Genomic DNA, 57,671 nt, shown 5'->3' on the forward strand with positions numbered 1-57,671 from the left:
GCCGGCTCCTTTATTCTGGAAGATTACGAACATGCCCGCGCGCGGGGCGCCCGCATGTATGCCGAACTCGAAGGGTGGGGATTTACGTGTGATGCCCATTCGATGGTAAAGGCGGCCGCCACGGGGCAGGAGCAGCAACGAGCGGCCAGGCTGGCGCTCTCGACCGCCCACTGGTTCCCCGAGGAAGTCGACTATGTCAATGCGTGCGGTCTCGGCACCATGGAATTGGACGCGCTGGAAACCCACACTGTGAAGCAGGTCTTGGGAACCCACGCGTATCGCGTTCCCGTCAGCTCATTCAAAGCGGCATTGGGGCATGCCTTCGCCGCCAGCGGCGCCTTCCAACTCATCGGGACGGCAAAAGCAATGGAACATCAATTCATTCCGCCGACACTGAACCTGACGACTCCGGATCCCACCTGCGATCTGGACTATGTCTCCGGTGAAGGACGGGTCGCGCATATCGATCGCGCGCTGATCAATAGTTTTGGATTCGGCGGCAAGAACATTGTGCTGGCTCTGTCTCGTATAGACGCCAGGGTCGCAATGACCAACCCGATGGCGGCGACGCCGGGATATGGCCTGCACCATTTGGCAGGAGTATCATGAGCTCGTGCGTCATAGGGTCCTGCTATGAGGGATCACAGACTCATGGCGGCACGCATCGGAAGGGCGACGGTCCATGCGGCCCGATCCGTTCCACTCCGGGCCGCACCGTGTCGCATCCGCCGCTGTCCTCTGATACGATCAACAGGATGGACACCGACCGTCTGCGTCTCTTCCCGGTCGTCTCGGGCAATCGCATTCACGGGCGCAGGCATAGACAGGAATTACCCGGCATCCATCCACATTTAGGTGAGAGTCGACTATGAACGAACCATCGTATACCCCAACGCGTATCTTCATCATCAATCCGCAGGAATTGGTCCGCGTCGGCATGCGGACCCTGCTGAATTCCGTCCCGGATTTTCTCGTGGTCGGAGAGGCCTCAACCCGCAGCGACGCGCTTCCCCTCGTGCTGCACCACCGACCCGACATCGTTATCGTGCATCTGCAAGTGCAGGAGGGCGCCGGGATTGAGACGGCCCGGGAAATCCTGGCACACCTTCCGGAAACCCGGCTCCTGTTTCTGGCCGACACGCTCAATGACACGATCCTTCTGTCGGCCGTCTCCACCGGCGCCCATGGATATGTGCTGCAAGACGCCGGTTCCGAGACGCTGATGCATGCGCTGCGCAGCATCACTAACGGACAGGCGTACCTGGACCCGGGTGTGACCCGCCATACCTTCGCCTATCTCCGCAAAGTCGCCGATCGAGAACCCGAGCGGGGCCGGCACCTGCTGTCGCCGCAGGAACGGCGGCTCCTTCCGCTCATCGCACAGGGGAAAACCAATAAGGAGATTGCCGCCGAACTGGGACTCAGCGACAAAACCGTCAAAAACTATTTGGCCAATGTGTATTCCAAACTTCACCTCACCAGGAGATCCCAAGCCGCCGCCTTTTACCTGAAAACGATTCCCTGACCGGAACTTCGCCTGACAGGACGTGGTGCGAGGCTCAAGTTCCTCCGCGCGAGCGCCGAGAGAGTACCGACGGACTCTCTCGCCTCCACGGGATTTCCTGTAGCATGCACCATTTGCGATCCTTCCAGCTCCGTGACATGACCGCCTGCGGAGCCGCGCTTCGCCGGTTGGGCGCCGGCGCGAAGACCTTCGATGAAGTTGCCGACCGCCTTGTTCGCCACCTCTACACGTCCCTGACCCTGCCCCAGACCGGAGAGCCGGCCTGCGTCCTGGTCCGACTGTTTAAGACCACCCCTTACGGCCTGCTCGCGCCGGATCTCAAGGCTCTGGCCGATCAGAAGCTGAGCGGGGCGCCGGGCGCCCCGTCCATGACCTGCCTGACCTTATTGGCCAGCGCGGGCATGTTCCCGGGCTGGAATGACCCCGCCCTGTCCAGCCGCTTCCGCGTCATCCCCCTCGCCACACCTGATGACCTGAATCGGCTCCCCATGTTCAGTCAGTTGTTCCACCAGTTGGGCATCGAGTTGCCTCATCTCGTAAGCCCGGAGCACAGCCTACTCATTGACCCGCGGGAGCGCGCCTTCAACGTCTTTCACGTCCCTGAAGCAGCGGGAAGCCCCTCTGTGCCGGCGCAAGAGGGGTTCGTCCTCAAATATGGCGTCCGTTCGGTACTGGGATTTGGCGCGCCGCTGCCCGATGGACAGCTCTTCTCCATCATTCTGTTCAGCCAGGATGTCATTCCCGAGAGCACCGCGCAGTTATTCAAACCTCTGGCGCTCTGCGCACGGACGGCCCTTACCCCTTATGCGGTGAGGACCTCCCCTCATTCCCACGAACCCGTCGTGCCCAGGACAGACGGCAATCCACACGAATCGCCGCCCATCGGCCATTTGGAATCACGCATCGCTGAACTCGAACGCCTTCTCGCCGTTCAGGAACAGACAGTAGCCTCCCAGGCAGAACGGATGGACCTTGTCATCCAGGGCGCGGAAGCGGGCACCTGGGACTGGCTCATCGGCACCGGGCAGGTCACCTTTAACGAACGCTGGGCGACCATGCTCGGCTACCATCTGGACGAGATCGAACCTCACATTCGAACGTGGGAACGACTCGTCCATCCGGACGACCTGGGCATTGTGAGGCAGAGGGTGTCTGCCCATCTTCGAGGGGAAACGCCCCACTATTCCAGTGAACATCGCCTGCGGACGAAGTCCGGAACCTGGTGTTGGGTCTTCGACAGTGGACGTGTGGTCGAGCGCGATGCCAACGGCGCCCCGGTGCGAGCCGCCGGAATCCATCTCGACATTTCCACACGGAAGGAACTGGAAGCCGCCCAGGCTTGCGCCCAGCGGGATCTGCAGGTGAAACAACAGGCGCTGGATGAGGCTCAGTCGCTTGCCCACCTCGGCTTCTGGGAATGGAACATTGCCACCGGCGAAGAACAATGGTCCGATGAGCAACACCGGATCTTCGGACTGGATCCAGGTCGAACCACCCCGACCCATGACACATTCCTTTCAGCCCTGCACCCGGATGACAAAGCCCGCGTCCAACAGGCGGTTGACGCGACGCTCAACTACGACTTCCCCTATAACGTCGATTGCCGGATTCTCCGGCCGACCGGCGAAGCGCGCCACATCAACTGCCGTGGAATCGTCCGTCGCCATGCCGATGGCTCACCCCTGTCCATGACCGGAACGGTGCAGGACATCACCGCGCACAAACAGGCCGAGTCCAGGTGGCGGGAGAGCGAGACGCGCATGCGCTCAATCTTCGAAAGCGCCATCGAGGGCATTGTCGTCATCGATGAACGGGGACGAATCGAGAGCGCGAATGCGGCCGTCCTGCACCTGCTGGGGTATGAAGCCCACGAATTTATCGGTCAGAATATTACCCTGATCATGCCCTCGCCGTACCGCGAGTGCCACGATCACTATCTTGCCCGTTACCTGGCCACCGGGAAACGGGCCATCATCGGAATCGGCCGCGATGTTCCGGCTGTGCGCAAAGACGGGACTCAGCTCGACGTGCATCTGGCGGTCAGTGAGATGCACATCGGCGCCTCGAAGAAGTATACCGGCATGATTCGTGATGTCTCCGAGCGGAAACGCATGGAGGAAGCCGTCCGGGAGAGTGAAGAGCGGTTTCGCCAATTGGCCGAATCGATCGATGCGGTCTTTTGGCTCACCACTCCGGACAAGAGTCAGGTGCTCTACGTCAGTCGGGCGTTCGAGACCATCTGGGAATGTCCCAGGGAAATGCTCTATTCGAATCCTCTCTACTGGCTCGATCACATCCATCCGGAAGACCAGAAACGGGTCTCCGTCGCAGCCGCCTGCCAAGCGTACCTGCCCTATGACGAGGAATATCGGATCATCACGACGACAGGGAAGACGCGCTGGATCAGAGATCGCAGCTTTACCATCAAGGATGCCGATGGGAAGACCTATCGCATAGCGGGAATCGCTCAGGACATCACCGAAGCCAAACGTTTGGAGGCGCAACTGCGCGCCAGTGAACTACGGCACCGTTCGTTGGTGGAACTGTCCCCCCATGCCATCTTCGTCAACTGCGACGAGAAGATTGCGTTTGCCAACCAGGCCTGCATGAAACTGTTCGGCGCCATCGCCCCCTCGCAGCTCCTCGGAAAACCGGTGATGGATTTCATCCATCCGGACTCACAGGCGGCTGCGCAAGAACGAATCTCCCGCATACGATCGTTGAACTGCGCGATGCCCTCGACCGAGGAACGCTTCGTGGGGCTCGACGGTTCCCCCATTGAGGTAGAGATGGCCGCCTCTGCGATCCGGTTCGAAGACAAGCCGGCGATCCAGGTCATCCTCACTGACGTCCGCGCCCGCAAGGAGCTCGAACGGGCTTTGCTCGCGATCAATCTGCAACTGGAGGCGATTCTCTCCAGCGCGACCAAAGTGTCGATCATTGCGACGAATATCAACGGGACAATTACCACGTTCAACTCCGGCGCGGAAGAAATGCTGGGGTACACCGCCGAGGAGATGATCGGGCAACAGCTCCTCACCGTGCTGCACGTGCCGGAAGCAATCGACAGCAATGCCAGGGACCTACGCGATGGCGATGCCGCGCTCCTCCGTGGATTGGAGGTGTTGACCCGGCAGGCTCGGCTGGGCGGATTTGACGAGCGTGAATGGATCTATACGCGAAAAGATGCCCGCCGCCTGACCATTCTGGTGACCATTACGGCCCTCAAAAACAACGAGGGCGTCCTGACCGGATTCCTGGCCATCGGAAAAGACATCACCGAACGAAAAGAGGCGGAGGCGGCGCTCACCCAGGCCGCCCAGGAATTGGAGCGAAAAAACGCCGAGCTCGCCCAGGCGAGAGATGCCGCGCTGGAAGCCGTCAAGATCAAAGCCGATTTTCTCGCGACCATGAGCCATGAAATCAGGACACCGATGAATGCGATCATCGGCATGTCCGGGCTCTTGCTGGATACCGCGCTCACGGAGGAACAGCATGACCTTGCCGATACCGTCCGCCGCTCCAGCGACGCGCTGTTGACGATCGTCAACGATATTCTCGACTTCTCCAAGATCGAGGCCGGCAAACTCCACTTTGAAGAGGTGGCCTTTGATCTTCGAATGGCCGTCGAAGATGCGATCGAGCTCATGGCTGAACAAACGCAGAGCAAAGGCCTCGAATTAATTGCCCTGGTCGATGCCGCCGTTCCCGCCGGCGTGCTGGGCGATCCGGGCCGACTGCGCCAAATTCTGGTCAACCTCGTCGGCAATGCCGTCAAATTCACGTCGACGGGCGAGATCGTTATCCACGTCAGTCGTGAGCCGGGGGAAGGCCCCGACCACCTGCGATTTGCCGTGACCGATACAGGCATCGGCATCTCGGATGAGGCGCAGAAAAAATTGTTCCAGGCGTTCGTCCAAGCCGACAGTTCAACCACCCGCCGCTTCGGAGGAACCGGTCTCGGCCTCGCCATCTGCCAGCGTCTCGTCCAGCAAATGCAGGGTCGGATCGGCATCAAGAGCCGGCCCGGGGAAGGGAGCACCTTCTGGTTTACCGCCAAACTTCCGGAAGCGGCGCTCAGTCCTTCGCCTTCCGTCCTCTCATGGAATCGCATCAGTGGACGGCGCATTCTGCTCGTGAATCCGAACACCCGGATCCGGCAAATCCTGCAGCAAGACCTGGCAGCCAAAGGCCTGCCGTGCAGTAGCGCCGGGACCGCCGGGGAAGCGGTGAATCTGGCGGAGGCGGCCGCAGCCATGCAGAAGCCCTTCGACCTCGCCTTGATCGAGTGGCACCTGCCTGACAAGGACGGGTTCGAAACGGCCGCGTTGCTGAAACAAAACCCCCTCACCAGCGCCATGCGTGTCGTGATTCTGACCACCATGGGCCGGCGAGGAGACGGAAGCGCTGCGCGCACACTCGGTATCGACGCCTATCTCACAAAACCGCTCCGGCACACACAGTTGCTCGAATGTCTCTGCCAATTGTTGGAGACGATTCAGACAGACGCCGATTCCGGCGCAGCCTCCGCCGGTGCACCGCCGTTGATGGCCCGCCATCCCCTCAACCAAGCCCCGGTGGCTGCCACGACCCACCTGCTCCTGGCGGAGGACAATCCGGTGAACCAGAAAGTAGCCTGCAAGATGCTGGAGAAGCTCGGCTATCGCGTCGATGTCGCCAGTAACGGCCAGGAGGCCGTGGCTGCCCACGAACGCATGCGCTACCCGCTGATTTTTATGGATTGCCAAATGCCCGAAGTCGATGGATTCGAAGCGACCGCGCTGATCCGCAAAATGGATGGCCCATCCGCTCATACACCCATCGTGGCCATGACTGCCAATGCCATGCAGGGAGACCGCGAACGCTGTCTTGAAGCGGGAATGGACGACTATGTCTCCAAACCGGTCCGGCCGAAAGACCTCCAGACCGTGCTGGATACGTGGCTCGGGAATCAGGCAAAGAAGACCGGCACCACCGGGTAAAAGGACGTGCATCATGTCCGTCCATCCTCTTCGTCTCAAACATCGGCAAGAACCGGCGCTGGACCCCCGCATCCTGCACGTCCTGCCGGCTAATATCGCCGTGTTGGGGGCCGACGGGACAATTCTCGCCGTGAATGAAGCCTGGGAGCGGTTCGGGGCCGCCAACGGGCTCGCCGCAGACGCATGCGGGGTCGGTTTAAATTACCTTCATGTGTGCGACAGCGCCGGAACCCATCCCGATGCGATGCACGTCGCGGAAGGGATCCGGCATATTCTGGACGGCACCATTCGCGCATTCTCCTATGAATACGAAAGCTCCAGCCCCTTCCTCCGGCGCTGGTTCCGCGTCATCGTCACCCCCATGCAAGGGCACGGGCGTTACGGCGCGGTCGTCATGCATATCAATGTGTCCGACCTCAAGCAGGCGGAGGCCGCCATGCATCGCAGCGAAGTCCGGCTGCGGGCGATCGTGGACACGGCGGTGGACGGAATCGTCGTCATCAATGAGCGGGGGATCATCGAGTCCGTCAATCCCGCCGTCACCAAAATATTCGGCTACGCCCCGGAGCAGTTGATCGGCCACAATGTCAACCTGCTCATGCCCGACCCCTACCATTCGGAGCATGACCAATACCTGCGCAACTATCTGGCGTCCGGCCTGAAGAAAGTCATCGGCATCGGACGGGAGGTGCTGGGACGACGAAGCGATGGCACCTCGTTCCCGCTCGAACTGGCCGTCAGTGAAATGCTGGTCGATGGGTCGAAAAAATTCACCGGCATCGTCCGCGACATCTCCTCCCGCGTGCAGGCCGAAATGCAGTTCCGGCAGGTGGTCGAATCCGCGCCGAACGGCATGCTGATGATTGATCCGCAGGGCACCATCACGATGGTCAATAAGCAGGTCGAAGCCATGTTCGGGTACAGCCGGGAGGAATTGCTCGGCCAACCGGTCGAACTCTTGATACCGCAACGGTTTCGCCTCAACCACCCCCGGCATCGCACGGGCTATTTTTCGGCCCCCGCGTCACGTGCCATGGGGGTGGGACGGGAGCTCTTCGGGTTACATAAAGACGGGACCGAGTTCCCGGTCGAACTCGGCCTCAATCCGATCGACACGCCCAAGGGGCAACTCGCCCTTGCCTCCATCGTCGACATTTCGCCTCGAAAAAAGACGGAACGTGACTTGGCCAAGGCGGCGCAGGATCTCGAATGGAAAAACTGGGAGTTATCCGAGGCGCGCGACCAGGCGGTCCGGGCAGGCCAGGCCAAGACGGATTTCCTGGCGACCATGAGTCATGAAATCCGGACTCCGATGAACGGGGTCCTGGGCATGACGACCCTGTTGCTCGACACGAGCCTGACGCCGGAGCAGCGGGATTATTTGCAGATGCTCAGGGATTCCGGCGAATCCCTGCTGCGCATCATCAATGACATTCTGGACTTTTCGAAAATCGAGGCCGGAAAATTCACCATCGAGCACATTCCGTTCGACCTCCGGCTGACGATCGAGGATACACTGGACATCCTGGCTCCGACCGCCCAAGGACGGCAGCTCGAACTGGTCGGGTTGATTGACGCGCAAACCCCCCGCACGCTCATCGGCGATCCCGGACGCATCCGTCAAATTCTTACCAACCTGGTCGGCAATGCGATCAAATTTACCGAACACGGGGAAGTCCTGATTCAGGTCTCGCAGACAGACGAGGATCCGGGATCCGTCGCCCTTCGCTTCGAGGTGATCGATACCGGAATCGGCCTCAGCCCCGAGGCGCAAGCCAAAATGTTCCAATCGTTCACGCAAGCCGACAGCTCAACGGCCAGAAAGTACGGGGGAACTGGTCTGGGCCTCACGATTTGCAAGCGATTGGTGGAGTTGATGGGAGGGCAGATCGGACTGCAGTCGATCGCCGGACAGGGCACCTGCATCTGGTTTACCATCCGGTTCGGCACACACACGGACGCCGCCCCGGCGCTTCCGCCGTCCCCGTCGGTCAAGAGTCTCGCCGGCCTGCGGGTCTGTCTGGTCGATGATAACGCGACCAACCGGAGCCTGCTCCAATACCATGTGTCGGCCTGGAAGATGCGTCATGAAAGCGCGGTTGACGGCCCGTCGGCGCTGGCCCTCCTCAGGAGAGCGGCGGCGGAGGGAACGCCGTTCGACCTCGCCATTATCGATATGTATCTGCCGGACATGACCGGCCTCGAACTCTGCCGCTTGATCAAAGAAGATCCCGCGATTCGTAACACGCACCTGATCATGCTCACCGCGTCTGGGCAACGGGGCGATAGCCTGGCCGCCAAAGAGGCCGGGGCCGCGGCCTACCTGACGAAACCGATTCGCGAACGCCACCTGGCTGATTGTATTCGCCTGATCTTCGGACGGGATGATGCCGACCAGAAACCCGCCCCGTTGATTACGCGCCATACCATCGAGGAAACCGTCGCCCGTTCGGCGCCACAGGTACTGGTGGTGGACGATAACCCGGTCAACCAGAAAGTCGCCGCCAAGATGCTGGAAAAGTTAGGCTGCCGCGTGGATATCGCCGGAAACGGCATGGAAGCGCTCGCCGCCGTCTGCCGGCATCAGTACCCCCTGGTGTTCATGGACTGTCAGATGCCGGAACTCGACGGATTCGAGACCACCCGGTTGATTCGATCCCAGGAAAAGCCGGGCGAACATCTCCCCGTCATTGCCATGACGGCGAACGCGATGGAAGGTGATCGCGAATCCTGTCTCACGGCCGGGATGGACGACTTTATCAGTAAACCGATTATCACTTCGGAGCTGAAGAAGATCCTCGCACGATGGGTCCCGCGGGTGGAGTCGGAGGATGACCAGGCGCCAGCGCCTGAATCGCCGGCAGCCTGATCCGCCTTTTTGCTCTGGACATTGCGCTCCGGCCGCTCACCCGCCGTCACACACCCATCGCCTCACCTCTCCCTCTCCCGCGATTGACAGAAGCCGGCGCGCCCACTAGGATACGCCCTCGAACAGGAGGGTACGTACACGCGTGAGTCATCCGTCTCCATCCCATACTTCGCCCCCGCCGCCTACTTCGGTCCATCGCGTCGAGCAGCTTTTCGAAAGCCTGATCTTCGGCAGCCGCTGGATTCAGGCGCCGCTCTATGGCGGGCTTATCGTCGCCGAACTACTCTATGCCGCCAAGTTTCTGCTTGAACTCTGGCATATGGTCGTCCATTTCCGTGAGGAGACCGAAACGCTGTTCATGCTGGGTGTCTTGTCTTTGATCGACGTCACCATGGTCGCCAACCTCTTGACCATGGTCATCATCGGCGGCTACGCCACCTTCGTCAGTAAACTGGATCTCGACACGCATCCGGACCGCCCGGAATGGCTTACCCATGTGGACCCCGGCACCATCAAGATCAAACTCGCCGCCTCACTGGTCGGGATCTCCAGCATTCACCTCCTGAAGGCCTTTGTGGACGTCACCAACGAGAATCCTGAACACATCAAGTGGAAAATTTTCATTCACCTCACGTTCCTGGGCTCAGCCATCTTTCTCGCCTATACGGACAAGCTGATGCAGCGGGACCGGAAACACTGACGGCGCCCCGGAAAAAAGACACGGGTCGATCCCGCGCCGGCGTATCGATTGAGATACGAGTTGTATCTATTCCGATAATCGCTCACCCGTTCCGCCAGAGGCCGTCGTTCACCTCCCTCTCCCCGGCCCGACCATTAACGGCGCTACATCGTCGCCCTCTCATGATCGCCGCACCTTCTCCACCGGGGCATGTGCCTTGCCTTTTCTTCGCCTGAGAGCGCCGGACCCGCCATAGGGCGGCCGATAATCTCTCACTGCCATGATCCTCCACAGGGAGTCCTGATGACCAATCCCGCTCCTCAGAAAGATACCTGCCTGACACTCGCCAGAATTCTGGGAGAGGAAACAGAACTGCTACACGGCCCCTTTGCTGACGATCATCCCCTGAAGGTGCTCGAACGGGCAGCTCCGTCAGAAGCATCGGACAAGCAGTATCTCGACGCACTCACCCGCCATATTCACGCCTGCCATCCAAAACGCGCAGGCCTCTGTCTGTCCGGGGGAGGCATACGAAGCGCGACCTTCGGACTGGGAGTTCTGCAATCCCTGGCGCGCCTGCAGCTGTTGGACAAGTTCGACTACCTGTCCACGGTCTCCGGCGGCGGGTATATCGGCAGCTGGCTCACAGCCTGGGTTCATCGCCACCCTCGCGGCCTGGCAGGCGTCATCGAGGATCTGAACAGGACGCCGAAAGCCGGCGCGGATGAGGCTTCGCTGCCGGTCCGCTGGCTCCGGAACTACAGCAACTACCTCAGTCCGCACTTGGGATTCTTCTCCGCCGACTCCTGGACGTTACTCGGCATCTATTTGCGCAATCTGCATCTGACGTGGTTGGTCCTGCTCCCGTTGCTCCTGATGCCGCTACTCGCACCGCGCTGGATCATCACTCTCGCCCAGATCAATCCCAACGGGGCAGCCCCGCCGCTTGTGACCGCCTCCTCGCTCCTGGTCCTCGGGATCGGCCTCGCGGTCATCGCGTTGATCTACTTGCACCTCTGCCGCCCCACGCTCCGTGAGTACCGTCGCGACACCTGGTGGCACACACTGGAAAGCCAGCGCTGGTTTCTGATCGCCTGCCTGTGCCCGTTGATTCTCTCGGTCATGTGCCTCACCACCGCATGGGCTTGGTTTCGCAACGGCGGCGGCCGCCCCGATCACTTCACCTTGAGTCATGCCGTGCTCGGCGGCGCCTTGATTCATACCGGCAGTTGGCTTTTTTCCGCCGTCGCCCTCAAGCGATTCAAGCCGTTCACCCGGTGGCTCTTCTGGGAAACCCTCGCCGTGGCGGCCACCGGCGCGCTGGGCGGATGGCTGCTCCGGGCGGCAATCATCAAAACCGCCGACCAGTTGAGCGTCGCCGCTCATACGGAATGGTTCGCCACGCTCGCCGTTCCCGGCGTCCTGACGATATTTTTGCTCACCGCGACCATCTTTATCGGCCTCGCCAGCCGCTTCACCGAAGAACAGGACCGCGAGTGGTGGGGACGCACCGGCTCCTGGGTGCTGATTGTGATGGTCATATGGTCGGGACTCTGCGCGATCGTCATCTTCGGGCCCGGCCTGATCCACTGGATGACGCCAAAAGTCGCCGCCTCGGTCGGCGGCCTCTCCGGGCTGCTGACGCTAGTGCTCGGCTTCAGCTCCAGAACCACCGCGCAAGAGCAGGAAGAACGATCGCAGATGAACATCATCTCGGACCTGGCCGTCAAAGCCGCCGCGCCGGTGTTCATGCTCTGCGTCTGCATTGCGCTTTCTCTGGGCGCCAGTTGGCAATTGGACCTTCTCGCCCACCAGTACGGGTTGCATCTCAGCAATTCCACCGGCGACCCCAAGGCGCTTGAGGGCACAGGCTGGCCGGACCCGTGGGGCCACGAACAGGTACTCCAACGCACCCCGCTCTGGATCTTGTTCCGGTTCACGGTCACGGTGGCGCTGTTGGGATTACTGATGTCCGGACTGATCAACATCAACCGGTTTTCTCTGCACGCGATGTACCGCAACCGGCTCATTCGTGCCTATCTCGGAGCGTCCCGCCGGCGGACCGAACGGGAACGGAGCTTCAACCCTTTCACGGGATTCGACAATCTGGACAACCCGGCGATGGGCGATGTGCGATTTGACGACGTGCGTCTGGCGCGCTGGATGTTCGATAACGCATTCGCCCCCGAAACCCGCGCACTACTCGACGCGTTTCATGCGCGCCCCACGTCCTCACCGGCCGAATTGGATGCGCTCATCGCGCGGCTGTCGCAGGAATTGTCCGATGCCGTGGCTCGCAACACACTCGATCTGGTTGCCGACGACTTGCGCGTGGGGCCTGCCTGCCGCACGAAGGTGGCTGCGCTGCAGCAGCCGGATACCGCCGAAGGCCGACAGGCCGCCACCTGGTTCACCATGCTGTTTGTGAACCGGCTGCACCGTCAAGCGCCTCGCCCGTTGCATCTCATCAATATCGCGCTGAACCTGGTGAAAGGGGATAACCTGGCCTGGCAACAGCGCAAGGCCCAATCCTTCACCATCAGCGCCCTCCACAGCGGCAGCTGGAATCTAGGCTACCGCCGCTCCGAGGAATATGGCGCCAATCGTTATCTGGACCAAGGCCTCTCGCTGGGCACGGCCCTGGCCATCTCGGGCGCCGCCGCCAGTCCCAATATGGGATACCATTCCTCATCCGCTGTCACGTTCTTATTAGCGCTCTTCAACATTCGTCTGGGCTGGTGGCTGGGCAATCCGGGGCCAGCCGGCGCCGACACCTATCGACGAGCGTCGCCCTCCATTTCCATACAACCGCTCCTGGCCGAAACCTTCGGCCTCACCGACGCCTGCCACCCCTATGTCTATCTCTCGGACGGCGGGCACTTCGAGAATCTGGGCTTGTATGAAATGGTCCTGCGCCGCTGCCATTGCATTCTCGTGGTGGACGCCGGGTGCGATCCCCGTCTGACCTTCGAGGATCTCGGCAATGCCATCCGTAAGATCCGGATCGACCTCGGCATTGACATCGAACTGAATCTTGACCAGATCAAGCGGGCGGAGGGCGCCCGCACGAGCAGTCGCCACCACGCCATCGGCACGATCCGTTACGACAAGGTCGATGACAACGCCACCGCCGGCACACTGCTCTACCTGAAACCGTCGCTGACCGGCAACGAGCCGTCGGACGTGCAAGACTATGCGGCCCGCCACTCCGCCTTTCCCCACGAACCGACCTCCGATCAATTCTTCGACGAAGCCCAATTCGAATCCTATCGCCGCCTGGGTGAACATGTGGCCCAGGAGGTTCTGCGTCCGGCGCTGCATCGCACCGAGCAGGACTTTTCACGCCTTTGTCACGCCTTGCGCTCGCATTGGGTCACCACCCCGCCGGGGATGCAGGAGTCTTTCCTCGGCGAAACGGACGACCTGAAAGATCTTGAGCGGCTCCTGCGGGACGACCCGGACCTGCTGCGCTACGACGTGGAGATCTATCCGGAACTCTGTTCCGTCTTCGGCCTCGATCCCGGCAGCATCGCCCTCAATCCCCGCGCCGCGCTGCACACCTGCAACCTGCAAATCCAACTCATGGAGCAGGTCTATCTCGCGGTCAAGCTGGAAGAATTCCACAGCCATGCGCTCAATCGAGGATGGATGAACCTGTTCCGGCGCTGGACCTCCTCGGCCACGTTCCGGATGTTCTGGCCGACCGTGTGTAGCATGTACAGCCAGCCATTCGTCCGGTTTGCCGGCCAACATTTCACGCTCTCGATCGACCAGGTCGCGGCGCTGCAACCATTGGAACCGACCCGTGACCTCTCCTCATTGTTCCGTGAGTTGTTGATCGAATGGGCGTCTGTGCCTGACTATGCGGAGACGTTCTTACACGCACTGCAGCGGCCGTTGCCGCTGGAGGAAGTCACCGGCGGCTCGCCACCGCGACTCGCGGCCTGGCAGATGCGCCTGCCGGCCATCGAATCCCAGGCAGGACCGGTCGGCTCCGGTGAAATTCTGGCGGTCGTCGCCGTGACCAGGCTGTCCGTGACCGGACACCGGCTCGCCTTATATGGCTGGGTTCGTCCGGCCTACCGGGGATTGGGACTGGGGCATCACCTGTTCGGCAAGGCTATTGACGAACTGATGGAGGCCTATCATGGCCACAATCTGATCGTCGATTTAGGCCCGGACAATGCGGCCTGGGCCGGCACATCCATTCGCAATGTCGGATGGTTGCGGTTTTACGAGCAGTTAGGCTTTACGCGAGATCGCTCGGACCCGATGCGTTTTCAGATGATCCGGGAGCTGCTATAGGGCCGGGAAGGCGACAGGATCCGTTGCCTCAGGCAGAAGGCTGTTGCGCCGGTGAGAGCAGGAGAAGCACTTGTTGAAGCAACAGCTCGCGGCTGAAGGGTTTCTCCAACACCCCGTGCGCGCCGAACGCTGTCGCAATTTTGAGGATATCGCATCCCTGTAGCGGCTGACCCGAAATAGCCAGAATTTTTACGGGCGTCTGCGCATTGTGCAGCATCAGGATCGTTTCCAGACCATCCTGCACCGGCAAATACATGTCCAGGATCAGCAAATCCGGGACCTCACGCTCGATGGTCGCCATCGCCTCCCGGCCATCCTCGGCTTCGATCACACGATGTCCTTCCGCCTCCAGGACAGCCCGCAGCCACCCGCGAATTTGCTGGTTGTCATCCGCGATCAAAATCAGCGGCATTAGGCGGCCCTCCTTGCCGTCATACACAGTGGCCTGACGGGATGGACCGACCCGGCAGAGCCCTGGCATAGAGCGTCGCCGCCTGCGTCCGTCTGGTGATCCCCAGTTTGGAGAAAATATTAGCCAGGTAGTTTTTCACGGTTTTATCGGAGAGGGCGAGGGCGGAGGCGATTTCCTTGTTCGTCTTGCCTTCAGCCACCAGGGGCAACAACCGGTATTCCTGGGGCGAAAGGGCGGCTAAAGACCTCGATGAGAAGCCGTTCGCCATGTCCTGCACTTCCTTGAGCACCCTGCCGATCAACTGGGGCGGGAGAAACGAATGACCACTCGCTACTCTGCGAATCGCATCCAGCCACATGTCCACCGGGGCATCCTTGAGCAGGTATCCCTGCGCCCCTGCGACAATCGCCTCCTGGACGACGGCCGGGTCATCCTGAATACCGAGGAGGAGCACTCGCCGCGCAGGCTCGCGGGCGACCATCAGGCGGCAGGCCTCCACGCCGGACCGGTCGGGCAACCGGCTGTCCAACAACACCAGGTCGGGTTGCACCTGGTCCACCAACTCAATCCCTTCGGCGGCCGACACCGCTTCTCCCACAACGCAAAATTCTGCCGCCCTGATGAATTGCTCCCGAATCCCCAGGCGCACCATCCAACTATCATCGACTAACACAATGCGATAGCAAGGCAGCTGCATGCATCCCCCATCGTGACAAAACCGGCGCTTCATCAGCGCTACCAGTTTCGCCAGATTAGGGTTGTAGGAATATAGGCAGGAGGTGGATTTACACGTCAGTATTCGGCTGACGCGAAGTCAGGGAAGACTTCAAGGCTCCGAACGGGGAGAGAACAGGACTAATCAATCAAGCGCGCTTCGATGGCATATCGGATCAGCTCTCCGGTGCTTTCGCAGGAAAGCTTTTCCAGGATCCTCGCACGGTAGGTACTAATGGTTTTCACGCTGAGGCAAAGTTCTTCCGCGATCACCGATACCGATTTGCCCTGTCCCAGCAACCGAAGGACTTGCAGTTCACGATCCGAGAGCCGCGCGTGAAGATCCCCTTCCGTACCGGTCTCAAAGGCGTGCGCCAGTTGCTCGGCCAGGGCCGCGGTAATATATCGGCCGCCTTGCAAGATGCGGTTCACCGCCGCCAGCAACTCTGACGGCGCGCTCTGCTTGGTGAGATAGCCGGCGGCTCCGGCCCTGATCGCCCGCATGGCGAATTCTTTCTCTGGATAGAGGCTCAACATCAGCACGGACAACCGGGGCTGCAACAACTTGGCCTCCTTCAACACATCCAGACCGTGCTTGTCGGGCAGGGCAATGTCGAGAATCATCAGGTCCCAGGGCTCGCGACGCAAGGCTTCCAGTGCCTTCTCCCCGGTCTCGGCCTCCAGAATTTCCGAACAGACCTGCTCATCCTCCAGCAGGTCACGCACCCCCCTGCGCACGACTGGATGATCATCGGCAATCAGGCAGCGACATTTACTCATGAACCGCTTTCCTCCGTGGTCGGCGCGACACCGTCGCTCCTTGGCCTGTTCCACGCGCAGGCTCCGGTGGCGAACTGACCGGAATCACCACCTGCACGCAGGTTCCTGTCCCGGGGCTGGAGAAGATTTCAACCTGTCCGCCGAGTATCTCGACCCGCTCCCGTATGCCCCGCAAACCGAATCCTCCGGTCGGAGCCAGACCCGCCACATCGAAACCGATGCCGTCATCCTTCACCGTCATCCGCCACGCCTGCTGGTCACTCGTCATGGCGATGGCGACGTTCGTGGCGCGCGCATGACGGATCACATTAGTCAGCAATTCCTGAACGATGCGATAGAACGCGGTTTCCAGCGTGGGGAATCGCGACGGTCGGCGATCCCCTTGCTCGAACACCAGCGAGCAGCACAGCCCGGTTCGCGCCTGCACATCCGCGATCAAGGACTCCAACCCGGCTTTCAACCCTAACTCTTCCAGGACAGGAGGCCGGAGGGCTCGCACGATCTGACGAAGGCTGACAAACAGCAGATCTGTCGTCTCCAGGGCGCGGGCCAACCGCTCCTGACTTCGAGGCCCCAATGCTTTCGGACGCGCGGCCACGCTGCGCTTGACGGATGCCAAATCGAATTTGAGCGACGTCAGCAATTGACCCAATTCGTCATGCAACTCACGCGACAGCCGGCGGCGCTCGTTGGATTCAACCATTTGCAATTCCTGCGACATGGCCTGAAACCGCCGGTAGGCTTCTTCGAGCGAGGCGTAGGCGCGCTTGGGACCCGTGACATCGATCATCGCCCCGATCATTCGTATGGCCGTTCCCCCCTCGTCCCTCACGATGTGGGCCCGGTCCAGGAAATGACCGTATGTGCCGTCGCGCAGCAGAAAGCGGTACTCTGCGGCGAGGGTCCGCACATCCGACCGGATGGCCTGCTGCACCATTTCCAGAATGGAGGCCTTGTCTTCGGGATGTAACCGCCTCGTCCAGGCGTCAATACTTGGTTCATGCTGAGGTTCGTACCCGAACTTTTCGCCGGCATTGGGACTCCACCAATGGTCGTTCGTCGTGAGATCCCAGTCCCATAACACATCATTAGTCGCCTGAGCCACGAGACGAAACCGCTCCTCGCTGAATCGGAGGAGCAGCTCCGTGCGCTTTCGCTCCGACATATCCCGAACCGTGGCGAAGTTATACTCCCGCCCTTCGAAGACCACGAAATTGGCCACGACCTCTACGGGATAGATCTCTCCCGATTTGGACCGGTGCTGCGTTTCCACGCGCTGACGACCGGTCACCCGAAGCTCCTGCCAGTGGCGGGCCCATGCCTCCATCTGATAATTGGGATCGAAATCCGGCACGGCCATTCGAAGCAATTCGTCCTTGGTATAGCCCATCCGTTCGCACGCGGCCGCATTCACGAACAACACGCGCGCCGCCTCGTCCACCCAGAACACCATGTCACCCGCCCGTTCAATGGCGAATTGCGTCAAATGCAACTGCGTCTCTGCCCGCTTCCGATCGGTGATATCCCGCATGAACGCGCAATAATATTCCCGGCCTTCGTGAACCAGAAAATTGATGGTCGTGTCGATCTGAATCACGGCTCCATCTTTTTTCTGATGCCGGGATTCAAACGAGAAGGACTTTCTCAGTCTCACATTCTCCCAATGCGTCCGCCAGGTCTCACGGGGAAAACTCGAATCGATGTCATGCACCGTCCTGGACAAGAGCTCCTCGCGGGTATAGCCCAGCATGGCGCATGCCGCCTCGTTGACATCCAGAATACGCGCCTCGGCATTGACCAGAAAGACCGCGTCCACCGCCTGCTGAATGGAAAACCGGGTGAGGCGCAGCGCATGCTCCGTCCGCTTCCGTTCGATGGCGAGGCAAGCCAGATACGATGCGCGCGCAACCATAGGCGCTTCTTCGGTCCACTGGGCGGGGGTCTGGTTGTAGATGGCGAAGGTGCCCAGGAGTTTGCCGGCCGCCGAGATGATCGGGGTCGACCAACAGGCCCGAAGACCGTGCGCCAGCGCGAGGTCGCGAAAGTCCGCCCAGAACGGATGACTGGCAATATCCTTCACCACCACCTGTTGACCGGTGAATGCGGCCGTGCCGCACGACCCGCATGCAGGACCGATGGCCATCCCATCCAACGCCTGGACATAGGACTCGGGGAGACTGGGACCGGCGCCATAGCGCAAATGGGCGTCATCGTCCTCCAGCAACAGGACGGAGCAGAGCACGCCGCTGAACAGGCCCTCCATCATAAGGCAAATTTCTGCCAGCACCGCCGACAACGGCGCATCCGATCCCATCATCTCCAACACGCGTGTTTCCGAGGCCAGCATCTGCTCGACCTTCTTGCGCTCGGTGATGTCTCGCCCCACACCCGTGACCCCGATGACCCGCCCCTGCACATCCCGATACGGAGCGCCGCTCCAATGGTAAAGCATGGTCCGGCCATCCTTCGCCTGCAGATGGCCTTCCAGTTGCGCGTAGCCCTTCACGTAGGCTTCCTGAATGGCGGCGGCGGTTTTCTCCGCTTCATCGGAGGGAACCATTTCAAGAGCCGGCTTCCCCTGCAATTCCTCCCGCGTATAGCCCGTCACCGTTTCCAATCGCCGGTTCCATTTGGACACCCGCGCCTCGAGGTCCAACGCAAAAATCACGTCAGGGACGGTCTCCATGATCGTCTGGAGATTACTGAGCGCCTCGTCGCGCTCGCGCTCAGACTGCTTGCGCGCGCTGATATCGGTGATCGTCCCGACCATGCGCAGCGGACGTCCATCCGGCTCTCTGGCGACGACTTTCCCGCGATTGAGATACCATCGAAACTCGCCGGATTTCCGCCGCAATCGAACTTCGATTTCCTGCACCGGAGTACGGCCATCCACATGTGCCTGTAAGATGTCCGTGGCGCGCGCCACGTCCTCGGGATGCACCAGCGCGGCAAAGAAGCGAGGAGAGGGTGTGACCTCTTCGAGCTGATACCCGAGTAATCGAATCCATTGCGGGCTGTAGCACACCTCATCGGTGCGCATATCCCAGTCCCAGATGCCGTCATTGGTCGCCTCAATGGCAAAGTGGAACCGCTCCTCACTGGACCGGAGCGCGCGCTCGGCCGATTTCCGTTCGGTGATATCCCGCACGAATGCGAAATGGCATTCGACCCCGTCGTAGCGGATAAAGTTCACGTTCACGTCGACCGGAATCAGACGGCCGTCTTTGGCGCGATGATAACTCTCAAATGCAACTCTGCTCCGCCCCCTGGTCTGCTCCCAAAAGGCCGGCCAGGCATCCGCCTGAAAGGACGGATTGATGTCATGGACCCTCATCCGGAGGAATTCCTCTTTCGAGTAGCCCAACATGGAACAGGCTGAATCGTTCACATCCAGCAATTCCGCGCCGGCACCCACCCAATAAATAGCTTCCGTCGCATGGTCAACCGTGTACTTGGCCAGCTGGAGCGCCGCTTCCGTCCGCTTCCGTTCGGTGATGTCCTGTACCATCGCCAGGGTATACAGGGGCGTGCCGGCCTCGTCGCAAATGACAGACACACCCACCTGCGCCCAGACGACACGCCCATCTTTCCTGAGGTATCGCTTCTCACATACATCAGAGCCGCGTGTTCCGGCCAGTAACGTCTGGCTCCGATCGAGATTCGGTCCCAGATCGTCCGGATGCGTGAGCGATTGAAACGTGCGGGCCAGGAGTTCCGGCTCTGAGTAGCCGAGAATCTTGCAGAGGGCCTGGTTGACCTCCTGAATGCGGCCGCTCACGTCGGCGATGGACATCCCCACCGCCGCATTGCGGTAGGCAGCACGGAGTCGTTCTTCGCTGGTTCGTCGGGCCTGTTCCGCTTGCTTGCTTTCCGTGATGTCCTTCACATAGACCACGCGTGACACCGGCACCCCATGGGCATCCCGGATGAGCATGACCTCGACCAGCACGGGAAAGAGGCTTCCATCCTTGCGCCGGTGAATGGATTCGAACGTCAGGCCGCCTGTTTCATCAATGCGCCGGATTCGCTCCAGCAGGGCGGCATGTTCCTGAGGAGGATAGATGCAGCAGATGGGTTGGCCGGCCAATTCCTCCGCGCGATACCCGCATTGGCGCGCGAACGCAGGATTCACGGCCAGAAAGGTATTGGTCGCCAAATCCGCATGGGCAAGACCGAGCTGCGCCTGGTCAAAGACCTGTTGCCAGCGTCGCGCCCCGTCCTCCGCCTGCTTACGCTCAGTAATATCCGTGGTTGCTCCGACCATGCGGTAGGCACGGCCCTGCTCATCCCATAAGGCCTGCGCGCGTGTCTGAACCCATCGATAGGTTCCATCCTTGTGCAACACCCGGCATTGCACGTCGTAGGGTAGACGGCGTTCAAAATGTGTCTGTATTTCGGCCTTCACCCGCTCCACATCGTCAGGATGCACCCGATTGAAGAACGAGGACTCGTGATCCGGCAATTCGTCCTCGGCAAACCCCAGCAATGCCTTCCAGCGAGCGGACAGCACGGCCTGGCCGGTGATCACATTCCAATCCCAGATGCCGTCGGAGGACCCTCGAAGCGCCAGGGCATACCGTTCTTCGCTTTCTTTGAGCTGTTGCTCCGCAAGGTGACGTCCCAGTTCACTGCCGGCACGGCCGGCGGCCACCCGCAGCAACGCTTCCGCCCGTTGGGCATCCTTCAGCGGTGTCCGGCCGAGCAGGGCGATCCAGCCGATTGGCGCCCCGCTCGGCGAGGGCAGTGTCAGAGCCATGTACGACTCAATCGATAGGTGGCGAAGCGCATCGTCCTGGGGAAACAGGGCCTGCACGCCGGATGGAAAGTGGCAGAATTCTTCACGGAGCACATGTTCGCAGGGCGTCCCTCCGAGGTCATACTCCAGCGGCTCAAGACGCCCCTCCGGACCCCATCCGGCCACGGACTGCGAGCGCTGCCCCCCGGGCAACGGTCGGAGACAGTATCCGTAGTCAGCCCCGACCGTGCGAGCCAATGTCTCTATAAGCTCCTGAAGGAAGGCTTTCCCCGTGAGACGGGTGGTGCGCGCCATCAGCCGCAGCACCTCCTCATTCCGTTTCTGTACTGTGAGATCCCGCACCGACACGATTCCGCCGATCCGGTCTCCACGGAAGAAGCGCGGGACATGGTTCCAGCGCACCTGCAGGAAGGAGCCATGGCTGTTCATAAACACATCGTCCTGCCTGAGCAGCGTCGCGCCGCTCAGGCAGGCATTCATCAGTTCACACGATCCCGCCTGAGCCTCGCACCCGCCCGAGCCATGACGATGCACGCAATCATGCAACGACCGACCCGTGAGAACAGACGCCGGAACGCCCAACAGTTCTTCCGCCTCTCGATTCGCGTGGAGAATCCGCCCGCTGCGGTCGATCACGAACGCCGCTTCCGCCACGTTCGCCACCTGTTCTTCCACCGGCGGCGCTTCGAGGGAGGATTGGCCGGACCTCAGCATCCGGAGTTCCAGGAGGGCTGCGGTTTGACGCGCTAATCGTCGAATGGTCAGGCCGTCCACATCGGTCACCGGCCGCGAGACAGCATCCATCACGGCGATCGTTCCCACCGCATACCCGTCGCTGGTCACAATCGGCGCTCCGCAATAAAACCTGACAAACGGATGTGCGCGCACCAAGGCATGGGATGAGAAGCGAGCATCGGCTTGCGCATCCTCGATCACTACCGGCTCGACCCCCTGAATGGTAAACGAGCACAGCCCGCACGCGCGGTCGGTCTGGCTGACATCCAGGCCGATCGCGGCTTTCACCCACTGCCGGTTGTGGTCGATGAAGGTAATGGCGGCAACCGGCGCCTTATAGAGTGACGCGGCCAGGTGCACGAGATCGTCAAAGTCGGTTTCCGGGGGAGAATCGAGAATGCGGTAGCGATGCAGCGCGCCTACGCGCGCGGTTTCATCGGCAGGCAGAGTATGCGTCCCCATGCGTGAGCTCCCACGCGCGAGAAATTGAACCGGTCGTGTTCACAAACCGGGCCGAGTCATATCACAAATCCCCAAGATGGACCAGGGCCCTATGAAATGGCTTGCCCCACCCCTGTTCGGCCCCACGAGATGAGTCGCACCCGGGATCTCCGGTTACAGCCAGGCCGGCACAGACGTCCCATCAGCCGCGCGCCATTGAGGCGCCCACGCCAGAGCCACCAGTTTGACGGCGATATTCGATTTGCTGGGCTTGAGGGAAATCCGCTCAAGCTTCTCGGTCAGGGGATCGGTCGCCGCCATCAGCGCGTCGCTCTCCGACTTGAATTGGGATTCAAGGTCCGTCAACTGCTGCTGGAGCGTGGCGACATTTTCCTCCGCATGGCCGACCTCTTGGGATTCCTTCATCACACGGCCCGCGCTGCGAATCGCCGTCGTCGCACGGCCGATGTTGGTTGCGCTGAGCGTCTTGCGGCCAAGAAATGCTCCCAGGATCGACGCGCCGACAGACATGACCGCTTGCACCTGACTGGATCGGGATTCGTTCTGCTGCTTCTCGCGAGTTTGCTCGGCGCGCCGGACCCGGTCCCGAAGCGCCGTAATCTTAGGCGCATATTTTTTCCGCAGGGCGTCGCTTTGCCGATCACGTTCCTCGCGACCGGCTTGCTGCAACCGGACACGAAAGTCGCGTTCGGACTCGCCGGGCAGCGAGAGCGCCCGTGTCGTGGGGCTTCGCCAGAGCTCGAGCGTTTGCGTGCGAAACACCCAGCCTGAGAGGTCGCTCTTCCAGGTGTCATAGTGCTTGCCTTTGCTTGCCGCGCCGGGCAGAGCCCCGAACTCGGCGTCACCGGCAGGTTCGCGTTCAAGATCCGCCACCTGCACCTCCGCAGCCGTGGACTCCTCCCACTCCACCGGGACGACGCCGCTGCTGAGCGCCGCTAAGCGGGTGAGGTCATTCGTTGCGTCCACCCCCGCTTTGTTCTCGACGAACCGCGCCTGCGCAACGCCCAAAACCATGGGTTGATAGATGAGCGCCGCACCGCGTGGCGGCGTTCCCCGGAGCGGAATAAAATATTGTGGTACGTCCGGAGGCAGCATGGGCCGGGAAGTCGTCGTGCGTGACGTCTCATTCGTCGATCTCGAAGCCCCGGGCGCGCCCTTCTCGTCCTGCCGGTAAGTTCCCGATGACAGCTGTCGCTTCACCGGGTCCATCAGCTGTTTGATCTGCGTGCGTGTCAGCGGTCCCCGGAGATAGGACAGCGTCCAGCGGGTTTGAAAAACTTCCGGCGCATCCTCATGCACGTTATTCAACAGAAAGACCCGGTTCCCGAGCCCGGCGAGAATCTGCTCCATCTGCTGACGATCAAATTTTTTACCGCTGCTCGCCGCCGCTCCTTCCAAGCCCTCGATCACCCGCGCCTTATCGCGCTCCGTTTGCAAGCGTCCAATGAACCAGGTGCCGGTATTGGCCAATCCCTTGTAATCGAGATCGACCGGGTTCTGGGTGGCCAGCACGACCCCCAAGCCAAACGCGCGCGCCTGCTTTAACAGTGTCAAGAGAGGCGCCTTGGAAGGAGGGTTCGCGACCGGAGGAAAGTAGCCGAAAATTTCGTCCATATACAGGATGGCGCGTAAGCTGGTGGTGCCGGACTGGGCGCGAACCCAGCCCAATATTTGATTGAGGAGGAGTGAGACAAAAAACATCCGCTCGGCGTCGTTCAAATGCGCGATGGAAAAAATCGCGATGCGCGGCTTCCCCGACGCGCCATACAACATCTGCCCGACATCCAGAGCCTCGCCTTCCATCCACGCCGAAAAACCGGGCGCGGCCAACAGGTTGTTCAATTGCATCGCCAGGGCAAACCGCTCCTTGGAAGGGAAAAATGATTCCACATCCAGCACCCCGACTTTTGTCATCGGTGGCGTCTGAATCTGATGGATGAGGGCGGCCAGGTCCAGGTCGCGTCCCGCCCGCCAGGCACTGTCGAGAATAGACGACAACAAAATGTGCTCACGGCTCTGAATCGGATCAGCCTGCACACCGATCAAACCCAGCACGCTGGTCACCGTCGTGGAGATCCGTTCGCGCAACAGCTCAGCATCATCCAGCATCTCGGGTGGGGGAGCGGCAAAGGATTTCAGAATCGACACCGGCAGACCGGCGCTGCTCCCCGGCGTGTAAATGGCAAAATCCGCCGCATCGCGCAATTTTTGAATCCGCTCGCCGCTCTGCCCCCACTCCCCCAAGCCTGTTTGCCACAGGGCCGCCTGCTGGGCCGCGTAGTCAGCGGGCGAGAGCCCTTTCTTGCGAGCGTCGTCCTCATTGATCCAGGGCGCAAAGTCCTCGCCCCGCAAGTGCGGGAACGTCAGAAGCAGGTTGGCAAGATCGCCCTTGGGATCGATCACGATAGCCGGAATGCCGTCGATCGCCGCTTCTTCCAGGAGTCCGACGCACAGCCCGGTCTTGCCGCTTCCCGTCATACCCACGCACACGGCATGGGTGACCAGATCCTTCGAATCATACAGGAGCCACCCCGGTTTGGCTTGCTTCGTGGCAAGCGCATAGGGCCGACCGAGATAGAAGACCCCGAGTTTCTCAAACTCCTCCGTCGCCTGCCCTTGGTCCGGTGCGGCAGACGGACGAGCCGATGATCCCTTCTTGGCTGGCATAGTTCCTCCCTCACAGATGGCAAAGCAGGTGCGGGCCCTATTGGCCGGGGCCATTGTATTGTTTGAGCGGAAGGTCCGCAAGCGAGAGAGTCGGCCTTCAGCTCGCGAACTCGGGGGTTTCACAGACTAAACTAGGGGGGCGCCCAGTGTAGGGAAACGTTTCAGTTTTATACAGTCAGCCCTGACAGGCAGGTCCTTACACTTTACCGTCAACGAGGGAGATGCGACATGACCAAAGGGTGGGCACTTGGAATCGCGGTCTTACTGGCAGGATGCGGGCCTCACTACACCATTCCCAACTACGAGACGGATGAAATCGAAAAGGTGGTTTCAAGCGGCCGTTCTCCTCAGGGTTGTATCGAAAACCTCAAGGAGGACGCCAAAAACCTGAACGTGAACGTTCGCCTGACGGACATGCAGCAGCAGGCGTCCTCCGGGCCGATCTCCTGGATCTACACGAACACCTACTTGTGCACGGGAAAAGTGGTGGCCAAACGTTAATTCGGGAAGGCTGACATCGTGAACACCGTACCACTGTTGCAATCAGCGACGGGCGAAGGAGGCGTCGAATTGCGGCCGCCTTCCGATAGTCCCCTGACTTTGCGCTTTTTGGTGACCTTCGATGACGGCCCCCATCCCAATACCGGCCAAGTCCTGCGGCATCTGGCGCGGAATCCGGTGCAACAGAATATCAAAGGGATATTTTTTGTACAGACGCGCCATCCAAAGCGAGGCGGCTCGTCCGACGGCCGCGCCATGCTCGCGATTGAACAGGCCGAGGGGCACCTTCTGGGGTTGCACACCGGAACGACGAAGGGGCACCTCAGGCACACCGGCATGTCGCCGGCTGAATTGGATCAATCGCTGCGTAACGGCAAGGAGGACCTGAGTCGGATCACCGGCTCGCCACCGGTGCTGGTCCGCCCTCCGTACTGGCTGTTTAATGCGGCGACGGTCGACTGCTATCGGCGACATCAGCTGCACATGCTGTTATCTGATGTCAAAGCATTCGACGGGGTGAATTGGGGTATCCATCTGCTACGGAGACTGAATTTTCGGTCCCAGCTGGCCGGGCTACAATCGCGGTTCCTTCGGGGGACGTTGCCGGTCGTGAACCGTACCATTCCCGTCGTCGTGGCCTTTCACGATACGAATTCTTACACGGCCCGGCATCTGGGCGACTATCTCAGCCTCCTGGTAGAAGAGGCCATGCGCCTGGGCCTCCCCTTGCATGACACACCGTTCCTTGATGATCCTGACGAGGTGTTAACCACGGCGCTTCGATGTGCCAGGTCGCACACTCGTACTGAACACACTCCGGCCACCGTTCAGGAGGCGCAATGATATGGCAATCCCATCGCAGCCACAGATACGCGTCGACGACGCCCTAGAGCAGGAACTGGCGACCCTCATTGTGGAGGCCCTCCGCCTGGAGGTGCTGCCCGAACACATTGATCCCTTGTCGGCGCTCTTTGGCGAAGGGTTGGGCTTGGACTCCATCGACATGTTGGAGATAGCCCTGTTGGTGTCGAAACGATATGGCGTGGAATTGCGCTCGGAGAACAAGGCGGCGCTGGCTTCCCTCCGGGCATTGGCGAATCACGTTGGCCAACACCGGATTCGATGATGATGCATTCGCTGGACAGCCACATGGTTCCAGCTCCCCTCGCCCGGCGCACCCAGGCTTCACCAGCCGCAGCCGGGTTTCCCCTCATCACTCATCATGCCCTTGCCGGCCCGATCGCCTGGCGTCGCGATCGCGCCCATTCAGTTCACGAATTCCTGTGGTCCGCCCAACATGTGGCCGCGCAGCTTCCCCGCGCACGCTTCGTGATCAATCTCTGCAGGGATCGGTACCATTTTGCAGTGGGATTCGCGGCCGCCCTGCTAGCCCGACAGATCAGTCTCCTGCCCACGTACCGGGCGGCAGAACCACTTCAGCAATTGGTGCGGCAGTATCCGGGCGCTTATGTGTTCACCGACCAGGATGAAGAGCATATCGACATCCCTCGATTCTCCCTTACTCTAGAATCCTGGCAGGGTTCGGGTCAGGCGGAGATTCCGGTGATTCCGGCCGACCAGATCGCCGCCATCGCGTTTACGTCCGGCAGTAGCGGCTTCCCCCAGGCTCACGCGAAAAGCTGGGGTTCGTTGGTGATGGGCGCCCAGGCGCTGGGCCGACAATTCGACCTCCCGCAGGCGCCGCCGCGGATTGCCGTGGGAACGGTCCCTGCGCAACATATGTATGGGCTGGAAACCACAATCATGCTCCCGCTTCAATGGGGGTGGAGTTTGCATGCCGGTCATTCCATCCTCCCCGCGGATATTCGGGCGGACCTGGAACAACTGGAGTCGCCGGCCTGGCTGATGACGACGCCCTTCCATCTCAAAGCATTTCTGAGCGAACACACGACCCTGTCCAGCCTCGAAGGGATCATCTCAGCCACGATGCCGTTGGACCGGTCGATCGCGCTCGATGCCGAGCGACGTTGGCATGTGCCGGTGCATGAAATTTACGGGTGCACGGAAGGCGGGATGCTGGCTTCCCGCCGCACCACGGCCGGCGAAGCCTGGACGCTGTGTCACGATTTGCGGATGCGGCATTCCCAGGAGGCCACCTGGGTCATGGGCGGACATGTGGGCGCCTGGCTCCACCTGACCGATCGCATTACCCGGCGAGGCCAGCGGGAATTTCTGCTGCTGGGACCCCACCGTGACCTGGTGAAGGTCGCGGGCAAACGCGCCTCCTTGACGGCCCTCAACGCGGCCCTGAACCGCATACCGGGAGTGGTGGATGGCACGTTCTACCGGCCCGATCCCGGACAATCAGGCAACGGCCGCTTGCGCGCCCTTGTCGTGGCTCCCGGGATGAGCCGCACGACGATTCTTGCCGAACTGCGAAAACGGATCGATCCGGTCTTTCTTCCCCGCCCGTTATCCATGGTGGATTCGCTGCCGCGGAACACCACCGGTAAATTGCCGCACGAGCACTTACAAACTTTTGCCCGGCACATGACGCATCTCCAACAGCACATTCACGAGTAACGCATGGGTTCAGAGATACAGAGACAGATTCACGGGGATCACCCGGCTCTGGCGGGGCATTTTCCCGGCAATCCTCTCGTCCCCGGAGTGGTCTTGCTAACCGAACTCCTGCGCATTCTCGAACAGGACGCCGGCAGAGGACCTGGTCCCCTCACGCTGACCTCAGTGAAATTCTTGCGGCCGCTGCGGCCGGAAGAACCGTTCACCGTGCGCTGGCAATGCTTGCGCGAGCAGGACATCGCCTTTGCCGTCGCGCGTGAGGAGGAAACGATCGCGTCAGGAACCGTTCACTGGTCGGATACCCTCACCGGGCAGGCCGGATCGTGAGTACGGCCTGGCGCCATCAGCCGGAACGCGGAAGTCCACGACTGATACGGCTGCTCGTGTTCATCACCCTCTGGGTGGGACGACCGGTGGCGCGGGGTCTGCTGTATCCGATCTGTTCCTATTTCCTCCTCTTTTCCGGCGGCGCCCAACGGACCTCGCGCGACTATTTACGGTGCATTCTGAACCGGCCCCCGTCCTGGAAAGACGTGTTTCGTCATTTCCACGCCTTTGCCTCGACGATTCATGACCGGGTGTATCTGCTCTCGGGTCGCCATCGTTACTTCGATATTCGCACCGAAGGCGCTTCCGCGCTGCAGGCCGTTCTCGACCAAAACCGCGGATGCATCCTGCTGGGTTCTCACCTCGGCAGTTTCGAAGTACTTCGCGCCCAGGGAACCTTCGATCATAAACTCCCGATCAGCGTGATCATGCATGAGGCGGCGGCCTCCAATTTGAACGCGGTGCTGCACAACCTGCACCCCGAGATCCGCGACCGGATTATCCCCCCCGGAACCGCAGACACCATGCTGGCCGTCAGGGAACGTTTGAGCCGGGGTGAAATCGTCGGAATTCTTGGCGACCGCCTGTTCAATGACGAAAAAGGCATGGCGTGCGAGTTTCTCGGAAAGACAAGGATGTTCCCGGAAGGGCCATTCCTGCTCGCCGCACTGCTTCAAGTCCCAATCGTGTTATTTTTCGGCCTGTATCAGGGAGGCCGTCGATACAACCTGTATTTTGAGCCACTGACGGACAGCATTCAGTTGAATGGCGCGCGCCGATCGGACACGCTTCGCCCCTGGATCGAGCGATACGTCAGTCGCGTCGAACATTATTGCCGCTTGTCGCCTTATAACTGGTTCAATTTTTATGAACTTGCCGACCACACTCGCCCGTCTCGTCCTGCTGTATAGCCTGTTCTTCTCGCTATCGGCCGCCGCAGATCCTGGAGTTGAGGGAACGCCATTTGACGTGACCGGATTGATGGAACTCCTGGGGAATGTCTCCTCCCGCAAGGACCATTTCACCGAAACCAAATCCCTGGCCATGTTGACCCAACCAGTGGTGCTCAAAGGCACGCTGGCGTATGTTCGCCCCGATCGCGTCGAGAAACATGTCACGTCGCCCTATACCGAGGATCTCATGGTGCAAGGCGACCGGCTGACCCTGTCAACCCCCAAGGGCACGAAGCAGCTCGCCGTCGATAGCCATCCACTGATTCGATCGTTCATCGAAGCGATCCGGGCGAGTCTGGCAGGAGACCTCGCCGTGTTGCGGAGGCTGTACCACATCAAATTTCAGGGAACCCGGCGACAGTGGGAACTCACGCTGCGTCCGTTAGAGGCGCAGGCAGCGGAATACCTGAGTTCGATCACCCTGCGGGGCGAGGGAGATCGTGTGACGACGGTCGACATACGGGAAACCGGGGGGGACCGGTCCGTGATGGCGATCGATGGACCAGTCTCGTGACCTTGCATAACAGGCCGGCCTTGCTCCTCTGGATACTCCTGCTGTTTATCAGCGGAGGCATCGTTGCCAACATGACGATGACGACCGACTTGACCGCCTTGCTGCCCCGCTCCGCCGATCATCGGCAGGAACTTCTGGTGTCGCAACTCCGGGATGGCGTGGCCGCGCGGCTGATCCTGATCGGTCTCTCCGGCGCCGATGCGGAAGCGCTGGCGCAGGCCAGTCGAACCATCACCCGCAAACTGAGAGACACGGCGCTGTTCGCCTCGGTGAACAACGGAGACCCCGCCGACTTGACGGTCATCCGGGAAGTGCTGATGCGCCATCGTTATCTTCTAAGTCCGGCGGTGTCCCCGGAGCATTTCACCGCGACCGCTTTGCGAGAAGCCTTGAAGCGACAACTTGAGCTGCTCGCCTCCCCGGCTGGCGCCTTGATGAAGACGGCTATCCCATCCGACCCGACCGGGGAAGTGGCCCATATTCTATCCGTGTTCACACCAGATGAGGGCCCGTCGATGCACCATGGGGTGTGGTTTTCTCGGGACGGCACCAGAGCCCAGCTCGTGGCAGAAACCAACGCACCCGGTTTTGCACTCGATCAGCAGGAGGCGGCGGTAAAGGCGGTCCGGACCGCCTTCTCCTCATCCGGCCTGCCCGAGACTGCGCATCTGATCATGACGGGCCCGGGTGTATTTGCGGTTGAATCACGGGCCACGATCCAGCGGGACTCCTGGCGTCTCTCCCTCATTGCAATTTCCGTCGTCACCGTCCTGCTGTTCGCCGTCTACCGGTCGGCGACGCCTCTTGTACTCAGTCTCCTTCCCGTGTTGACCGGATTGCTCGCCGGAGTGGCCGCCGTTCAAATGGTGTTCGGTTTCGTCCATGGCATCACGCTGGGCTTCGGCGCCACCCTGATCGGAGAGGCGGTGGATTACCCCGCCTACGTATTCACACAGGGGATCGCAGGGGAACGCCTGCAGCACAGCTTGTCGAGGGTATGGCCGACGCTGAGGCTGGCCGTGTTAACGACGGTATTTGGCGCCGTCAGCATGTTGTTTTCCAGCATCACCGGCCTGTCGCAACTCGGCGTCCTGGCATCCGTCGGCATCCTGGTTGCCGGATTTGTGACGCGCTGGATTCTTCCAGCCCTTCCACCGGGCGTCATTCGATCTACTCCGCATCAGCTGCTTCCCGTGCAGTGGCTGCCCGCTCCGGCAGTACTGAATCGCGTCCGCTGGATCGTCTGGGTCGCGGCCTTTCTCGCCCTCGCTACCATGACCCTGCGCCAGGAGGACATCTGGGATAACGACCTCGCCAATTTGAGCCCGATTTCATCCCCCTCCAAGACCCTCGATGAACAGCTGCGAAAAGACCTGGGCGCGCCGGATGTTCGGTATGTGCTGATCATCGATGGGACGAGTAAGGAAGAGGTGCTGCAACGCAGCGAGTCCGCCGAGCAGCTTCTGCGGCGACTGGTGGATGATGGACTGTTGGCGGGCTTCGACATGCCAAGCCTGTATCTCCCCTCGGATGACACTCAACACAGGCGGCAGGCCTCTCTGCCTCCCCCCGAAGTACTGGCTGCTTCATTGGCCGAAGCCGTGAAAGGGCTCCCCTTCCAGGCAGGCCTCTTCGAGCCGTTTCTGCACGATGTCGAAGCCGCCCGCACAAGTCCGCTGATGGACAGCGTCAACCTGCAACAAACCGCCTTCTTTCTCAAAGTCCGGTCGCTGCTGGTGCGCAATGGTGATGGATGGGCCGGGTTCGTTCCACTACGCAACGTGATCTCTGCCTCAGCCCTGGCCGATCGTCTCGCCCGGGACGCGGGGCCCGGGCTGACCTTCCTCGATCTGAAATCGGAAGCGGGGCGTTTGGTGAACGGGTATCGGCATGAATCCTTACGCCTGACGGCCCTCGGGGTGGTGGCGATGACACTCCTACTGTGGTGGGGGCTCCGGGACGCAGCCATGGTAGGCCGCGTCCTCGTACCGCCACTGCTGGCCATCCTCTTTGTCGTCACCCTGCTCACCGTGATCGGCGAACACCTCTCCCTGTTTCATCTGGTGTCCCTCCTGCTCGTGTTGGGGGTTGGGCTTAATTACGCGCTCTTCTTCAACCGGCCGTTCTCGGATGAGGAGGAGAAACACCGGACCTGGCTCTCCCTCACCGTCTGCATGCTGGCCACCCTCTCGGCATTCGGCGCGTTGGCTTTTTCACGCACACCCGTCCTTCATGCCATCGGGCTCACCGTTGGGCTTGGCGCCGCAGCCTCCCTGGTCATCGCCGCGATCTTTGGCCAACAACGGGTGTCCCGATGATGACGCCTTTGACCGTCACGGCCATGGCCACGGCAAACCCGCTCGGACTCGGCCTTCCCGCTATGTGGAACGCGTTGCGCACTGAGGGGCAGGGCTTGCGCCCCAATGATTTTGAAGATGCGGAGATCAAGACCTGGATCGGGCGCGTCGGAGGACTCGAAACGGACCCCATTACCGGCGAACTCAGCGATTTTGACTGTCGGAACAATCGATTGGCGCTGCTCGGGTTACGACAGGACGGGTTTGAACAGGCGATCGCCTCGGCGCGCTCCCGGTATGGTCCGGATCGCATCGGTGTGCTGATCGGCACGACGACCTCCGGCATCCTCGAAACCGAATTGGCTTACCGTCGGCGCAGGGCCGCGGGCGAGGACTTGCCGCTGACGGTGCGTTATCGCCACACGCAGAACTTGTTTTCCGTCAGTGATGTGGTGCGGCGTCAACTGCGACTTACAGGACCGGTCGCGTCGATTTCCACGGCCTGTTCCTCCAGCGCAAAGGTCTTCGCTAGCGCCTCGCGCTGGATGGCCGCCGGGCTCTGCGATGCCGTCGTGGTGGGAGGCGTGGACAGTTTGTGCTTCATGACGCTCTATGGCTTTGCCTCCTTGGGCTTACTGTCCGATCGGCCCTGCCGCCCCTGCGACGCGAACAGGGATGGCCTCTCCATCGGCGAAGCGGCAAGCTTCATCCTGCTGGAACGCGAACGCCACCACGATGATTGCCTGCGTTTCCTCGGCTACGGCGAGAGCAGCGACGCCCACCATATGTCCACGCCCCACCCGGAAGGCCTGGGCGCCGCCTTAGCCATGGCACGGGCGCTTGAGCGGGCGGAGTTGAAACCGATCGACATCGACTACATCAATCTTCATGGCACGGGAACGCCGGCCAATGACCTCGCGGAAGATCGCGCCATTTGGGGAACGTTTGGCGGCAGGACGCCCTGCAGCTCAACCAAGGAGAGGACCGGGCATACACTCGGGGCCGCCGGCGCCACTGAGGCCATTCTCACCCTCCTTTGCCTGCGGCATGATTTTATTCCCGGCATGGTCCGCGTCGAACAAGCGGACCCGCAACTCCGGAGCGGTCTCGTGCTCCGAAGCGAATTCCGCCCGTTGCGCGCCGCCATCAGTAACTCGTTCGGTTTCGGCGGCAGCAACTGCAGTCTCATCTTTGGGAAAAGGCCATGATGGAAATCTGGGTCATCGGAGTCGGGATTGCAGGACCGGGGCTGGATGGATGGGCCGCTGCCCGACCGGTCCTGGCCGGTGATGTCGGCTACCGGCTGACACCTCTCACTCCGGCCATTCCGAATCTGTTATCCGCCGCGGAGCGTCGACGCTGCAGCCAATCCGCGCGTCTCGCCATCACGGCAGCGCAGGATGCCTTGCTCGCGGGACATCTGCGAGGCGACGCGATGGCAACCGTATTCGCGTCGTCGGACGGTGACGGCGCCATCACGCAGGAAATCTGCGAAGCACTGGCTGGTGTCGCGCGGGAAGTGTCGCCCACCTCGTTTCACAACTCCGTCTACAACGCCCCGGCCGGCTACTGGAGCATCGCGACCCGTTCACAACTGTCATCGACGAGTGTCTGCGCATACGATGCGTCATTTGCCGCCGGACTTCTCGAGGCCGCCGCTTATGCCACTGTCGAGCGATGCCCGGTGATGCTGGTCGCGTCGGATCTTCCCTTCCCCGTCCCCCTGCATGACATCCGCCCCGTGGGAGAGAGTTTTGCCGTCGCGCTGCGGTTGACTGCGATCCCCTCTCCCGATGCGCTCATGCGCTGCGCAATCGGGCTCGCGCCCCATCGAACCGTGACGGTGTTTCCTGCCGGCATGCCAACCAGTCTGCGCAGCAACCCGGCGGCCCGTAGTCTGCCTCTGCTGGCAGTGCTGGCCCGACAGGCCTCCGGCACCGTGCGCCTTGCATACACCGACGAGACCGACCTCGTGATCGACTGCAAACCGGAGCGGTGATTGATGGAACACTACTGTGGCGACATGTCCCAGCTGGTCCCTCATCGCGGGACCATGTGCCTGCTCGATGGAGTCGACGCATGGGATGCGGACCATATCGTCTGCCGCGCCACCAGCCACCTTCGGCCGGACAATCCCTTGCGCGACGACAGCGGCCTTCGCACCCTCTGCGCCATCGAATACGGCGCGCAGGCGATTGCCGCCCATGCCGCCCTGGTCAGTGGAGGTCCTGGACAGCGCGTCAGGGAAGGGGTGCTGGCTTCTCTCCGCAATATCAGGACGACGCTGTCTCACCTAGACGGGTTGAAGGGCGCGCTGACGATCCTCGCCAGGCTTCAATTGAGCCACCAGCAGGGCTGCATCTACGACGTGACGGTGACCGGAGACGGACAAACGGTGCTAAGCGGCCGGCTTTCCGTGATGCGACTGCCGGATACTCCCGACGAGGTTCGTCCCCACTTACGTGAAGGAGCCGCATGAGCAAGCGCGCGCTGGTGACGGGAGGCAGCGGTGGCATAGGGCAGGCCGTCTGTCAGGCATTGGGCGAGCTCGGATTCGAGATCGTTGTCCATGGCTGCACCCGCATGGACCGGGCGGAAGCGGTCGCGCAGACCATCCGTGACAAGGGCGGCAAAGCCGACGCCCTGTGCTTCGATGTGACGGATGCCGTCCAAACCCGGCAGGCATTGGAGCGCCTGCAATCGGCCGGCCCCATTCAGGTCCTCGTGAACAACGCCGGCATCTATGACGACGCCCCGATGGCTGGCATGACCCTCGACCAGTGGCAGCGGGTGATCGATGTGTCGCTAAATGGATTTTTCAATGTGACGCAGCCGCTCCTGATGCCTATGATCCGGACCCGGTGGGGCCGCATCGTCACCATCACGTCGATCAGCGGGGTCATCGGCAATCGTGGCCAGGTGAATTATGCCGCGGCGAAAGCCGGTCTCCATGGCGCCACGAAAGCGCTCGCGTTGGAACTCGCTTCCCGTCACATCACAGTCAATGCCGTAGCCCCGGGCATTATTTCCACATCAGCGACGCAAGACACGTTCGGTGCGGACGCCATCGAACGGCTGGTCCCGATGAAACGCGCCGGCGCCGTGGAGGAGGTGGCCGCTCTCGTCTCGTTTCTCGTCTCCGACGCGGCCGCCTATGTTTCCGGCCAGATCATCTCGATCAATGGAGCCCAGGCATGAGGGAACGGGACAAAGAAGCGATCGCCATCATTCCCGCCTACAATGAAGCCGGGACGATTCACCGCGTCGCCTCCCGGACACTACGCTACGTCGAGCGGGTCGTGGTGGTGGACGATGGCTCGACCGACCAGACCGTGTCGTCGCTGCGCGAATTGCCGGTGACGATTCTGCGACATGCGCAGAATCTCGGCAAAGCCGCCGCGCTCCGGCGAGGGATGCAGTATGCCGTCGCGCAGGGAGCGGGCGCGATCATCACGCTCGACGGGGACGGGCAGCACGACCCGGCGGACATTCCGGATTTGCTCGCCATGCACCGCCGTGACCCGCTCGCCATCGTGGTCGCAGCGAGGCGACGTCATCGGCACACCATCCCCCGGCTCCGCGCTGCCGCACAGCGAATTGCCGATTTCTGGATCTCCCTGGCCGCAGGCTGTATGGTCGAGGACAGCCAGTCGGGTTTCCGGCTCTATCCGATCTCCGCCTGGACGGCGGCCGGTTGGCCTTGCGATGCGGCTTCGGGTTTCGTGTTCGAAAGCGAGATCCTGATCGAGGCCGGCCGGGCTGGCATTCCCATCCGATCGGTTCCCATATCTGCCATCTACGGACGGCATCTCCGGCAAAGCCATTTTCAAAGCGGCCGCGACATTGCCGCCATTACCCGGATGGTCGCAGGAAAACTCCTGGCGGATTGGCTGGGAGCATCCGGCATGCTGCTTCGTCGACGACAGGCCATCGCCCCGGCTCCACCCTCTCCATGTGGAACTGACCTGGAGCTCACACGGCCGCCGGCGAAGAAGCCTCGCATACTGTTTATGGCCGAAGCCGTGACGCTGGCCCATGTCGCCCGCGCGGTGGCCTTGGCCCGCGGTCTGGATCCGGAGCGCTACGAAATCCACCTCGCCTGCGACCGGCGGTATCACCATCTCTTCGAATCCGTGCCGGCCACTCTCCATCCGATTCGAACGATCGGCAGTCAACAATTTCAGGACCGCTTGCGTTCGGGTGACCCGCTGTACCGCACGGAAGAATTGCATCACTACGTCGAAGACGATCTGTGCCTGCTCGCCCAGCTGAACCCCGACGCCGTCGTCGGGGACTTTCGTCTGTCGCTTTCCGTGAGCGCGAGACGTGCCAGGATTCCCTATCTCACCGTCACCAACGCCCATTGGAGTCCGTTCGCGCGCCAGCATTTCGTCGTTCCTGAGTTGCCCATCACGGATCGGTTCGGTCCGCAGATCGGGCAAGCCCTGTTCACGTTCATGCGTCCCTTCGTGTTCGCGCAACAAGCGTATCCGGTAAACCGGGTTCGCCGGGACTATGGATTGCCCGCCCTGGGGTATAGCCTTTCGCATCAGTTCACCGACGCCGATGTGACCCTCTACGCCGATGTGCCTGATCTTGTCCCGACCTTTGGCCGGCCGCGGCACCATCATTATGTCGGTCCGGTTCTCTGGTCGCCGGACTCGGCTCCGCCCTGGTGGGACTCGTGGCCGGCGGCACGACGGATGGCTTATGTCAGCCTCGGCACGTCCGGACGGGCCGACCTCATGCCGTTCATTCTGGAAGCGCTAGAGCAGCTTGGTATCGGCGCCTTGGTCTCCACTGCCGGACGCGCCCTTCCCGGGCGCCTTCCCCCGCACACGCGGGTCGCGCGGTATGTGCCGGGCCAGGCGGCGGCGGCCCGGGCGGATCTGGTCATTTGCAACGGGGGCAGTGCAACCGTCTACCAAGCGCTGGCGGCAGGGACACCGGTGTTGGGCATTCCAAGCAACCTCGATCAGTATTTGATGATGGAGTATGTCCGCCGGAGCGGCGCGGGTGACTATCTCAGGGCGGGGACCACCTCGCGCACCAGCGTGACAGAACTCTGTGAGCGTCTGTTAGACACTCCCGCCTTCCGCGATCACGCCGGTCGCTTACAAGCTGCAATCGACCCGGACCGCACCGCGAGAGCATTCGAACATCACCTCAAAACCGTGCTGGGATCTGACATGAGTGCGCCGGCCTCCGGCTCCAGAATACGGAGGCCTCCGATGCCCGCGTTGGGGACCGTTCATGGAGATCGCTCCTCATCCAGTGAGGCGAGTCGACGATGAATCAGACATCATGTCCGTCCGTCACCCAGTCCCGCCTCGGGATTCCGCTCGAATCGAACAACGAAGAGAGGAACACCGCAGGTTCCACTCGAGCCCCCTCAGCACGCGTTTCCTGTTGGCCCTGTTCTATGCGTTGCCTCTCGGACGTGTCTTGTGTTCCCCATGGCGATTGCAGGCCGGCCGGCGGCGCTGGGCCGACCGCCCCTCTACCCGTTGCGTTCAAGTTCAGAGGCGGCACCTCGCCCCCCCGCACTCCATCGGCAAATTTCCTGGAAAGTCGCCGCGGCGCTCCTCCATAGTCAGCCGTCAATTACTCACTTGCCCACCCCTCCGCAAAAAACATGGTTGCCAATGTCATGACGATACTGGCAGGATGCGCGCGCGTATGAGTATGAATCGTCAATGGATCGTTGCGCTCACCCTCGCGCTCTGCATAGTTCCCAGCCTTGTCCGCGCTGAATCCCCGCCCCAAAGCGTGCATTGGGGCGCGATCGCATTTCCCGACCATGACCCCACCCTGACCCTGAGCACCGCGGTCTTGGACCGGTTTACCCAGTTCGACGGAGAAGGCAAGCGCTACAACGACATCAACCAGACCATGGGCTTTAATTTCTTTGCCTTGAGTTGGACCAAACCGCTCGCTCAACTGCCGGGATGGAATCTCAATCTCACGGCAGGCGGCGGACCCACCAGAGACGGCCCAAGCCGCTTCCTGCAGAACGATGTGGTGCATAAGTTCCGCGGCTTGACGCCGGTGCCGGTCGGAGAGAAGCGGGAGGCGGATGATTTCATGCTGAGTGGGACCATGACACGGTGGTTCGGCCTGTTGGGATCGAGCGACGTCTTTTTCGCCGGACTGGGAGGCGCCGGTGGGTCTCTGTATTACGAGCCCTATGTGCAGGCAGGTTTTCGTCGGCTTGCGCTGTTGAATCCGATTCCAGTCTTGGGTGATTACCTCCGCGTCTCAGCCCTCGCGCGCTACGGCCGTCCGTTCAGCGGCGCCGCCTTTCACCAGGTCGCGCCGCAATCGTACATTGCCCAGGCTTCGGTCGGCTTGGGAAACTATCACCGCTGGAAAGATTCGACGCCCTGGGAAATTGAACTGGCGGTGACCGTGGACTCCGGTCTGTTCGTGGACCATCGGGGGGATGCGCTGGAAGAACGCTTCGTGTCGCTGGCGCTGCGCTATTCTGCATTTACCTTCGAAACCTGGAACGATCTCATCAACCAGAAAGATTACGGCCCGACCTTCGGCGCCCGCCTGACGCTCGACTTATTCTATATGTACGACCGCTGGTTTCACTGAAGGCCGGACCGGTTCTCCTTCCACCCGCTCACTTCCCGCAGGTGATCGTGAGCGACTCGATGTCGTTCGTCGTGTCCAGCTTGCCCAAGTTCGGCTCCTGCTGTCCCGGCGTAACGCGATTTTCGCCCTCTTGAAGTCTGTGCCCTCATACGCGCGCGCCGTGGCATTGTGCGCCGCGTTCCGGCCTCAGCGCGTACAGAGTCACTTCAAAATTCCCAAAAACCAGAGCAGCACAAGAATGCTGGCCGGCACGCCCAATAACCAGAGAATGAACCCTTTGCCCATCGGTCCCATGGATGCCTCCTTGCCAACCCGGCTCACGGCAATAAGGCCGCCGCCGTAAGCTCCCGATTCAACGCCGCGACCATCTTCAGGTGCGCGGTCCGGTCCTCTTCAAGATCAGCCGCAAACAAGGCCGCGTGCTTGCGCTGAAGGACCTGCCCGAACTCCCCTTGCCTGCCGGCTGGAATCTCGTAGAGAGCAGCCAACGCACTCACATACTGACCACTGCCGGTCGCGGCCTCCTGCCGGAGGTTTTCATAGGCGACTCCTGCGAACAAATTGATCTTCTGTTCCTTCACGACCATTCCATCGGACGTAAAGAGCTCATTCGGACTGGTGCTGGAGAAGAAATTGACGGTCGTATCGACCGTGGCTTTGGTGGTGTTGCAACCCCCGACCATGAAGCTGGCGGCAACGACACCGAGAGCCACAGCTAATCGGTGGATTGATGGGAATAATTTCACGCGGACCTCCTTTTCATATCTTGGCCATATCTTGCCGGCGTAGGCGATGCATTCAACGTAGTACTCGCCTTGTTGTACATGGACATGGAAACAGGAGATCCTAGTTATTCCCCTAGAAGAGAGAGCGGAAAGGCCCTAGTGAGAGGACTCAGATGGGAGGATGGAAGGTTCAACAGGGGGAGAACACCGGTATGCGGGCGCACTGCGCAACAGGCAACGGAAAGGCAAATGCCTGCGATGAAGCCGTGCGACATCACCATTCCTTAAAGACCACGAACACGGCGCCGATCATCATGGCGAAGCCGACTACGTAGTTCCATTTCAGATCTTCCTTGAGATAGACGACGGAGAAGACACAGAACACGATGAGCGTGATCACCTCCTGTATCGTCTTGAGCTGCGCCGCTGTGAATTCATAATGGCCGATACGATTGGCCGGCACCTGGAAACAGTACTCCACGAACGCGATGCCCCAACTCGCCAGGATCGCGATCCACAGCGGCGACTCCTTGTATTTCAAATGCCCATACCAGGCGAACGTCATGAAGATGTTGGAGATGGTGAGCAAGAGAATGGTATGCATCTGATCCTTCCTACCAAGCCGTGATGATATCCCTGGGACGCACAGGAGCAATCATTATTTAGGTGACCGGTCGACGAAAGAGTTATCCTTGAACTGGCCAAGTTCATATACTCGCGTACAACCCTTACCCTGTGGGAACTCTTTTCCTTTGTACAGGCGTTTCACGATGTCCCCCCTCGAAAACGTCGTAGCACCCCTACTTGCACTTGCATCGACTCGAATTTCTGCCGGATGAGGAAGGCAGCTTTCCCCAAGAAAGTAGGCCGGGCTGAAAAACTCATGCACTTCCCTAAAGCTCCAAGGAGTAACTGCCGCCACTATTGCGCTTATGGGAGCCACAATGAGCGCCATGGGAAGAATCATGAGACCACCAATGCCTCCGCTCCGCCAAAGCACAAACTTACCTTCGGAGTCCGTACGGAGCATTTCGTCTGCTAGCTCGCCTGGCTGAACACGAATCCAGACATCGTACTCGAAGATGGGACGCTCTTCTTTATCGAGTACGTAACCCTCTATCCTCAAATACCCTGTGCCATCCGCCACACCACAGCCAGGTAGACTCGCAAGCAGGACTAGTCCGAGAAGGATATGGCGAATAATTGTCACGAGAAGGTCTTCAGCATTCTTCTTTCAGAGCGGGTTGGCTGGCTCGTCCTTCACTGCGTTCGTCGAACGAGGGGCTTCCCAGACCGCGGGTTGCGCGAGCAAGAAGGATGGCCAGTCCGCCCGTTCCCCCCTTCTCCTTCTTAGCGGGGGTGTGAGGGATGGAGCCTTTGGAAGTCGGCATGGCGGGTGTGGAAAGATGTAGCGGATAAACCTGCCGTTGTGCGACGGCATGCGACTTTCGGTCGCGCCTCACAGTCGCGCACGGCACCGGAGCGGATCGGAAGCAACTTCGATCCTTCGCATCATGCCGACTCCGAAGACTCCATCCCTTACACCCCCGCCTCCCTCAGCACCTGTCCCGTATACGACCGCTTCACCTTGGCGATTTCTTTCGGCGGGCCTTCGGCCACGATTTCGCCGCCCCGGTCGCCGCCTTCTGGCCCGAGATCGATGATCCAATCGGCATTGCGGATCATATCGAGATTGTGTTCAATCACCAGGACGGTATTGCCGGTCTCGACCAGACGGTCGAGCACGTCCAGCAGACGTTGGATGTCGGCGAAGTGGAGGCCGGTAGTGGGTTCGTCAAGAATGTACATGGTGCGGCCGGTGGGACGTTTGGAGAGTTCTCGCGAGAGTTTCACGCGCTGGGCTTCGCCGCCCGACAAGGTGGTGGCCGACTGCCCGAGCTTGACGTAGTGCAATCCCACGTCGTGGAGCGTCTGCAACTTCGCCTTGATGTAAGGGATGTTTTCGAAGAACTCCAAGGCGTCATCCACCGTCATGTTGAGGATATCGGCGATGCTGCGCCCCTTGTATTGAATCTCCAGCGTCTCGCGGTTGTAGCGCTGCCCCTTGCAGACCTCGCAGGTCACGTAGACATCCGGCAGAAAGTGCATCTCGATCTTGATCAGCCCATCGCCCTGACAGGCTTCGCACCGCCCGCCCTTCACATTAAAGCTATAGCGGCCCGGCTTGTAGCCCCGCACGCGGGATTCCGGCAAGTTTGAAAACAGATCGCGGATGAAGGTGAAGAGGCCGGTATACGTGGCGGGATTCGATCGGGGTGTGCGCCCGATCGGCGATTGGTCGATGTCGATAATTTTATCCAGCGCGTCCACGCCCGTGATTTCTTTGCAGCCGTCGATTTTCGGCTTCTTGTGATAGAGCAATTGGGACAGCGAGTGAAACAGCACCTCGAGCACGAGAGTACTTTTTCCCGACCCCGACACACCCGTGACGCATGTCAACAGGCCGAGCGGCACATTGACGCTGACGCCCTTCAGATTATGTTTCTTCGCCCCGACGACCGTGACGAACCCTCTCGGGGTGCGGCGGCGCTGCGGAAGGGACACCATCTGCGCACCGCGCAGGTACAGGCCGGTCAACGAATCGGGATTGGCCTTAACTTGCTTCGGGGTGCCCTGCGCGATGATTCTTCCTCCATGCGTGCCGGCGCCCGGTCCCAAGTCGAGAATATAGTCCGCGGCTTCCATCGTCTCTGCGTCATGCTCGACGACGATCACCGTGTTGCCGAGGTCGCGCAGGCGCAGTAACGTCTGCAGGAGTCGCCGGTTGTCCCGTTGATGGAGTCCAATCGACGGTTCATCCAGGATGTACAACACACCGACCAGCCCGGACCCGATCTGTGTGGCCAATCGAATACGCTGCCCCTCCCCGCCCGAGAGGGTCGCCGCCGGACGATCCAGGGTCAGATAATCCAGTCCAACGTTGACCAGAAATCCCAGCCGCTCGCGGATCTCCTTCAGGATGCGATGGGCGATGACGAGTTCACGTTCGGTGAATTTGAGCGTGGCGAAAAAATCCGCCGCCGCGCGCACGGACAGGCCGGTAATGTCGGCGATGGACTTCCTGGCGATCTTCACCGCCAGACTTTCCGGCTTAAGACGCGCTCCCTGACAGGTCTCGCAGCGTTCGAGCAGGGTAAAGTCTTCCTCTTCAGAAGCGCCGGGGGTCATGGCATACCCGATCCCGTCGCAGGCCGGGCAGGCGCCGTGCGGGCTATTAAACGAGAACACCCGCGGTGTGATTTCCGGATAACTGACTCCGCATTTGATACAGGCCAGCTTGTCGCTGTAGAGATGCAGTTTGCCGGTCTCCGAGAGAACCCCGACCAATCCTCCGGCCAGCTTCACCGAGGTTTCGACGGAATCCGCGATCCGTCGCATCAAGGCATCACCCGGCTTCATCACCAGCCGATCGACGACGATTTCAATCGTGTGCTTCTTCTGTTTGTCGAGCGTGATGTCGTCGCCCAGATCAACCATCTCGCCGTTGATACGCGCGCGCACGTATCCGGCCTTCCGCATCTCCAGGAGTTCTTTGCGATATTCCCCCTTCCGCCCGCGGACAATAGGGGAAAGAATCTGGAACTTCGAGCCTTCTGGCAATTCGCAGATCGCATCCACCATCTGCTGCACCGTCTGCGCGGTAATCTCCTGTCCACATTGGAAACAGAAGGGGTGCCCGACCCGGGCATAGAGCAGCCGCAGATAGTCATAGATTTCGGTGACAGTCCCCACGGTGGACCGGGGGTTATGGCTGGTGCTCTTCTGTTCGATCGAGATTGCCGGCGACAGCCCTTCGATGGAGTCCACATCGGGCTTCCCCATCTGTTCGAGGAATTGCCGGGCATAGGCGGACAGCGACTCGACATACCGCCGCTGCCCTTCCGCATAAATCGTGTCGAAGGCGAGGGAGGATTTCCCCGACCCGCTCAGGCCGGTCATGACAACCAGCTTGTCTCGTGGAATCTCGACATCGAGATTCTTCAGATTATGTTCACGCGCCCCTTTGATGATGATGGAATTACTCATAAGCGCGGGATTATATCACGCCGCGCTCGGAGTCTTGGCATCCGGCGAAAGCAACCGTGATGCCAGAGCCAACAAGACCGTCAAAATACCGACGCCCCTCCAGGATCGGCCGGAACGGATTTTAGTTTTCCATAAATGCGCCGATAGGGAACTGCGGGAGCCTTCGCCCCGAACCACAACCACCCACGATTTCTACGACCGCCATGCATGACGTACTGAGCCTCTTTAAACGGAATATCAATCAACTGTTCGGGATCACGGTCGACATCCTCAACGTCGGCCGATCACTGCAGCAGCTTTCGCTCTCCATGCAAATTCTCGCGAATAACGGCGTGGTCCAAGCCGCGAAAATCCCTGGCGGAAAAGGCCGGCCCATGCTGGCACTGGTCGAGATCCTAAACAACACACCCAAAGAAATCCGGCCGGAAGTGGAAGCTCTGGAGCATCTCTGTGCGGGACTGGCCAAGGTCACCGCCAGCAGTTCGAATATTATCTGGCGATACCACCAATTGATCGCCAGTCTCCTCTCGGCAATGACGCAGGGTGACCCGTCATCCAAGTCCACCAGCTTAGACACACTCGCTCATCTTCGCTTTACCACGGCCGCTGACGTCACCCAATTGACGCAACATCCGGCCTTCACGGCGGTGGGGGCTCTTGAGCGGGAAAATCGCCTGTACCTGGTGAATCATTGCCAGGCCAACCTCACTGAGTTACAGGAACGGCTCAAGGATGCCCTGCGTTGTCTGGGGGAAACTCAACAGGCTCTGAATGGCCTGAAGATGATTGGACTCACCGCGCGCTATATGGCGTTCTGTATCTCTTCTGAGGCGGCCGGGCTGGCAGAGGCGGAAGCCAACTTCAAGAACCTGGCGGCTGAAATCAGCCGTGTCGTCGATGATCTCGATAACAAAACCCGTTCGATGAAAGATGCCATCGAACACGGGCAAGAACTTCTCGAGCTGCTGCTGAAAGGGCATACCTATGCAAAGTAAGGTATTGTTCAATAGAGATGACCATCAATGGGTCGTCATCGGCCGGGATCCTGAAAAGGACGACCATGTCATCGACACCAATGAATATGTGATCATCCACCGCGGCCACGCCATGCTGCTGGACCCGGGCGGCATTCAAATTTTTCCCCAAGTCCTGGCCGAACTGGCCAAGTATGTCCGGATGCAGGATATTAAAGTCATCTTCGCCAGCCACCAGGACCCGGACATCTGCTCATCACTTGCGATGTGGCTCGACCTGAACCCCGCGATCAAAACCTATTGTTCCTGGCTCTGGACCGGTTTTGTCAGCCACTTTAGCACCGGCGCCGTGATTATGCTGACCCCCATTCCGGACCAGGGGATGCGTATCAGAATCGGCGACGAAGGGCCCGAGGTTGAAGCCGTCCCGGCCCATTACTGTCATTCCTCCGGCAATTTTTCCCTCTACGATCCGGCTGCCGGCATTCTCTTTTCGGGTGACATCGGCGGCGCCCTGGTCCCGGATCACCATGCCAGTCTGGTCGTCGCCGACTTCGAACAACACATTCAATATATGCGAGGGTTTCATTTGCGCTGGATGCCCTCCACCGTGGCCCTGCGCGGATGGGTTCAACGGGTTCGTGCCATCAAGCCCAAGATGATCTGCCCGCAACACGGGTCGATCTTCGAAGGTGAAAACGTCGGCAAACTGCTTGATTGGCTGGAGAGCCTAGAAGTGGGGCAGTGGAAGGACAGCGCTGCCAAGACCGACACACGTGCGGCAGCCTGAGTTCATCGCCCGGCAACTCGGCTAGCCGCTCAATTTCGCCCCCTTTGCCCGAGCAGACCCGCGACCTTGACAACAGGCAAAAGCGGGTGCTACCACCCTCCCATGGTGCGGGCAGAACAATCCTCCATACCCGACAGTGCTGACGGGGCGGCGAAAGCCGTCTCAACCTGGTCCGGCCAGGCACGTGAACAAGCTGTCCAGCGCATGTTCACCGCGATCGCAGGCGTCTACGATCTCAACAATACCCTGCTCAGTTTCGGCCTCCATCACCATTGGAAACGCCTCACGGCCTCCTACGTGCCCACGGTCACGAACGGACGGGCGCTCGACATCGGCGCGGGAACGGCAGACCTCGCGCTGCTGATTGAACCGAAGATGGGCGAACAGGGCCATGTCGTCGCCTCCGATTTGAACCATGCCATGTTGGCCGAAGGTCTTCGCAAAGTGACAGGGCGAGGACTCCTCGACCGGATCACGTGCCTGCAGGCCAATGCCGAGCAACTGGGCTTTCCGGATAACACGTTTCATGCCGTGACGACGGGCTTCTGCATGCGAAATGTGGGCAACCTGACGCAGGCCTTCACAGAAATCCGGCGGGTCTTGCGACCGGACGGCCGCTTCGTCTGCCTGGAATTTTCCCGTCCGGCCTATGGCTGGTTGCGTGCGCTCTACGATTGGTATTCGTTTCGTCTGCTTCCCTGGATCGGCACCAAAGTTGCGCGTGATCGGACCGGGGTCTACGAATACCTGCCGGCCTCGATCAGAACCTTTCCCGATCAAGAACGGTTGGCCACGCTGCTGCGGGAAGCCGGGTTCCGCCAGGTGGAATACCGGAACCTCACCGGAGGCATTGTCGCCATCCACGTGGCAACGAAATAACAACAACGCGCTTGGCTTTCAGCTCTCAGCGAAGGCTGATGGCTATGAGCTGACGACTGATGGCTGATGAATTCCATCCTCTACATTTTTCTCCCCTGCAAAAAGGTCTACCCGATCGGCGTGACGTATCTGGCGGACTTTATCCATCGCCGGAAGCCAGAAGTGCGGCAGCGCATTCTCGATCTATCACTGTTTTCCGAATCGCAACGGACGCAAGCCATCCGCGATGCCGCGCTGGAGTTCAAGCCGGATCTGGTCTGTTTTTCGTGGCGGGACATTCAGATTTTTTCCCCCCACGAGGGAGACGCCTCGCTGGAGCACGCCTTCAATTTTTACTTCGCCAGCAATCCGATCAAGCGGGTGGCCGCGTCATTCGCCGGCTTGAAGCAGCTCTACCGGTATTACAGCCACATTCGGGCAAACCTGTCGTATCCCTGGTTGATCCGGAAAGAGTTCCCCAAAACTCAGATCATGATCGGCGGCGGAGCGTTTACGGCGTTTGCCGATCAATTGATCGAGAAACTTCCGGAAGGCACCATTGGAATCCTGGGTGAGGGGGAAGATGCGATTCTCAAGGTCGTCAACGGCGAATCGCTTGAAAATGAACGCTATATCATTCGGGAAGGAACACAGACACGCAAGGGGAATCAGGGCTCACCGGCACTGCTGGACGCCCTGACTGTCGACCTACCCTATCTCACATCGATTTTCCCGCAGCACGCCTCGTATATGGACGAATCAATCGGCGTCCAGACGAAACGCGGGTGTCCCTACGACTGTGCCTTCTGCCTCTATCCCTACATTGAAGGCAAACGGGTGCGGTATCGCCCGCCGGAAATGGTCGTCAAGGACATCGCTCAGCACTATCATCAGTGGGGCGCCCGTCGGTTCTGGTTCACCGATGCCCAGTTCATCACGGGCAAGGAGGCCTATCCCCAATGCACGGAGATTCTTGAACGAATCCTGAGCGAGAAGCTCGAGATTGAGTGGTCCGGCTATATCCGCACCTCGTTGATTACGCCGGAGTTGGCCAAGCTGATGGTGCGATCGGGTGTCGGAGATCTGGAAGTCGCCATCACCTCCGGGTCCCAGGAAGTGTTGAATAACCTGCACATGGGTTTCAAACTCGAACGCCTCTACGACGGTTGTCGTTATCTGGCCGAAGCCGGTTTCAAGGGCAAGGTGATCCTCAATTATTCACTGAACTCCCCGAAGGAGACGGAAGAGAGCCTGCTCCAGAGCGTCGAGTCCTACAAGAAGGTCGCGTCGATTTTAGGAGAGGACCGTGTGTTCCCCCTCATGTTCTTCCTCGGAATTCAGCCCAATACCGACCTGGAACACCGGCTGCTGGAAGAGGGCTATCTCTCGTCCGGGTATAACCCGCTCATGCTGACACCGACGAGCATTCGCAAGTTGCTGTACAATCCGGCGCCGCTCAACAAGATAATCGCCAAGGCCTGCCTGGCGGCGTGGGAACAAAAAGAAGGCAGCCGCGATCCTCGTGCATGGACCGGATCCCTTTCTCAAACGACCTCCTCAGAGGCCAAGCCGGATCAGGCTCATTATGCCGATGCGAATCTCATTCGAGGAATTCAGAATAACTCGGGACGAGAAGCGCTCCTGACCCTGGAAGAGATTCTCCGGTCACGCCGACCCGCTCAACCGACAGCCGCTCCCACGGAAAAGACGGCTGTGAGTCCAATGAGTTAGCGACTATCCACAGGCCCTCTGACCACCGTCGGTTTGCTTGCATTCCCCGAGAACACGGTGCTATCATGCCGCTTCTTTTGGGGTAAAGTTCCATTCAACCGTTTGAATTCTCGGCGGTTCTCTGATCTCATCCCCCTATAGAGTGTTTGCCTAGGAGGCGTTTCGATGTACAAGACGATCTATATCCCGGTCGATAATTCCGACCATTCCAATACAGCCGTCGATGTCGGAGTTGAGCTGGCGAAAACCTATGGTTCAAAGATCGTGGGTAGCCATGTCTACGCGGCGAAGATGCACGATAAGCGATTTAAGCAGATGGAGGCAGGCCTCCCGGAAGAATATCACGACGAGAAAGAACTCGACCGGCAACGCCAGATCCATGACTCGCTGATTACCCGCGGACTTCAGATCATCACCGACTCCTACCTCGACTATGTCGATAAGAAATGTAATGAGGCCAATCTACCGGTCGAACGCCGCTCCTTGGAAGGCCGCAACTGGAAGGTGCTGGCCGAGGACATCAATACCAACGCCTACGACCTCGTGATCATGGGGGCCTTGGGAGTCGGAGCCGTCAAAGACAGCGTCATCGGCAGCAACACCGAGCGAGTCCTGCGTCGGGTGCGAAACTCCGACATGTTGATCATCAAACAGCCGACGCCTGTCGGCACGGGCAAGATCGTCGTGGCCGTAGACGGCAGCCCCTATTCCTTCGGCGGACTCATGACCGGGTTGGCGCTTGGCAAAGCCTTCAATATCCCGGTTGAAGTCATTTCCGCCTTCGATCCTTACTTCCATTATGCGGCGTTTCACAGCATCTCCGGCGTCCTCAATGAAGAGGCCGGCAAGGTCTTTCGCTTCAAAGAACAGGAAAAATTGCATGAGGAAGTGATCGACAGCGGTCTGGCGAAGATCTACCAATCACACCTCGATATTTCTCGCGAAATCGCCCAAGCCGAACAGACCGACGTCAAAACAACCCTGCTGGACGGCAAGGCCTTCGAAAAAATCATTCAGTACGTGCGGAAAGAGAATCCCTGGCTCCTCATCGTGGGCCGGATCGGCGTCCACAGCGACGAGGATATGGACATCGGCAGCAACACGGAAAACCTGCTGCGCTCCGCCGCCTGCAATATTTTGGTGTCGAACCGCAAGTATGTCCCGCCCATCGATACGCAGGCGGAGTACACCATCGCCTGGACGGAAGAAGCGTTGCGACGCATGGAACGGATTCCCGTGTTTGCCCGCGGGGTCGCCAAGACCGCCATCCATCGCTATGCCATCGAGAAGGGGCACACGATCATCAGCAATACGGTCGTCGATGCTGCGGTCGGACACATCCTTCCGAAGGGCGCCATGGACGCGATGCGGGCGCTCGGCGGGAACCTCGATGCAGCCGGCATTGATCGCGACAAGATGCAGGCGGACGATTCCGTCGCGCAGGATCTGATGGGCTCCACCCTGAGCGGAATGATGACCCAAGTTGTGGAAGAAAAACCGGCCCACAGCCCCGGCACGCAGGCCTACCTGGATCGAATGAGCCAGAACTACTTTGTGTGTGACGGCTGCGGATATATCGGCAAGGGCGACACCCCCGTGAAATGCCCCGTGTGCAGCGCTGAAGGCGATCGCTTCAAACAGGTGGACAAATCGATCTTCGAAGCGGCGGCCAAAGCGGAGGGCGGCCTCGAGACCGACGTCGCCTATGACGACATTCCGATGCAGTGGACAAAAGACGCCAAGGAAGCGATTCGCGCGGTACCGGCCGGATTCCAGCGTCGCCGGGCCAAAGCCAAGATCGAAAAGAGCGCCCGTAAACTCGGCATGACGACGATCACCCTCGAATATGCCGGCCCTATGATTCAGGAAGCGGCCTCTGAAGACTACACCCCAATCTTTGCGAACAAGGGGACCGGGACCGCAGCCCAACCTTCAGCCGACCAATCGGCGACCAACGGAACCGAGACCGGGACGGCGAACGGAACCGGTACTGAGCAGGCTCAGGCGTCACAAGCACCGTCATCTCCCTATACCTGGACCCCGGACGCACAAGGACGCTTAGATCGAGCACCGGAAGGATTCATGCGGGAATGCACGAAGGCCTTGATCGAGAAACATGCCGACAAGATCGGCACGACGGTCATCACTCTTGAAGTGGCGACCGAAGGGATTGAGCAAGCCAAGGGCTACATGGCGGATGCCATGAAGACCGGTAACCTCAAGGACATGATTGCCAATCTGACGGGTTCCTCCAAGACCGGGGCGAACCGCTGATGGGAAAATCATTGCCGGTACTCAATATCCCGTTTCTTGGGGATAAGCTCGAGTCACTTCAGCAGCAGATCTCGAAGTTCATCTCCCCGACCTCTCCGGCGGCAGCGCCAAATGACGGCCGGACCGTTGATGACTTCAAACCCTATCTTGTTGCCCTAAACCTTACCAAGCGATGCAATCTCAAGTGCGACCATTGTTATCTCGACGCCACGACGAAAGCCGGCGGCGGATCAGATGAACTCAGCACGGAAGAATGCTTCCGTCTCATCGATCAAATTGCCGAGGTGAATAAAGGGTGTCTGCTGGTCATCACCGGCGGAGAACCGCTTGTCCGTCCGGACATTCTCGACATTGCCCGCCATGCAGTAGGACTGGGCTTTATCGTCGTCTTTGGCACCAACGGCATGTTGATCAACGATCGCATGGCCAAGACATTGGTAGAAATCGGCGTGATGGGAGTCGGTATCAGCATCGATTCGCTCAATCCCGACAAGCATGACCACTTTCGCGGAGTACCGGGTGCATTTGCCAGCGCACTGGCCGGTATCGAGGCGTGCAAGCGCAATGGACTTCAATTCCAAGTGCATTTCAGCGCCCAGCCCATGAACTATCAGGAGCTGCCTGCCGTGGTGGAATGGGCCCATACTCTCGGCGCGCGGGTCCTGAACGTGTTCTTCATGGTCTGCACCGGACGCGGCGAAGAACTGACGGACATTACACCCCAACAATACGAAGAAGTGCTGGGCTATCTGGTGGAGTGCCAGGACCAGTACAAGGACATGCTGGTTCGGGCGCGTTGTGCTCCGCATTTCAAACGGCTGGCCTACGAAAAGGATCCCAATTCCCCGTTGACCAAAGCCACCGGGTACATGGGCGGCGGCTGCCTCGCCGGAACCAATTATGCGCGCGTCACGCCGAACGGCGAACTCACGCCCTGCCCCTATATGCCGCTGTCGGCTGGCAATGTCCGAGAGACGAGCTTCGCTGATTTGTGGGAACGGTCGGATGTGTTCAATTCCTTCCGCTACCCGCAGCTGAAGGGGAAATGCGGAGATTGCGAATACACGGATATCTGCGGAGGCTGCCGGGCACGTCCCTATGTGGATCATGGCGACTGGCTGGATGAGGACCAATGGTGTCTCTACACGCCCAAGGGCGGCGAGAAGATCAAAGTCGCATTCAACACACCCGAGGAAAGCGAAGTTGCGTGGGATAACGCTTCAGAGCTTCGACTCAGCCGGATTCCCTACTTTCTCCGTGCCATGGTGAAGAAGGGCGTGGAACGGCATGCCCGTGAAAACGGTATTACCCTCGTAACCGTCGAATTGATGGAAGAGCTGCGAAAGAAACGTTTCGGAAACGACGCGCCGGTCTTCAATTTCGATATGAGAGGGAAGGACTAGGAGCCGGCGAGAGACACGTGCCTACGGGAGACCACACTCCCTGCGCTATCCGCCCCTGGCCGATCTAGAATGGATTCCGTACAAAGCATTTTCCTTGACCTGAATCAGCTGATTCCAATCGTCAATCACTGGTTCCATCTCCTCTCAGCCGTCATCTGGATCGGCGGGCTCGCGTTCATCGTGATGGCCGTCAAGCCGGGACTCCGGGAATCCGCCCTGCCCAAGGAATATGTTCGCCCCATCACTGACGCCTTTTACAAGCATTACAAGCGGGTGGCGGGGATCCTGTTGGTCGTCTTGCTGTTCACCGGTGGCATCAACCTCCATTACGTCAATCAGATCTTCGTCTCGCAGACTGGCCAGGGCATGCAGAACCATCCAAAATACCTCTGGATTTTCTGCATCAAGCTGATCTTAGTCCTGTGCCTCCTCACGCTGTTCCTCTATACCGTCATTTTCAAATCAGATCAGGACGAAGAAGAGGAAGGCGACAATTACGAGTCGATTCCCTTTCAACGCGCCGCGCTCTGGATGGGGTTCTTCATCATCCTCTGCGCCGCCGCGATGAAACATCTCCATCAGTAGTCCATTCCCCTCCTCCTCAACTGCGTTCTCCGCTACGCTGTATCTCTTCGGATACCTCTTCTGCTTGAGATGCTCGATACCTGCTTGATACCGGGCTAGACTGGTTTCAAATCTGCTCCCCCCACGCACTTTCTCAAAAATACATGGCTTTCATGTACCGATCCAGGTACCCTTCCCGCACCCATGGCATATGAGTTGCTTTTCATACTCTGGTGGACTGAGTACGTCCCGCATCAGAACCGCAGAGCCATGTCGCTGAGAGCGAAAGAATGGTCCCTAGGCATCAGGTTGATGAACGTCTGGATTGATCATGCATAATCCTTCGGCCAATCCCTCCACTATGAGGAGTCGAATTATGTATTTCCTCCCTCGACGCGTCTTGGCGCTTGTCGCGATCCTCTGTGCATTGTCGACCGTCCATTGCCAGGCAATTGACCTTCCTCCTCCGCACACAGACAGTTCCTCCGACACTCAAGGATGGACGGAGCAAGACCGGCAACAGTGGTACCATACGTCCGCCGGCACCCTGTTGCTCCCGTATGATTGGTTCGTCGTCCTGGAAGACGAGCCACTGAAGAACAATTTCTCCCGAACGGGCATCATTCCCGACCCGACCCATCCCGACAAACTCCCGATCGGATTTACGAAGGCCGAAGGGCCGAACGTCCCGGAGCCGACTATTGGGTTAACTTGTGCATTCTGCCACACGACTCAATTCACCTACCGAGGCAACCCGGTTCGTATCGAAGGGGGGCCATCCCTCCAATACAACCAGCGTTTCCTGCACATACTGCTGGAGAGTCTTGGTGAGTTGAAAGCGCCCGATAAATTCCAGGCCTTCGCGGTTCGCGTTCTACAGCGCCGTGGACAGCCGCTGACTCAAGAGAATATCACTGCCTTAGCCATACAATTTTCACGAGTTATGAAGGACCTGGTCGCCAGAGGTGGAAGAGATGCCTCACCGGCGCTGTGGGGGCCTGGACGGTTCGATGCGCTCGGGCGTGGCGGCAATACAGTCTTCGCACCGCTCAATCCGGACAACCTCAGGCCTGCCAACGCGCCGGTGAGCATTCCGCCGCTCTGGGGTGTGTGGGAATATGACTGGGTACAGTGGGCCGGCTCCATCCAACATCCGCTCGCCAGAAATATCGCCCAAGTCATTGGGGTAAACGCGGCCCTCTTCTCCTGGACAAAAACCTCTCCGCACACGCCTTCGGAAAAGAGAGAGATCTTTCGGTCGTCGGTTGATGTCGCCTCGTTGAAAACTTTGGAAGACCTGGCGAAACGGCTGCACCCACCCAGATGGCCGACGAGTTTTCCTCCGATCAATCGCGAGTTGGCTGCAAGAGGAAAAGATCTCTATCACGGCAACCAGCTCAAGGGCCTGCCGAATCTCTGCGCCCATTGCCATGTCGCCACGAAGCTCGATTCGCCGAATCCGAATGGCCCGAGCCTGCACGTCACGATGATCCCTCAGAAGGAGGTCGGCACCGACAGCCTGTATCTGGAGAATTTTTCCCGGCGTACCGTTGACCTCGAACGTCTTGGATTGGGCCGCCTCTCGGCCAAAGACGCTTCCCAGTTGGTGACTACGGAATTGATGACCCTCACCGGTGCGGAGAGCGACCCTGACTACCAACATCTCACCAACACGTGGCGGGACAAGGCTCAATATATCGCGCGCCCGCATCTCGCCGTCTGGGCAACCGCTCCATTCCTTCACAATGGGTCCGTTCCCAACCTCTACGCACTACTTTCTCCGGCTAAGGATCGGCCTGCCTGCTTTTATCTCAGTCCGAACATGGAATTCGATCCGGTGAAGGTCGGCTTCGTCGTCTCGGAATGCCACGATTCTCCGACCTTCCGCGATCCATTGGCAGGGTTTGAATTTAAAACTCAGCTTCCAGGCAACAGCATGGAAGGGCATGAATTCAAAGGGTCTCACTGCGGGTCAGAGGTGGCGGAACCCGGTGTACTAGGATGTGAAATACCGATCGCTGATCGCTGGGCCATCATCGAGTACCTGAAGACCTGTGACCTCGACCGCCTTGTGATACGGAATGCCCCGGTCTGCCGGGATCTTGAATAACATACCCCGCCCGGGAGGCGAGCGCTCCTTGACCGTGACGGTATGATGGACTCGCCTCCGGCAGACCGGTTACGTATGTTCCGGCCGCCACGGCACGCTGCCGTGAGGCGTCACACAGGGAATCAGGCTGCTCCCATATGACCGACCTTCTCTCGAATGACCACTCAATTCTCGAGCGTCCGTTCATGGAATTTCGCCCTTTCGGCCTGAACGATAAGGGCGAAAAGATCTCCGATATCAGCGGCGTTGTCGTCCAATCCAACGTGGATTACATGTGCGACTACCTCGGCCGCACCGCCGGCTCCGCGAAAGCGGCCGAAGCCCTGGATCAACTCTGCCGTCTGCTCAATGCCCGCCTCCCTGACCGCACCTATCACGTGACACCCGATTTTCTTCGCAACATCTGGAATAGTTACTCCTACGAATTCGTGTGTTACCTAAGAGAATTCTGCGAACAGTTATCCGGAGACCCCCAGTTCCACGTCAACGTGGGAACGGACCGGAAGGTTCCGCCTCTCATCCAGATTCTCTGCCGCCCGTTTTCAACCCAGCAACTCTATAAGATGTGGCCCTCCTTCGGACGGAAGTATGTCCGCGATGTGTTGGAGTTCGAAGTCGGTCGGGTGACCAGACGCTCGGCCGTTCTTCGCATGACATTTACGGAACGGGCCCTTGTCCAATTCGGTCCCTACCGGAAACGCTGCGTCGACGTGATCTGCCTGTCCTGCAAGAGCAGCATCGCGCGCGTGCAAACGCAGCTGCACGGCACACCGGCCGCCACGGTCAAAGACCTCTCGTGCACCGCCAAGGGCGATCCATACTGCGAATGGGAGTTTACCTGGACTCCGCAAGTCCGGAGTTCCATCCCCCTCGCCATGTGGACGCTGGTAGCCGGTGGCACCTTTACCTATGTCCACCTGCGTTGGCCCGACGTTCCCACATTCGAAGCACTGGGGCTTGCCGCCGTTCCCGCCTCTCTCCTGTGGTGGATGATTACCAGCCATATGCGGCAGGCGACTAAACCCCTTCAGCGCTTGATCAAAGATCAAGAACAGGTTGTCGATGCCAGGCATGAGGAACTACGCGAAGCCTACCTCGAACAACAAAGCACGGCGGTGACGTTACGCCGGAAAGTGAACGACCTCACGACACTTCACCGCGCGGGATTGTTGTTCAGCTCGACGTTCGATCGCGAAGAGCTGCTGACCAATGTTTTGGACACCATCGTCCGCGATTTGCACTACGATCGCGCCATGATCACCCAGTTTGATCGAACCAGACAGGTCTCGCACGACTTTCGGGCGCGCGGTATCCCGCAGGAAGTAGCGGATTTTTTGCGTACGCAGGAGGTGTCAGTCACCGACCCGGAGTCGGTGGAAGGCGCCGTGTTTTTGCGCGGCGAACCGGTGCTGACGAATAACGTGCATGAGATCTGGGATCGATTGCACCCGTTCGATCAAAAATTGATCGCCATGGTCAATGTGAAATCCTTCATTACCGTTCCGCTGAAAACACACGACGCCGTGATTGGCTCACTTTCGGTCGATCGCACGCACAACCAGGCGCTGACCCAGGACGACCTCGACATGCTGATGACCTTGGCCAGTCAGGTGGCCATTGCCCTCGACAATGCCCAAGCCTACCGGGAAATCGAGGCGCTCAACGCAGGATTGGAAGTCCGCGTTCGTGAACGGACCGCCGAATTGGAGGCGGCCAACGCGCAACTCAAGCAAATGGATCGGCTCAAATCAAAATTCCTCGCCCACGTCTCCCATGAATTGCGGACCCCTCTCACCAGCATCGTCGGGTTTGCGGACAATATGCTCGAGGGACTGGTCGGCTCGCTCAACATGAAGCAGGAGCAATATCTGACCCGGATCAGAGCCAATGGAACCAGGCTCGCGCGCATGATCACCGATTTGCTCGATCTCTCCCGGGTCGAAGCGGGCAAACTGGTTCTCTCCTTCGACCACGTGGCGCTGCAACCAGTGGTCAGCGACGTCATCGAACAACTCTCGCCTCTCGCGATCGCTAAACACTTACAGATCGAACTCCACAGTCCTGACCCGGCGCTGCTGGTCTGGGCCGATCCGGATCGCGTCAGCCAGATTTTGACGAATCTGCTGGATAATGCTATCAAGTACACTCCGGAAGGGGGACACATTTCCATCAACCTTTCGGTCGGTGATCATGAGATGGCCCGTGTCGTCGTTCGCGACACCGGTCAAGGCATCCCCGCCGACGCCCTGCCGAAACTCTTCGATCCGTTTTTCCGCGTGCACCATCAAGAGCGGAGCCAGACGAAGGGGTTAGGCCTCGGGCTGGCGATTGTGAAAGATTTGGTGGATCTGCACGGCGGCAGCATCATGGTTCACAGCACGGTTGATGAAGGCACGGAGTTTTCGTTCACCCTGCCTCTACACTCGCGTGCGCCAGAACCCGCTGCTCCACTCCCTGCCGCCCGACGCAGACTGCTGGTGGTCGATGACGACACAGATATTTGCGACCTTCTGCGTGATCGGCTGGAATCGGACGGATTTCACGTCGACACGGCTACAGACGGTGGAACGGCCTTGCGCATCCTGGCGGAGGCGCCAATCGACGGGGTGTTGCTGGACATCGCCTTACCGGAGATGGATGGCCTTGAGGTGTTGCGACAACTGCGCCCCCAACAACCTTCGTTGCCGGTGGTGATGATGACGGCCGTAGAGGCGTTGGATCGCGCCATGGCGGCAGTAGAAGCCGGCGCACAGGGATATCTCCTCAAACCATTCGACGCCGCCCGCTTGCGACACATCGTCGACCACTGGTTCCTGGCCGGCTCGAGCAAAACGGACCCGAGCATAGGACGATAATGCTATGATACGCTCTCGGAAATTCCGTCTCACCCTGGGACTGTCCCTGGTGCTGCTCCTCCCAGGTTTCTTCCTCGTGACGACTCCCGCTCAGGCGCAGAGCCCGCGTCTCCAGGGACAATCGGCTTCTGCCGCCGCCATGGGCAATGCGTTCGTCGCCCAAGCGGACGATCCATCCGCATTGCATTACAACCCCGCCGGCATGACTCAGCTGCACGGATTTCAAACCCTCTTCGGCACCTCGCTGATCGGTGGAACCACTCAATTCACCAGTCCGACCGGCGCCCATGCGACAGGAGATCGCAACGGTAGCCTGGCCTGGCCTCCCCCCGGCCACGTCTACCTGGTCGCCAATCTGAAAGACCTCGGCTTCGCGGCGTTGGGAGATTTCAGCGCCGGAATCGGAATGAATAATCCTTTCGGCTCACTGACCAGATATCCGAACGATGGACCCTTTCGCAGCGCGTTGACCTTCACCACGCTGCCCTTGCTCGATATCAAACCTACCCTTGCCTACAAGCTCAACGATCAACTGTCATTCGGCTTGGGGGCAGACATCTATACCTTTTCCGGGCTCTTCGGTGAGGGACACCTGGAGCAGAAATCTGTCTGGCCAGGGGGGTTAGGCATTCCAGCCGGCTCGCTGGTTGAAATCAACGGGAGTGATACCACCGCAGGCTTCAACGTCAGCCTCCTCTACACACCCTACCGCAACAGC

At 59.9% G+C, this 57,671-nt stretch carries 37 protein-coding genes and 2 pseudogenes (2 of these 39 cut by a window edge); 30 read left to right on the plus strand and 9 right to left on the minus strand.

The genetic code is table 11. From position 1 onward, the window contains the following. The 6 genes from GDA65_14390 to GDA65_14415 form a co-directional block, all read left to right on the plus strand. A protein-coding gene (locus tag GDA65_14390; protein ID MBA5863882.1) for a beta-ketoacyl-ACP synthase II crosses the window boundary here: on the plus strand, window positions 1-609 show its 3' end. 939 nt of this gene lie to the left of the window's left edge; 609 of the gene's 1,548 nt are visible here — the last part of the coding sequence; its start codon lies off the left edge, out of view; it ends in the stop codon at window positions 607-609. Window positions 610-868: 259 nt separating this feature from the next. Then, the gene (locus tag GDA65_14395; GenBank protein ID MBA5863883.1) at window positions 869-1,525 is read left to right on the plus strand and encodes a response regulator; all 657 of its coding nucleotides are present in this window, start codon (window positions 869-871) and stop codon (window positions 1,523-1,525) included. 104 nt (window positions 1,526-1,629) lie between these two features. Further along, complete coding sequence (locus GDA65_14400) at window positions 1,630-6,507, plus strand: PAS domain S-box protein (GenBank protein MBA5863884.1); 4,878 nt, start codon at window positions 1,630-1,632, stop codon at window positions 6,505-6,507. Further along, entirely contained in the window at window positions 6,365-9,376 is a 3,012-nt protein-coding gene (locus tag GDA65_14405; protein MBA5863885.1) for a PAS domain S-box protein, read from the plus strand. The genes GDA65_14400 and GDA65_14405 overlap by 143 nt, the downstream gene beginning before the upstream one ends. A gap of 142 nt (window positions 9,377-9,518) precedes the next feature. After that, the gene (locus GDA65_14410; protein MBA5863886.1) at window positions 9,519-10,076 is read left to right on the plus strand and encodes a TIGR00645 family protein; all 558 of its coding nucleotides are present in this window, start codon (window positions 9,519-9,521) and stop codon (window positions 10,074-10,076) included. Between the two features lie 282 nt (window positions 10,077-10,358). After that, window positions 10,359-14,360: a hypothetical protein gene (locus GDA65_14415; GenBank protein MBA5863887.1), complete on the plus strand. Its 4,002-nt coding sequence runs from the start codon at window positions 10,359-10,361 to the stop codon at window positions 14,358-14,360. 28 nt (window positions 14,361-14,388) lie between these two features. On the opposite strand, the gene GDA65_14420 is transcribed toward GDA65_14415, so the two are convergent. The 5 genes and pseudogenes from GDA65_14420 to GDA65_14440 form a co-directional block, all read right to left on the minus strand. Beyond that, complete coding sequence (locus tag GDA65_14420; GenBank protein MBA5863888.1) at window positions 14,389-14,841, minus strand: response regulator; 453 nt, start codon at window positions 14,839-14,841, stop codon at window positions 14,389-14,391. Further along, window positions 14,792-15,502, minus strand: coding sequence for a response regulator (locus tag GDA65_14425; GenBank protein MBA5863889.1), 711 nt, complete (start codon window positions 15,500-15,502; stop codon window positions 14,792-14,794). The genes GDA65_14420 and GDA65_14425 overlap by 50 nt, the downstream gene beginning before the upstream one ends. Window positions 15,503-15,627: 125 nt before the next feature. Next, a complete protein-coding gene (locus tag GDA65_14430) occupies window positions 15,628-16,266 on the minus strand; it encodes a response regulator (GenBank protein MBA5863890.1) in 639 nt (212 codons plus the stop codon). Continuing rightward, on the minus strand, window positions 16,259-22,219 hold the full coding sequence (locus tag GDA65_14435) for a PAS domain S-box protein (protein MBA5863891.1): 5,961 nt from the start codon (window positions 22,217-22,219) through the stop codon (window positions 16,259-16,261). Before GDA65_14435 ends, GDA65_14430 begins: the two co-directional genes overlap by 8 nt. A 153-nt stretch (window positions 22,220-22,372) precedes the next feature. Next, window positions 22,373-24,820 (minus strand): annotated as a pseudogene (locus tag GDA65_14440) (ATP-binding protein). 294 nt (window positions 24,821-25,114) lie between these two features. On the opposite strand from GDA65_14440, the gene GDA65_14445 reads away from it, so the two are divergent. The 14 genes and pseudogenes from GDA65_14445 to GDA65_14510 all read left to right on the plus strand — a co-directional run bounded on the left by GDA65_14445 (window position 25,115) and on the right by GDA65_14510 (window position 38,622). Continuing rightward, on the plus strand, window positions 25,115-25,387 hold the full coding sequence (locus GDA65_14445) for a hypothetical protein (GenBank protein ID MBA5863892.1): 273 nt from the start codon (window positions 25,115-25,117) through the stop codon (window positions 25,385-25,387). 15 nt (window positions 25,388-25,402) lie between these two features. Continuing rightward, window positions 25,403-26,230 carry a polysaccharide deacetylase family protein gene (locus tag GDA65_14450; protein ID MBA5863893.1) on the plus strand — a complete coding sequence of 276 codons (828 nt, stop codon included), beginning with the start codon at window positions 25,403-25,405 and terminating at the stop codon, window positions 26,228-26,230. Between the two features lies 1 nt (window position 26,231). Continuing rightward, window positions 26,232-26,513, plus strand: coding sequence for an acyl carrier protein (locus tag GDA65_14455; protein MBA5863894.1), 282 nt, complete (start codon window positions 26,232-26,234; stop codon window positions 26,511-26,513). After that, window positions 26,510-27,931, plus strand: coding sequence for an AMP-binding protein (locus GDA65_14460; GenBank protein MBA5863895.1), 1,422 nt, complete (start codon window positions 26,510-26,512; stop codon window positions 27,929-27,931). Before GDA65_14455 ends, GDA65_14460 begins: the two co-directional genes overlap by 4 nt. A 3-nt stretch (window positions 27,932-27,934) precedes the next feature. Then, window positions 27,935-28,258 (plus strand): hypothetical protein, encoded by a 324-nt coding sequence (locus tag GDA65_14465; GenBank protein MBA5863896.1) that lies wholly within the window; start codon window positions 27,935-27,937, stop codon window positions 28,256-28,258. Then, the gene (locus GDA65_14470) at window positions 28,222-29,169 is read left to right on the plus strand and encodes a lipid A biosynthesis acyltransferase (GenBank protein MBA5863897.1); all 948 of its coding nucleotides are present in this window, start codon (window positions 28,222-28,224) and stop codon (window positions 29,167-29,169) included. Before GDA65_14465 ends, GDA65_14470 begins: the two co-directional genes overlap by 37 nt. Further along, window positions 29,024-29,725 carry an outer membrane lipoprotein carrier protein LolA gene (locus GDA65_14475; protein MBA5863898.1) on the plus strand — a complete coding sequence of 234 codons (702 nt, stop codon included), beginning with the start codon at window positions 29,024-29,026 and terminating at the stop codon, window positions 29,723-29,725. The genes GDA65_14470 and GDA65_14475 overlap by 146 nt, the downstream gene beginning before the upstream one ends. Beyond that, window positions 29,722-32,043 (plus strand): MMPL family transporter, encoded by a 2,322-nt coding sequence (locus GDA65_14480; GenBank protein MBA5863899.1) that lies wholly within the window; start codon window positions 29,722-29,724, stop codon window positions 32,041-32,043. The genes GDA65_14475 and GDA65_14480 overlap by 4 nt, the downstream gene beginning before the upstream one ends. Further along, on the plus strand, window positions 32,043-33,230 hold the full coding sequence (locus tag GDA65_14485) for a beta-ketoacyl-ACP synthase (GenBank protein MBA5863900.1): 1,188 nt from the start codon (window positions 32,043-32,045) through the stop codon (window positions 33,228-33,230). The genes GDA65_14480 and GDA65_14485 overlap by 1 nt, the downstream gene beginning before the upstream one ends. Then, window positions 33,227-34,021, plus strand: coding sequence for a 3-oxoacyl-ACP synthase (locus tag GDA65_14490; GenBank protein MBA5863901.1), 795 nt, complete (start codon window positions 33,227-33,229; stop codon window positions 34,019-34,021). The genes GDA65_14485 and GDA65_14490 overlap by 4 nt, the downstream gene beginning before the upstream one ends. Window positions 34,022-34,024: 3 nt before the next feature. Continuing rightward, window positions 34,025-34,501 carry a hydroxymyristoyl-ACP dehydratase gene (locus GDA65_14495; protein MBA5863902.1) on the plus strand — a complete coding sequence of 159 codons (477 nt, stop codon included), beginning with the start codon at window positions 34,025-34,027 and terminating at the stop codon, window positions 34,499-34,501. Beyond that, entirely contained in the window at window positions 34,498-35,220 is a 723-nt protein-coding gene (gene fabG / locus GDA65_14500) for a 3-oxoacyl-ACP reductase FabG (GenBank protein ID MBA5863903.1), read from the plus strand. Before GDA65_14495 ends, fabG begins: the two co-directional genes overlap by 4 nt. Continuing rightward, a pseudogene (locus GDA65_14505) lies at window positions 35,217-35,906 on the plus strand (glycosyltransferase). Before fabG ends, GDA65_14505 begins: the two are co-directional and overlap by 4 nt. A 1,795-nt stretch (window positions 35,907-37,701) precedes the next feature. Then, entirely contained in the window at window positions 37,702-38,622 is a 921-nt protein-coding gene (locus GDA65_14510) for a hypothetical protein (protein ID MBA5863904.1), read from the plus strand. Between the two features lie 317 nt (window positions 38,623-38,939). Here the strand turns inward: GDA65_14510 and GDA65_14515 are convergent, their stop codons facing one another. From GDA65_14515 to uvrA, 4 genes are all read right to left on the minus strand, one after another. Beyond that, window positions 38,940-39,368 (minus strand): DUF3015 domain-containing protein, encoded by a 429-nt coding sequence (locus tag GDA65_14515; protein ID MBA5863905.1) that lies wholly within the window; start codon window positions 39,366-39,368, stop codon window positions 38,940-38,942. 253 nt (window positions 39,369-39,621) lie between these two features. Continuing rightward, complete coding sequence (locus GDA65_14520; GenBank protein MBA5863906.1) at window positions 39,622-39,951, minus strand: hypothetical protein; 330 nt, start codon at window positions 39,949-39,951, stop codon at window positions 39,622-39,624. 54 nt (window positions 39,952-40,005) lie between these two features. Then, on the minus strand, window positions 40,006-40,557 hold the full coding sequence (locus tag GDA65_14525; protein ID MBA5863907.1) for a hypothetical protein: 552 nt from the start codon (window positions 40,555-40,557) through the stop codon (window positions 40,006-40,008). Window positions 40,558-40,886: 329 nt separating this feature from the next. Next, complete coding sequence (gene uvrA, locus GDA65_14530) at window positions 40,887-43,394, minus strand: excinuclease ABC subunit A (GenBank protein ID MBA5863908.1); 2,508 nt, start codon at window positions 43,392-43,394, stop codon at window positions 40,887-40,889. 203 nt (window positions 43,395-43,597) lie between these two features. Between uvrA and GDA65_14535 the strand changes: the two genes are divergently transcribed. From GDA65_14535 to GDA65_14580, 10 genes are all read left to right on the plus strand, one after another. Beyond that, complete coding sequence (locus GDA65_14535; protein MBA5863909.1) at window positions 43,598-44,389, plus strand: hypothetical protein; 792 nt, start codon at window positions 43,598-43,600, stop codon at window positions 44,387-44,389. Beyond that, window positions 44,379-45,158 carry an MBL fold metallo-hydrolase gene (locus GDA65_14540; GenBank protein MBA5863910.1) on the plus strand — a complete coding sequence of 260 codons (780 nt, stop codon included), beginning with the start codon at window positions 44,379-44,381 and terminating at the stop codon, window positions 45,156-45,158. The genes GDA65_14535 and GDA65_14540 overlap by 11 nt, the downstream gene beginning before the upstream one ends. Before the next feature lie 102 nt (window positions 45,159-45,260). Then, on the plus strand, window positions 45,261-46,037 hold the full coding sequence (locus tag GDA65_14545) for a ubiquinone/menaquinone biosynthesis methyltransferase (protein ID MBA5863911.1): 777 nt from the start codon (window positions 45,261-45,263) through the stop codon (window positions 46,035-46,037). Between the two features lie 66 nt (window positions 46,038-46,103). Further along, window positions 46,104-47,747 carry a radical SAM protein gene (locus GDA65_14550; protein MBA5863912.1) on the plus strand — a complete coding sequence of 548 codons (1,644 nt, stop codon included), beginning with the start codon at window positions 46,104-46,106 and terminating at the stop codon, window positions 47,745-47,747. A 165-nt stretch (window positions 47,748-47,912) separates the two neighbouring features. Next, window positions 47,913-50,021: a universal stress protein UspA gene (locus tag GDA65_14555; GenBank protein MBA5863913.1), complete on the plus strand. Its 2,109-nt coding sequence runs from the start codon at window positions 47,913-47,915 to the stop codon at window positions 50,019-50,021. Further along, window positions 50,021-51,424 (plus strand): radical SAM protein, encoded by a 1,404-nt coding sequence (locus GDA65_14560; protein ID MBA5863914.1) that lies wholly within the window; start codon window positions 50,021-50,023, stop codon window positions 51,422-51,424. The genes GDA65_14555 and GDA65_14560 overlap by 1 nt, the downstream gene beginning before the upstream one ends. Before the next feature lie 69 nt (window positions 51,425-51,493). Further along, a complete protein-coding gene (locus tag GDA65_14565) occupies window positions 51,494-52,009 on the plus strand; it encodes a DUF4149 domain-containing protein (protein MBA5863915.1) in 516 nt (171 codons plus the stop codon). A 355-nt stretch (window positions 52,010-52,364) separates the two neighbouring features. Further along, on the plus strand, window positions 52,365-54,098 hold the full coding sequence (locus GDA65_14570) for a hypothetical protein (protein MBA5863916.1): 1,734 nt from the start codon (window positions 52,365-52,367) through the stop codon (window positions 54,096-54,098). 137 nt (window positions 54,099-54,235) lie between these two features. Beyond that, on the plus strand, window positions 54,236-56,953 hold the full coding sequence (locus GDA65_14575) for a response regulator (protein ID MBA5863917.1): 2,718 nt from the start codon (window positions 54,236-54,238) through the stop codon (window positions 56,951-56,953). Window positions 56,954-56,957: 4 nt separating this feature from the next. Beyond that, a protein-coding gene (locus GDA65_14580) for a long-chain fatty acid transporter (protein ID MBA5863918.1) crosses the window boundary here: on the plus strand, window positions 56,958-57,671 show its 5' portion. Its footprint extends 675 nt past the window's final position; only the first 714 of its 1,389 coding nucleotides appear in the window; its start codon is at window positions 56,958-56,960; its stop codon lies off the right edge, out of view.

The sequence above is a fragment of the Nitrospira sp. CR1.1 genome (assembly GCA_014055465.1).
GTDB lineage: Bacteria > Nitrospirota > Nitrospiria > Nitrospirales > Nitrospiraceae > Nitrospira_A.

Excerpts from the sequence above, each read along its gene's own strand:
- GDA65_14395 (MBA5863883.1), top strand. The coding sequence starts at position 869 with ATGAACGAACCATCGTATACCCCAACGCGTATCTTCATCATCAATCCG.
- GDA65_14400 (MBA5863884.1), top strand. The coding sequence starts at position 1,630 with ATGCACCATTTGCGATCCTTCCAGCTCCGTGACATGACCGCCTGCGGA.
- GDA65_14405 (MBA5863885.1), top strand. The coding sequence starts at position 6,365 with ATGCCATGCAGGGAGACCGCGAACGCTGTCTTGAAGCGGGAATGGACG.
- GDA65_14415 (MBA5863887.1), top strand. The coding sequence starts at position 10,359 with ATGACCAATCCCGCTCCTCAGAAAGATACCTGCCTGACACTCGCCAGA.
- GDA65_14420 (MBA5863888.1), bottom strand. The coding sequence starts at position 14,841 with ATGCCAGGGCTCTGCCGGGTCGGTCCATCCCGTCAGGCCACTGTGTAT.
- GDA65_14425 (MBA5863889.1), bottom strand. The coding sequence starts at position 15,502 with ATGAAGCGCCGGTTTTGTCACGATGGGGGATGCATGCAGCTGCCTTGC.
- GDA65_14430 (MBA5863890.1), bottom strand. The coding sequence starts at position 16,266 with ATGAGTAAATGTCGCTGCCTGATTGCCGATGATCATCCAGTCGTGCGC.
- GDA65_14435 (MBA5863891.1), bottom strand. The coding sequence starts at position 22,219 with ATGGGGACGCATACTCTGCCTGCCGATGAAACCGCGCGCGTAGGCGCG.
- GDA65_14445 (MBA5863892.1), top strand. The coding sequence starts at position 25,115 with ATGACCAAAGGGTGGGCACTTGGAATCGCGGTCTTACTGGCAGGATGC.
- GDA65_14455 (MBA5863894.1), top strand. The coding sequence starts at position 26,232 with ATGGCAATCCCATCGCAGCCACAGATACGCGTCGACGACGCCCTAGAG.
- GDA65_14460 (MBA5863895.1), top strand. The coding sequence starts at position 26,510 with ATGATGATGCATTCGCTGGACAGCCACATGGTTCCAGCTCCCCTCGCC.
- GDA65_14465 (MBA5863896.1), top strand. The coding sequence starts at position 27,935 with ATGGGTTCAGAGATACAGAGACAGATTCACGGGGATCACCCGGCTCTG.
- GDA65_14475 (MBA5863898.1), top strand. The coding sequence starts at position 29,024 with ATGGCGCGCGCCGATCGGACACGCTTCGCCCCTGGATCGAGCGATACG.
- GDA65_14485 (MBA5863900.1), top strand. The coding sequence starts at position 32,043 with ATGACGCCTTTGACCGTCACGGCCATGGCCACGGCAAACCCGCTCGGA.
- GDA65_14490 (MBA5863901.1), top strand. The coding sequence starts at position 33,227 with ATGATGGAAATCTGGGTCATCGGAGTCGGGATTGCAGGACCGGGGCTG.
- GDA65_14495 (MBA5863902.1), top strand. The coding sequence starts at position 34,025 with ATGGAACACTACTGTGGCGACATGTCCCAGCTGGTCCCTCATCGCGGG.
- fabG (MBA5863903.1), top strand. The coding sequence starts at position 34,498 with ATGAGCAAGCGCGCGCTGGTGACGGGAGGCAGCGGTGGCATAGGGCAG.
- GDA65_14510 (MBA5863904.1), top strand. The coding sequence starts at position 37,702 with ATGAGTATGAATCGTCAATGGATCGTTGCGCTCACCCTCGCGCTCTGC.
- GDA65_14520 (MBA5863906.1), bottom strand. The coding sequence starts at position 39,951 with ATGCATACCATTCTCTTGCTCACCATCTCCAACATCTTCATGACGTTC.
- uvrA (MBA5863908.1), bottom strand. The coding sequence starts at position 43,394 with ATGAGTAATTCCATCATCATCAAAGGGGCGCGTGAACATAATCTGAAG.
- GDA65_14535 (MBA5863909.1), top strand. The coding sequence starts at position 43,598 with ATGCATGACGTACTGAGCCTCTTTAAACGGAATATCAATCAACTGTTC.
- GDA65_14540 (MBA5863910.1), top strand. The coding sequence starts at position 44,379 with ATGCAAAGTAAGGTATTGTTCAATAGAGATGACCATCAATGGGTCGTC.
- GDA65_14545 (MBA5863911.1), top strand. The coding sequence starts at position 45,261 with ATGGTGCGGGCAGAACAATCCTCCATACCCGACAGTGCTGACGGGGCG.
- GDA65_14550 (MBA5863912.1), top strand. The coding sequence starts at position 46,104 with ATGAATTCCATCCTCTACATTTTTCTCCCCTGCAAAAAGGTCTACCCG.
- GDA65_14555 (MBA5863913.1), top strand. The coding sequence starts at position 47,913 with ATGTACAAGACGATCTATATCCCGGTCGATAATTCCGACCATTCCAAT.
- GDA65_14560 (MBA5863914.1), top strand. The coding sequence starts at position 50,021 with ATGGGAAAATCATTGCCGGTACTCAATATCCCGTTTCTTGGGGATAAG.
- GDA65_14565 (MBA5863915.1), top strand. The coding sequence starts at position 51,494 with ATGGATTCCGTACAAAGCATTTTCCTTGACCTGAATCAGCTGATTCCA.
- GDA65_14570 (MBA5863916.1), top strand. The coding sequence starts at position 52,365 with ATGTATTTCCTCCCTCGACGCGTCTTGGCGCTTGTCGCGATCCTCTGT.
- GDA65_14575 (MBA5863917.1), top strand. The coding sequence starts at position 54,236 with ATGACCGACCTTCTCTCGAATGACCACTCAATTCTCGAGCGTCCGTTC.